Source organism: Cetobacterium sp., assembly GCF_977044495.1.
In genome coordinates this window covers 1-57,671 of the sequence record NZ_CDRRQU010000007.1, presented here as the reverse complement: position 1 = coordinate 57,671, position 57,671 = coordinate 1, and the positions used below count along the sequence as shown (strand labels likewise).

General features: G+C 31.3%; 44 protein-coding genes (1 of these 44 running past the window's edge). 8 read left to right on the top strand and 36 right to left on the bottom strand.

Features of this window, described 5'->3' with window-relative positions; genetic code table 11:
- From glyS to ACWI69_RS03015, 13 genes are all read right to left on the bottom strand, one after another.
- Positions 1-1,892, bottom strand: partial view of a glycine--tRNA ligase subunit beta gene (gene glyS, locus ACWI69_RS03075; protein ID WP_448820386.1) — the 5' portion only. The gene continues 184 nt to the left of window position 1, outside the view; the window shows 1,892 of its 2,076 coding nt (coding positions 1-1,892); its start codon is at positions 1,890-1,892; its stop codon lies beyond the left edge, outside the window.
- Between the two features lie 25 nt (positions 1,893-1,917).
- Positions 1,918-2,790, bottom strand: a complete 873-nt coding sequence (glyQ, locus tag ACWI69_RS03070) for a glycine--tRNA ligase subunit alpha (RefSeq protein WP_023051410.1) — start codon at positions 2,788-2,790, stop codon at positions 1,918-1,920.
- 11 nt (positions 2,791-2,801) lie between these two features.
- Positions 2,802-3,260: a signal peptidase II gene (gene lspA / locus ACWI69_RS03065; RefSeq protein ID WP_448820385.1), complete on the bottom strand. Its 459-nt coding sequence runs from the start codon at positions 3,258-3,260 to the stop codon at positions 2,802-2,804.
- A 19-nt stretch (positions 3,261-3,279) separates the two neighbouring features.
- Complete coding sequence (ileS, locus tag ACWI69_RS03060; RefSeq protein ID WP_448820384.1) at positions 3,280-6,075, bottom strand: isoleucine--tRNA ligase; 2,796 nt, start codon at positions 6,073-6,075, stop codon at positions 3,280-3,282.
- Complete coding sequence (locus ACWI69_RS03055; RefSeq protein ID WP_448820383.1) at positions 6,075-8,414, bottom strand: HAMP domain-containing sensor histidine kinase; 2,340 nt, start codon at positions 8,412-8,414, stop codon at positions 6,075-6,077. Before ACWI69_RS03055 ends, ileS begins: the two co-directional genes overlap by 1 nt.
- 3 nt (positions 8,415-8,417) lie before the next feature.
- A complete protein-coding gene (locus ACWI69_RS03050; RefSeq protein WP_448820382.1) occupies positions 8,418-10,583 on the bottom strand; it encodes a Tex family protein in 2,166 nt (721 codons plus the stop codon).
- A 114-nt stretch (positions 10,584-10,697) separates the two neighbouring features.
- Positions 10,698-10,961 (bottom strand): 30S ribosomal protein S16, encoded by a 264-nt coding sequence (rpsP, locus tag ACWI69_RS03045; RefSeq protein ID WP_448820381.1) that lies wholly within the window; start codon positions 10,959-10,961, stop codon positions 10,698-10,700.
- Between the two features lie 69 nt (positions 10,962-11,030).
- Complete coding sequence (gene ffh, locus ACWI69_RS03040; protein ID WP_448820380.1) at positions 11,031-12,374, bottom strand: signal recognition particle protein; 1,344 nt, start codon at positions 12,372-12,374, stop codon at positions 11,031-11,033.
- Between the two features lie 11 nt (positions 12,375-12,385).
- Positions 12,386-12,697: a YlxM family DNA-binding protein gene (gene ylxM / locus ACWI69_RS03035; protein WP_448820379.1), complete on the bottom strand. Its 312-nt coding sequence runs from the start codon at positions 12,695-12,697 to the stop codon at positions 12,386-12,388.
- 158 nt (positions 12,698-12,855) lie between these two features.
- Positions 12,856-14,520 (bottom strand): cache domain-containing sensor histidine kinase, encoded by a 1,665-nt coding sequence (locus tag ACWI69_RS03030; RefSeq protein ID WP_448820378.1) that lies wholly within the window; start codon positions 14,518-14,520, stop codon positions 12,856-12,858.
- Positions 14,507-15,295 (bottom strand): response regulator transcription factor, encoded by a 789-nt coding sequence (locus tag ACWI69_RS03025; protein ID WP_448820377.1) that lies wholly within the window; start codon positions 15,293-15,295, stop codon positions 14,507-14,509. The genes ACWI69_RS03030 and ACWI69_RS03025 overlap by 14 nt, the downstream gene beginning before the upstream one ends.
- Positions 15,296-15,320: 25 nt before the next feature.
- Positions 15,321-16,841: a bifunctional peptide-methionine (S)-S-oxide reductase MsrA/peptide-methionine (R)-S-oxide reductase MsrB gene (gene msrAB / locus ACWI69_RS03020; RefSeq protein ID WP_448820376.1), complete on the bottom strand. Its 1,521-nt coding sequence runs from the start codon at positions 16,839-16,841 to the stop codon at positions 15,321-15,323.
- A 15-nt stretch (positions 16,842-16,856) separates the two neighbouring features.
- Positions 16,857-17,510, bottom strand: coding sequence for a cytochrome c biogenesis CcdA family protein (locus ACWI69_RS03015; protein ID WP_448820375.1), 654 nt, complete (start codon positions 17,508-17,510; stop codon positions 16,857-16,859).
- A 201-nt stretch (positions 17,511-17,711) separates the two neighbouring features.
- On the opposite strand from ACWI69_RS03015, the gene folE reads away from it, so the two are divergent.
- Genes folE through folP form a run of 3 tightly spaced genes read left to right on the top strand, consistent with a single transcriptional unit; the run spans position 17,712 to position 19,940 of the window.
- The gene (gene folE, locus ACWI69_RS03010; RefSeq protein ID WP_448820374.1) at positions 17,712-18,266 is read left to right on the top strand and encodes a GTP cyclohydrolase I FolE; all 555 of its coding nucleotides are present in this window, start codon (positions 17,712-17,714) and stop codon (positions 18,264-18,266) included.
- A gap of 15 nt (positions 18,267-18,281) precedes the next feature.
- Positions 18,282-19,100, top strand: coding sequence for a 2-amino-4-hydroxy-6-hydroxymethyldihydropteridine diphosphokinase (gene folK, locus ACWI69_RS03005; protein WP_448820373.1), 819 nt, complete (start codon positions 18,282-18,284; stop codon positions 19,098-19,100).
- Positions 19,101-19,112: 12 nt separating this feature from the next.
- Complete coding sequence (folP, locus tag ACWI69_RS03000; RefSeq protein ID WP_448820372.1) at positions 19,113-19,940, top strand: dihydropteroate synthase; 828 nt, start codon at positions 19,113-19,115, stop codon at positions 19,938-19,940.
- Between the two features lie 36 nt (positions 19,941-19,976).
- Here the strand turns inward: folP and ACWI69_RS02995 are convergent, their stop codons facing one another.
- From ACWI69_RS02995 to ACWI69_RS02970, 6 genes are all read right to left on the bottom strand, one after another.
- Positions 19,977-21,446: a nucleoside kinase gene (locus tag ACWI69_RS02995; RefSeq protein WP_448820371.1), complete on the bottom strand. Its 1,470-nt coding sequence runs from the start codon at positions 21,444-21,446 to the stop codon at positions 19,977-19,979.
- A gap of 65 nt (positions 21,447-21,511) precedes the next feature.
- Complete coding sequence (locus tag ACWI69_RS02990) at positions 21,512-22,549, bottom strand: ABC transporter ATP-binding protein (RefSeq protein ID WP_448820370.1); 1,038 nt, start codon at positions 22,547-22,549, stop codon at positions 21,512-21,514.
- Positions 22,539-23,540 (bottom strand): ABC transporter ATP-binding protein, encoded by a 1,002-nt coding sequence (locus ACWI69_RS02985; protein WP_448820369.1) that lies wholly within the window; start codon positions 23,538-23,540, stop codon positions 22,539-22,541. Before ACWI69_RS02985 ends, ACWI69_RS02990 begins: the two co-directional genes overlap by 11 nt.
- Before the next feature lie 23 nt (positions 23,541-23,563).
- Positions 23,564-24,436: a nickel transporter permease gene (gene nikC / locus ACWI69_RS02980; protein ID WP_448820398.1), complete on the bottom strand. Its 873-nt coding sequence runs from the start codon at positions 24,434-24,436 to the stop codon at positions 23,564-23,566.
- 23 nt (positions 24,437-24,459) lie between these two features.
- Positions 24,460-25,386, bottom strand: coding sequence for a nickel ABC transporter permease (gene nikB / locus ACWI69_RS02975; RefSeq protein ID WP_448820368.1), 927 nt, complete (start codon positions 25,384-25,386; stop codon positions 24,460-24,462).
- Between the two features lie 74 nt (positions 25,387-25,460).
- A complete protein-coding gene (locus ACWI69_RS02970) occupies positions 25,461-26,963 on the bottom strand; it encodes a glutathione ABC transporter substrate-binding protein (RefSeq protein WP_448820367.1) in 1,503 nt (500 codons plus the stop codon).
- Positions 26,964-27,197: 234 nt separating this feature from the next.
- On the opposite strand from ACWI69_RS02970, the gene ACWI69_RS02965 reads away from it, so the two are divergent.
- On the top strand, positions 27,198-27,659 hold the full coding sequence (locus ACWI69_RS02965) for a DUF2147 domain-containing protein (protein ID WP_448820366.1): 462 nt from the start codon (positions 27,198-27,200) through the stop codon (positions 27,657-27,659).
- Between the two features lie 68 nt (positions 27,660-27,727).
- Here ACWI69_RS02965 and adhE read toward each other — a convergent pair whose 3' ends face one another.
- Positions 27,728-30,352, bottom strand: a complete 2,625-nt coding sequence (gene adhE, locus ACWI69_RS02960; RefSeq protein WP_448820365.1) for a bifunctional acetaldehyde-CoA/alcohol dehydrogenase — start codon at positions 30,350-30,352, stop codon at positions 27,728-27,730.
- Between the two features lie 228 nt (positions 30,353-30,580).
- Between adhE and ACWI69_RS02955 the strand changes: the two genes are divergently transcribed.
- Positions 30,581-31,885: an ATP-dependent helicase gene (locus tag ACWI69_RS02955; RefSeq protein ID WP_448820364.1), complete on the top strand. Its 1,305-nt coding sequence runs from the start codon at positions 30,581-30,583 to the stop codon at positions 31,883-31,885.
- 10 nt (positions 31,886-31,895) lie between these two features.
- Here the strand turns inward: ACWI69_RS02955 and ACWI69_RS02950 are convergent, their stop codons facing one another.
- A complete protein-coding gene (locus ACWI69_RS02950) occupies positions 31,896-32,885 on the bottom strand; it encodes a hypothetical protein (RefSeq protein WP_448820363.1) in 990 nt (329 codons plus the stop codon).
- 66 nt (positions 32,886-32,951) lie between these two features.
- Complete coding sequence (locus ACWI69_RS02945; protein WP_448820362.1) at positions 32,952-35,108, bottom strand: heavy metal translocating P-type ATPase; 2,157 nt, start codon at positions 35,106-35,108, stop codon at positions 32,952-32,954.
- Between the two features lie 124 nt (positions 35,109-35,232).
- Between ACWI69_RS02945 and ACWI69_RS02940 the strand changes: the two genes are divergently transcribed.
- Entirely contained in the window at positions 35,233-36,435 is a 1,203-nt protein-coding gene (locus ACWI69_RS02940; protein WP_448820361.1) for a class I SAM-dependent methyltransferase, read from the top strand.
- A 142-nt stretch (positions 36,436-36,577) separates the two neighbouring features.
- Positions 36,578-40,186: a S6 family peptidase gene (locus ACWI69_RS02935; RefSeq protein ID WP_448820360.1), complete on the top strand. Its 3,609-nt coding sequence runs from the start codon at positions 36,578-36,580 to the stop codon at positions 40,184-40,186.
- A gap of 84 nt (positions 40,187-40,270) precedes the next feature.
- On the opposite strand, the gene argS is transcribed toward ACWI69_RS02935, so the two are convergent.
- The 14 genes from argS to ACWI69_RS02865 all read right to left on the bottom strand — a co-directional run bounded on the left by argS (position 40,271) and on the right by ACWI69_RS02865 (position 56,136).
- Entirely contained in the window at positions 40,271-41,983 is a 1,713-nt protein-coding gene (gene argS, locus ACWI69_RS02930) for an arginine--tRNA ligase (RefSeq protein ID WP_448820359.1), read from the bottom strand.
- Between the two features lie 323 nt (positions 41,984-42,306).
- Complete coding sequence (gene aspS / locus ACWI69_RS02925) at positions 42,307-44,091, bottom strand: aspartate--tRNA ligase (protein ID WP_448820358.1); 1,785 nt, start codon at positions 44,089-44,091, stop codon at positions 42,307-42,309.
- 16 nt (positions 44,092-44,107) lie between these two features.
- Positions 44,108-45,349 (bottom strand): histidine--tRNA ligase, encoded by a 1,242-nt coding sequence (gene hisS / locus ACWI69_RS02920; RefSeq protein ID WP_448820357.1) that lies wholly within the window; start codon positions 45,347-45,349, stop codon positions 44,108-44,110.
- Positions 45,350-45,362: 13 nt separating this feature from the next.
- Positions 45,363-46,592 (bottom strand): replication-associated recombination protein A, encoded by a 1,230-nt coding sequence (locus tag ACWI69_RS02915; protein WP_448820356.1) that lies wholly within the window; start codon positions 46,590-46,592, stop codon positions 45,363-45,365.
- A gap of 69 nt (positions 46,593-46,661) precedes the next feature.
- Positions 46,662-46,886 carry a preprotein translocase subunit SecG gene (gene secG / locus ACWI69_RS02910; protein WP_448820355.1) on the bottom strand — a complete coding sequence of 75 codons (225 nt, stop codon included), beginning with the start codon at positions 46,884-46,886 and terminating at the stop codon, positions 46,662-46,664.
- Positions 46,887-46,964: 78 nt separating this feature from the next.
- The gene (locus tag ACWI69_RS02905) at positions 46,965-48,269 is read right to left on the bottom strand and encodes a PhoH family protein (protein ID WP_448820354.1); all 1,305 of its coding nucleotides are present in this window, start codon (positions 48,267-48,269) and stop codon (positions 46,965-46,967) included.
- 4 nt (positions 48,270-48,273) lie between these two features.
- Positions 48,274-48,873 (bottom strand): Holliday junction branch migration protein RuvA, encoded by a 600-nt coding sequence (gene ruvA, locus ACWI69_RS02900; RefSeq protein WP_448820353.1) that lies wholly within the window; start codon positions 48,871-48,873, stop codon positions 48,274-48,276.
- Positions 48,874-48,877: 4 nt separating this feature from the next.
- The gene (gene uvrA / locus ACWI69_RS02895; RefSeq protein ID WP_448820352.1) at positions 48,878-51,718 is read right to left on the bottom strand and encodes an excinuclease ABC subunit UvrA; all 2,841 of its coding nucleotides are present in this window, start codon (positions 51,716-51,718) and stop codon (positions 48,878-48,880) included.
- A 52-nt stretch (positions 51,719-51,770) separates the two neighbouring features.
- On the bottom strand, positions 51,771-52,463 hold the full coding sequence (gene radC, locus ACWI69_RS02890) for a RadC family protein (RefSeq protein WP_448820351.1): 693 nt from the start codon (positions 52,461-52,463) through the stop codon (positions 51,771-51,773).
- A 21-nt stretch (positions 52,464-52,484) separates the two neighbouring features.
- Positions 52,485-53,525, bottom strand: a complete 1,041-nt coding sequence (gene cobT, locus ACWI69_RS02885) for a nicotinate-nucleotide--dimethylbenzimidazole phosphoribosyltransferase (RefSeq protein ID WP_448820397.1) — start codon at positions 53,523-53,525, stop codon at positions 52,485-52,487.
- Between the two features lie 11 nt (positions 53,526-53,536).
- Positions 53,537-54,124 (bottom strand): histidine phosphatase family protein, encoded by a 588-nt coding sequence (locus tag ACWI69_RS02880; RefSeq protein ID WP_448820350.1) that lies wholly within the window; start codon positions 54,122-54,124, stop codon positions 53,537-53,539.
- A 9-nt stretch (positions 54,125-54,133) separates the two neighbouring features.
- Positions 54,134-54,898, bottom strand: coding sequence for an adenosylcobinamide-GDP ribazoletransferase (cobS, locus tag ACWI69_RS02875; RefSeq protein WP_448820349.1), 765 nt, complete (start codon positions 54,896-54,898; stop codon positions 54,134-54,136).
- 15 nt (positions 54,899-54,913) lie between these two features.
- Complete coding sequence (gene cobU, locus ACWI69_RS02870; protein WP_448820348.1) at positions 54,914-55,474, bottom strand: bifunctional adenosylcobinamide kinase/adenosylcobinamide-phosphate guanylyltransferase; 561 nt, start codon at positions 55,472-55,474, stop codon at positions 54,914-54,916.
- A 113-nt stretch (positions 55,475-55,587) separates the two neighbouring features.
- The gene (locus ACWI69_RS02865; RefSeq protein ID WP_448820347.1) at positions 55,588-56,136 is read right to left on the bottom strand and encodes a ferritin-like domain-containing protein; all 549 of its coding nucleotides are present in this window, start codon (positions 56,134-56,136) and stop codon (positions 55,588-55,590) included.
- 285 nt (positions 56,137-56,421) lie between these two features.
- On the opposite strand from ACWI69_RS02865, the gene ACWI69_RS02860 reads away from it, so the two are divergent.
- A partial coding sequence (locus ACWI69_RS02860) for a YifB family Mg chelatase-like AAA ATPase (RefSeq protein WP_448820346.1) occupies positions 56,422-57,671 on the top strand: 1,250 nt, incomplete at its 3' end.

Here is a 57,671-nt window from a genome sequence, read left to right as displayed (position 1 = left end):
TTTGCTACTAGCATCTCTTTTGCATCTCTTGCAACTACTTGCGATTTATTAAACAACTCTTTTTCTACATCTTCCTTTAAAAGATTAGAATCAACTATAACTCCTTCAAACCCTTTAGATATATTTCCAACTCTTTTCATCAACGAAACCAAGTTATTGAAACTATCCATCTTTGTAAATTCATCAACAGCTTTTATTCTCAGTAAAGTATCCACTAAGTTATCAAAACTCTTATCTACAACTGCAGATACAATATCTTTTGAATACCCCATCTCTGTGAATACATTTAAAGCTCTTTGTTTAAAAAATTCCATCACTTCGTTTAAAACTTCAGCTTTATCTCTTTTTAATACTCCTGCTGCTGCCAGTGTATCTAGTGCTCTTTCCACTAAAGCTTTTAAAGATATATTCAAATTTGAATCTAAAACTATATTCACAATTCCCAAAGCTGCTCTTCTTAAAGCAAATGGATCCTTAGAACCACTTGGAACTATCCCTACGCCAAAACATCCACATAGAGTATCCACTCTGTCCGATATTCCCGCTATAATTCCCTCTACACCCTTTGCCAAAAGGTCTCCTTGATATCTTGGATAATAGTGTTCTTCAATCCCTTTAGCCACTAATTCAGATTCTCCTGATTTTAATGCATAATCTGCTCCCATAAATCCTTGAAGTTTTGTAAACTCTTTCTCTCCAATCATATTAGAAACCAAATCCGCTTTTGCTAATAAAATTGTTCTCTCTATTGTATCCTTTCTTGTTTCCATTCCAGTAGCTTCTATTAAATATTTCGCTATCTTCTGAGATCTTTCAACCTTATCATATATAGTTCCTAAATCCTTTTGAAATACAACTTGTTTCAATTTTTCAACATTTTCAATTAAAGGTTTCTTTAAATCTTCATGATAGAAAAATCTTGCGTCAGCAAGTCTAGCCGATAATACTTTTTCATTTCCTTTTCTAACTTGTTCAGAATCTTCGATACCATTTCTAATAACAACAAATTTAGGCAATAATTTTCCTTCTAAATCTAAAATTGGAAAATATCTCTGATGTACTTGCATAGAAATTATTAAGACATCTTGAGGTACCTCTAAAAAATCGGAGTTAAATGTCCCTACTATTGGATATGGATATTCAACCAAATTTGCAACTTCTTTTAACAATTCCTCATCTATTAAAACTTTTTCGTTAGAATTCTCACATTTTTCTTTTATAAGTTTTTTTATTAAGTTTTTTCTCTCTTCAATATCTATAATTACATTATTTTCTTTTATTTTTTCAAAATATTCATCAATAGTTGACACTTCAAAACTACTTCCAAAGAATCTATGTCCTCTAGACATTCTTCCACTCTTTATTCCCTCAATTTCAAAACTTACTATCTCTTCATCTACTAGAGCCAAAAACCACTGAATTGGTCTGGCAAATTTTAATTTCTTTACCCCCCATTTCATTGATTTAGGAAAATTAATCTCCAACACCAACTCTTTTAAAAGGTCTGAAAGAAGTGTTTTTGTACATTTTCCTTCTAAAAATTTTCTAACCGCAATATACTCACCTTTAGGAGTTTCTATAATTTCTAAGTCTGTTGCTTCCACTCCTTGAGATTTAGCAAAACCTAATCCAGCTCTTGAAATCTCTCCATTCTCTCCAAAGGCTACTTGTTTTGCAGGACCCATGTTTAATATGTCTAAACTCTCCTGTGCTTCTGCTAATCCTTCTACTAAGACAACAAGTCTTCTCGGTGTTCCAAAAGTTTTTATTTCATCATACTTTATTCTCTTTTCCTTTAATTTACCTTCTAAATTCTCTTTCATCTCTTTTAGAGTTTGAACAAGGAATCTTGCAGGTAACTCTTCCATTCCTATTTCAAAAAGTAATCTCACTTTCTATTCCTCCTCTTTTTTCCTTTTACTTTTTTTTCAGTAAAGGGTATCCTAGTTCTTTTCTATTTTGCACAAATACCTCTGCACATCTTTTCGCTAGGTTTCTAACTCTTAAAATATAGGCCATTCTCTCAGTTGTAGAGATTGCTCCTCTCGAGTCTAGAACATTGAATGTGTGAGAACATTTTAAAACATAGTCATACGCTGGCATTACTAAATTTTCGTTTAGTGCTCTATCCGCCTCTTTTTCGTAGTCATCAAACCATCTAAAGTGACTTTCTAAATCCGCTACTTCAAATGAATATTTTGAATTTTCATATTCATATTGATATCTCATATCTCCATATTTAATTCCCGGTGCCCACTCCAAATCGTATACATTTTCTTTATTTTGAATATACAATGCTAATCTTTCTAATCCGTATGTTATTTCAACAGGAACAACTTCTAATTCTAATCCTCCAACTTGTTGGAAATATGTAAACTGAGTCACTTCCATTCCATCTAGCCATACTTCCCATCCTAGTCCCCATGCTCCCAACGTTGGTGACTCCCAATCGTCCTCAACAAAACGGATATCATGCTTTAAAGGATCTATTCCTAAAACTTTTAATGACTCTAAATAAAGTTCCTGAATATTATCTGGCGACGGTTTCATTATAACTTGAAATTGATGATGTTGATAAACTCTATTTGGATTTTCTCCATATCTACCATCCTTTGGTCTTCTTGATGGTTCAACATATGCCACATTCCATGGCTCCGGTCCTAAAGACATCAAAAACGTATTCGGATTAAATGTTCCAGCTCCTGTTTCTATATCATATGGATTTCCAATGATACAACCTTTTGAACTCCAGTATTGCTGAAGAGCAAATATCATCTCTTGAAATGTCATTTCACTTCCTCCTAATCTTTCTTTTTCCTTTTACTATCTAATAAGCTATCCACTATTATTAGAATAACTCCTACATTTATCCAAACATCAGCTAAATTAAAGACAAATACCCATATGCCTCTAAAGTCAATCATATCGATAACAAATCCTCTGGAGATTCTATCAATTATATTTCCGATTGCTCCTCCTAAAATAAATGAGTACCCCAACTTTTCAACAACTGAAAATTTTTTTCTATTTTTAAAAAAATAAAAACCTAAACCAAATATCACTACAATTGTTAAAATAGATATTAAATCTAACTTTCCTTGGAACATCCCGAAAGCTATCCCTCTATTTTTTACGTAAGTTAAATGGAAAAACTCTCCCAAAATTGGGAAAGTTTCTCCTTCTGCTAACCAAGTATCTATTTCATACTTGGATATTTGATCCAAAAATACTAATAAAAGTATTATCCCTATATATAACACAGCTCACCTCTTTGAATAATTAATCAACTAGTGCTGACGTACATCTTGGACATACCGTTGGATGCTCCGGATTACTTCCTAACTCTGTCGAGTATTTCCAACATCTTTCACACTTTTCTCCATCCGCATGCTCAACTTTTACAAATAAATCTTCTTGCTCCTCGCCTTTTACAAATAAATCATCTTTTTCATAAGCAATTACCAGTTGAGAAACAATAAATACTTCCTCTAAAATATCTTTATTAGCCTGTAAAAACTCTCTTAACTCTACACTGTTAGTATTTAAAATAACTTTTGCATCTAAAGAGTTTCCAATTATCTTATTTTCACCTTGTCTTGCTAACTCCAATGTTTTATTAACATCTTTTCTCAATTTTATAATCTCTTCCCACTTTACATCTAGCTCATCACTTAAATATTGATCATTATTTACATACCAATCAGTTAGTAACACTGATTCTGAATCTTTTAAAGTTTCTGGTAAAGTTTCCCAAATCTCTTCAGCCGTGAAAGATAGGATAGGTGCAACCATTTTAGTTAAAGTGACTAAAATTTCTGACATCACTGTCTGTGCGGCTCTTCTTTCTTTAGAATCAGCTTTTTCCGCATATAATCTATCTTTTATTATATCTAGATAGAATGCTGACATATCAATTCCTGAGAAATAATGAATCTCTTGGAACAAGTTATAAAATTCATATTTTTCATATGATTCTGTTACCACTCTTTTTAATCTTTCCAGTTTATTCAGTGCCCACTTATCAATTTCCATCAAATCCTCGTAAGCTACTGCATCTGTTAATGGATTGAAGTCCGCTGAATTTCCTAATATATATCTAGCTGTATTTCTTACTCTTCTGTAAGCTTCTGCCATCTGCTTTAAAATATTATCAGATATTTTTACATCCTCTCTGTAATCTACTGATGCACACCATAATCTTAATATATCGGCTCCGTAAACTTTGATTATATCTTGAGGTGCAACAACGTTTCCTACAGATTTTGACATTTTTTTACCATCACCATCATTTACAAATCCGTGAGTTAATAACATTTTAAATGGTGCATCCCCTGTTGAACCAACAGACGTTAGCAATGATGTTTGGAACCATCCTCTATGTTGATCTGACCCTTCTAAATATAAATCCGCTGGTCTATGAAGCTCTTCTCTAGTTTCTAAAACAGCCCTATGAGATACTCCTGAGTCAAACCAAACATCCATTATATTTGTTTCTTTTCTTAACTCTAGTCCTTTTAGATTGTATTTAACTAACAACTCTTCCCCAATCAATTCCTCAGCTGAATATTTTACCCAAGCCGCCGACCCTTCTTTTTTAACAATCTCTATAACCCTATCTAAAATCTCTCTTTCAAATATCTCTTTTCCCGTTGCTTCATTATAGAATACAGGAATTGGTACTCCCCATGTTCTTTGTCTTGAAATACACCAGTCAGGTCTTGTCTCCAACATAGAACCTATTCTATTTCTTCCCCACTCTGGAACAAATTTGACATCATCTAAAACTTTTAGAGCTTTTTCTCTTAAATCCGACCCTTCACATCTTATAAACCACTGCTCAGTTGCTCTAAAAATTACTGGAGTCTTTGATCTCCAATCGTGTGGATAGGAATGCTCAAACTCCTTATAACTCAGCAGATGTCCAGTATCTGTTAAATGCTCCGCTATAACTTTATTTGCTTTTTTATAAAATAATCCGGCAAATTGTCCAGCTTCCTCTGTCAATACTCCTTTATTGTTAATTGGAGAAATGATTGGTAATCCATATCTAACTCCTACTACATAGTCATCTTGACCGTGTCCAGGTGCAGTATGTACAACTCCTGTTCCTGCTTCAGCAGTTACGTGTGTTCCTAAAACTACTTTTCCTGTTCTATCTAAGAATGGATGTTTGTATGTTAAATTCTCTAAATCAGCTCCAACAAACTCTTTTACTAGCTCCATCTCTTTTATTCCCATGTCGCTAAATGCCTTATCTGCTAAAACTTTTGCTAAAATAAGATTACCTTTTTCTGTTTTATATATTCCGTACTCAAATTCACCATTTAAAGCAATTCCTGTATTTGCAGGCAAAGTCCATGGAGTTGTTGTCCAAATAACTAGATATAGAGGCTCAGTCATTCCCAACTTATCCATAATCTCTTTATTTGCTTCCATTTTTACATAAATAGATGGCGAAGTATGATTTTTATATTCAATTTCAGCTTCTGCTAAAGCCGTTTCTGTTACTGGTGACCAGTAAATTGGTTTTAAACCTTTAAAAATATATCCATTCTCATAAAGCTCCCCAAATACTTCTAGTTGCTTTGCTTCGTACTCAGGATTTAAAGTTAAATATGGATTGTCCCATTCCCCTAAAATTCCTAATCTTTGAAATCCCTCTTTTTGTACTTCTACCCATTTTTTAGCATACTCCGTACATTTCTCTCTAATCTCAAGAGGAGACATCTCCTTCATCTTTGCACCTAACTCCTCACTTACCTTTAACTCTATTGGTAAACCGTGAGTATCCCATCCCGGAACATACGGCACTGTATATCCTGATAATCTTTTATACTTTAAAATTATATCCTTTAATATTTTATTTAAAGCATGACCTATATGAATTCCACCATTCGCGTATGGAGGTCCATCATGAAGTATAAATGTCTTACTTCCCTTTTTTAATCCCTTTTCATAGATTTTTTCATCTTCCCACTTTTTTAAAATATTTGGTTCCTTCGTTGGTAAGTTTGCCCTCATTTGGAAACTTGTTTTCGGAAGGTTCAACGTTTTCCCGTAATCTTTTTCTTCCATTAGACTTCCTCCTTATATGCATTTAAAGTTATTTTTACTTCAGTACTCTTCCCCTCTTCTGAGAAATGCTTTATTACTCCTCCATGATCTTTTATTATCTTATGTACAAAAAACAATCCTAAACCTAACGTTTGAGGGGAATAACTTATAAATGGTTCATAGATATCTGCCAATTGTTTAGGAGACATTCCAATACCATTATCAATAATTTTCAACTCAATCTTTTCATTGATTTTTCTTTTAGAAAGAATTATATCTATTCTTCTATTACTTCGCTTATCCAAAAGTGCATTACAAGCATTATCTATCAGCTCCTTTACCACTTTTTCTAGCTTTCTTCTGCTTCCTAGAACACTTCCAGTCGTAGCATTAAAAAATGAAATCGAAATATTTTCACTTTTAAATTTTTGACTATAATTTGCTATTGTTTCATTTATTATTTTATCTAAACTAACTCGCTCATATTTATCCTCTAGCTCCTTAGAATAGATTTTTAGCGATTCATTATCCTCTTTGATTCTAGCTAAATATGGCTTTATAGTCGTCAATTCCTCTATTATTTTTTCACCTGAATTTTCTGAATCAACACACTGTAATAGTTTTTCAACAACCTCTCCTCTCAATTTTAAAAATCTCGTAGCTAGCTTCTCTATTGTGAGAACTCTTTCACTTTCCAAGGTATCCAAAATCGTTTCTTTATTGTTTATTCCTATTGAAAAATTCATTGAAAGTAAATTTAGTAGCTCTAACTCCTCTTGATTTATTCTAATATCTTTCGCATAGTTATCCACCACAACCACACCAGAAAACTTCCCTGCTCCATGAATTGGAAAAATAAAGAAATTTTTTAATCCGATAGCTTTTAAGACGTCATTTCCTAAATCATATTTATATCCGACATCATTTTTATAGATTATTTTTTGCTCTTTAAAAGATTTTGCCAACAGATTGTCATTATTCACAGGAACTTTTGCAAATAAAACCAACTCTTTTAGGTTTTTCAATTGAAACTTGAATCCTTTTTTACTCTCCTCTTTCAAACTACGATTTATAGTGACTTCTTCTCCTATCAAGTAGTCATTCTCCCTGCTGTATCTGAAATACATTGCCCTACTATATCCAAGTCCAACCTCTGAAGTAAATCCTGAAACTAACTTTTTTATAGTTTTAAATGTATCTTGCTCTATATTCATTCCCATTAAGAGTTTATCTATCGCTTCGATTCTTTCTATATTTCTGACTAACTCTTTATTTTGTATGGTCAAATCCTCTTGAGCAATATTCAGTTTTTCAATCATCTCTTTAAAAGAGATGGATAGTGTCCTAATCTCTCCCTGTCCAATCACTTTGATATCTTCAACTTTTTCACCTTTTGAAATTTGATCAGCTAAATCCGCAATCTGAGTGAGAGGCATAAGTAACTTTCTAAACACTTTACTTGAAATAGTTGAACTTATAATCATTATCAGAAGAACTAAAATTCCAATATATATAGATGTCATCAATTTCTCTTCAGTTAAACTTTCTTTTGATAAAGAGAGTACAAAACTTCCTAAATAACTATCATTATAACCTATTAAATTATAAATTCCAACATAATATGATAAACCATTAATTTTTTTATTCAAATAATAATTCTTATAGTCTTTTTCTGAAATTTCTTTATAGGTTCTACTTGAAAAGAAAAATTTAGCCTGAAGCTCATCCTCATCACGACTATTAGTCACAAAGTACACCCTATCTTTTGAACTTAATTCTAATCCGTCTGTCAAAGAGGTTAAGAAATCCCTATTTATGGGAATCGAAACTACCAAGTAATAGGTTGTTATTTCATTTCCATAAGGAATAACAACCCGTCCATATATTTTATTATCCACTTGTGCTAAATAAAATCCCATCTCTTCAAACTCTTTTTTACTAGAAGTTTCTAGTAAAATATGGATATTATCTTTGTTCAATGTCCCTAAATTTCCTTTGTGTCCATATTCTCCTAATAATTCTCCTTCGGATGATATAATTGTTACTACAGAGTTGTAGTAATTTCTAAAATCTTCCTTTAACAAGTTGTCTTTTATCTTTTCTGCTACCTCTTGATTCCCTTCATTGATTCTATACTTTCCAATCTCTTTATAGACATCATTTCTAATCTCTCCAAAATAAGATTTATAGTTTCCCATAAGAAGATTCATCTTATTCTTTGTTGTATCCTCAATTCTTTGTTCCATATCTTGAAAAGAGGTTAAGATTACAACTATAGCAATTAAAATTGATGTTAAAAATATTGCTATATCATTATAAAAAATTATCTTTATTAATAAGGAATCTTTTCTTATTCTCATTCCCTAAAGCCCCTTTTTAGTTAAGCCTACTCTTTCTCTCTCTCTATCTATATCTTTTATTTTAACTTTTATAATTTGTCCCACTGAAAGAACTTTACTAGGGTCATCTATAAATTTATCTGATATCTCAGAGATATGAAGTAATGCGTCATTTTTTAATCCTATATCTATAAAAGCACCAAACTTAATAACATTTCTCACTGTACCCTCTAGCTCCATTCCCGGTTGAAGATTATCTATGTTCAATATATCCGACTTTAATAGTGGCTTTGGAATATTCTCTCTTGGATCTCTTCTTTCTTTAACTAGAGCCTCATATATATCTTTTACAGTTTCATAACCATAATTATTCTTAAGAGCGAAATTCCCGTAATCAAATCCACTTAGAATATCTTTAGCCTTACTCAAATCTTCTTTATATTTCTTCAAAGAAAAATTAACAGCTGACAATATTTCCTCTGCTATTCCATATGATTCAGGGTGAATTATCGTATTGTCTAACGTATTTTCACCATCAAGAATAATTAAAAATCCAGCCATTTGCTCATAAGCTTTAGCTCCAAGACCTTTAACTTTTAATAGTTCTTTTCTGTTCTTAAAATTCCCATTCTCTTTCCTATAATCTACAATACTTTTAGCAACACTTTTTTTAATTCCAGAAACATACGAAAGTAATGCCCATGAAGCTGTATTCACATTTACTCCAACACTATTCACCACTGACTCAATAACTTCCGTAAGGGACTGGTCTAATCTTTTTTGATTTACATCATGCTGGTACATCCCCACTCCAATAGATTTTGGATCAATTTTTACCAGTTCCGCCAATGGATCTTGAATCCTTCTTCCGATAGAAATTGCACCTCTGACTGTTACATCCAAATCAGGAAACTCTTCGGCAGCAATTTTAGAAGCTGAATAGATTGAAGCTCCAGCCTCATTCCCTATCAAATACTTCACATCACTATCTACACTTTTCAAAACTTTAGCCACAAAGCTTTCAGTTTCTCTTGAAGCAGTCCCATTTCCAATGACAATTATATCTATATTGTATTTTTTTATAAGGTCCTTCATCTTTCTCTCAGCATCTTTTAATTGATTTTCGTGATGCATTTCTTTCACTAGATAAAAGACTGTATTTTCTCTAAAAAATCCATCCTTATCTATGACAGCCACTTTACACCCTGTTCTGTAGCCCGGGTCTAAAGCTAATATATTTTTTTCATGAAGTGGAGGTTGCATCAAAAGATTTTTTAAATTTTCTTTGAACACTACAATGGCTTCATCTTCCGCCTTTTCTGTTAAAATATTTCTAACTTCTCTCTCAATGGAAGGTAAAATTAACCTATCTAAAGCATCTACTACAATCTCTTTATGTAAAGAGTTTAAGTTTTTATTTTTAAAATCTTTTAATAAGTATCTTTCTACACTATCTCTATCTTTTTCTTCAAAATTTAAAGAAACATTCAATATGCCCTCATTTTCTCCTCTATTTAGAGCTAAGATTCTATGTGATAAAGCTTTTTTTACGGGTTCAGTATACTCATAATAATCCTTATATACTTGTTTCATATCAAGCTCATCAGCTTTTTTACTCTTTTTAACCACTATAATAGCTTTTTTTAACATATCCTCTCTCAATCTTTCTCTGTATTCCAAAGTTTCTGAAAGATTTTGAGCTACAATTAATTTTGCACCTTCAATAGCTTTTTCTTTGCTTTCAACTTCATCAGTTATAAAAGTCAAACTTTCCTTTTCAAGTTCATCTAATGTTTCTAATTGATAGATTTTTTCAGCTAAAGGTTCTAGTCCCTGTTCTTTAGCTACATCCGCTTTTGTTTTTCTTTTTTTCTTATAAGGGAAATACAAATCTTCTACCATTTGAAGTTTTTCGGCTAAAAGTATCTGATTTTTTAATTCATCTGTCAACTTTCCTTGCTCTTCAATTAATCTAATAACTTCTTCTTTTCTTATTTCCAAATTTCTCAAATAAGTTATTAATTCCGATATTTTCAAAATATTTGTTTCATCTAAATTTTCAGTAATTTCTTTTCTATATCTTGCTATAAATGGCACCGTTGACCCTTCATCTAAAAGTTTTACTGTATTGGCAACTTGCTCAACTTTTAATCCCATTTCTTTTGCAATTCTATTAAAGAGTGTATCCATTAATCCCTCTCCCTTTCACAGTTGAATTTACCTTGTATTATACCACATTTTAACAATCAATGTCTAACAGAAACATAAAAAAAGGTGCCTTTACAGACACCTAAACTTTTATAATTAGTTTTTCTTTGCAGCTTCGAATTTTGCCCAAACTCCAGCTTTATCTAATAAAGACTTCACTGTTCTTGTAGGTTGTGCTCCATTCATAAGGAATTTTACAATCTCCTCTTCTTTAAGAGTTACTTTCCCATCCTCTAATGGATAGTAGTTCCCTAAGTAAGCTACTGCTTTTCCATCTCTTCTTGATAAAGCTTCCATTGCAGCTATTCTGTATACAGGTCTCTTCTTGCTTCCCATTCTAGTTAATCTTAATTTTAACATCTAAAATCACTTCTCCTTTTATATTTCTATTTTTTTATTTTTGGTATTACTTCCATAAACTTTCTCTATTTAAAATGGAAACTTCATTCCACCTTTTCTTCCACCCATACCAGGAAGTTGTGGGAACTTTCCAGTTGAGAACATCTTCATCATCTCTCTCATCTGCTCAAATTGTTTCAATAATTTATTCACATCAGAAACGTCTGTTCCACTACCTTTTGCAATTCTTAATTTACGACTAGCTTTTAATATTTCAGGTTTTTTTCTTTCCTCTCTAGTCATTGATTGAATAATAGCCTCAACTTTTTTCATCTCTTTTTCAGCTGGTGCTAAATCTCCAATTTGCCCCATTCCAGGAATCATTTTCAGTATATTTCCTAAGGAACCCAATTTTTTTATATTTTGCAATTGTTTTAAAAAATCGTCTAAATCAAACTTTTGAGTTCTAATCTTTTCCTCAAGAGACTTAGCATCCTCTTCTCCTATCGCTTCCTGTGCTTTTTCAACTAGAGAAACAACGTCTCCCATCCCTAGGATTCTTGAAGCTAATCTTTCAGGATGAAATAATTCTAAGTCGTCAATTTTCTCTCCAGTTCCTACAAATTTAATTGGTTTTCCCACTACAGATTTAACAGATAACGCTGCACCACCTCTAGTGTCTCCATCAATTTTTGTAAGTACAACTCCATCAATACTCAACGCATTATTAAATGATTGTGCAAGATTCACCGCATCTTGTCCTATCATTGCATCAACTACCAATAAAATTTCCTGAGGTCTCACTACTTTTTTTACCTCTTTTAACTCTTCCATCAATTTTTCATCTATATGTAATCTTCCAGCAGTATCTATTATTAAATATGTTGCTCCAACTTCTTTTGCTTTTTGTAAACCTCTTTCACAAATCCCTACAGCATCATTGCTTCCAAGTTCAAAATAGACATCAACACCAACCTGCTGTGCTAAAACTTCCAATTGCTTCATAGCGGCAGGTCTATATATATCTGCCCCTATCAGATAGGGTTTTTCACCTTGTTTTTTTAAATATTTTGCTAATTTTCCCGCAAAAGTCGTTTTTCCAGCACCTTGAAGTCCTGCAAGCATTACCACCGTCGGATTTTTAGCACTCTTTGTAAGTCTAGAGTTTGTACCACCTAATAACTCTATCAACTCATCATTTACTATTTTTATAAACTGTTGTCCTGGATTGATTCCAGTTAAAACTTCAGCCCCAATAGCTTTATCTTGAATTTTAGTAACAAAATCTTTTACAACTTTGTAGTTCACATCGGCCTCTAGTAAAGACATTCTAACCTCACGTAAAGCCTCTTTTATATTACTTTCGCTTAGTTTTCCATGACCTCTTACTTTTTTCATTATGTCTTGGAATCTATTTCCTAAATTTTCTAACATGGCCACCTCCACTAAAAGTTTTTTTCGATTATTTCATTCAATTTTTCAATTGTAAAGTTTTTTTTCAGTTCATTCAACTGTGATAGTAGCTCTAAGTCTCTTTTATGAAATCCTATCTTCTCTTCATAATCTCTTAAAATTTTTATTCCTCTTCTTATATTGTCATAGACAGCTTGTCTACTCACATTGTACTTCTTTCCAATCTCTGTAAGAGATAGGTCTTCCTCGAAGTGCTCTAACAAATATTCTTTTTGTCTATCACTTAAGAGATTTCTATAATAGTCAAGCAGAATAGAGACTTCTAACATCTCATTCAATTCCATAATATCACCAACATATTATATCTATATTTATATTTATTGTCAAGCATTTTTTCTTTACAACTCTATTAGATATTTTGCTAACTTTTTCACTCTGGATAAAAAAGACGATTCATTTCACTATCTAAAATAAAGAAAGGAAATGCCTCGTCCCAGCATCATCAATATTTTAACGTATTGGGTAAAGTTATAATAACTTTTGCTCCCACCTCAACACTCTTGTCAAATCTTACACCATACTCTTCACCATAATAAAACTGAACCCTTTTATTTATATTTTTTATTCCTATTCCACCTACTCTCATATTTTTTTTCACATCTTTATTTCTAAAACCAATTCCATTATCTTCAACAACTATCTCAATATATCTCTCTAAAATTCTGGTATAGATAAAAACTTTACCTCTTCTCTGTATATTTCTAATTCCATGATATATTGCATTCTCTACAAGAGGTTGTAATATTATTTTAGGTACTTCTAATCTTTCTAATTCAAAATCGATATCAAAACTATATTCCAATTTATCTTCATATCTCTGTTTTTGTATGTAGAGGTACTCTTTAATATGATCTATCTCCTCTTTTAAAGTTATCATCTCTCTTCCTTCGCTCAAAGATATTCTAAAAAAATTAGCCAAAGACTTTGTTATTAAAATAACTTTTTCAGTGTCTTGAAATTCTGCCATCCAAACAATAGTGTCCAATGTATTATATAGAAAGTGTGGATTAATCTGGCTATATAGAGCATTAATTTCATACTCTCGCAAATAGTTTATTTTATCAACCATCTCATTAAAATATTTTTCTAAACTTAAAATCTCTTCACTTATATCCCCTTTCAATGAAATTTTTGACAAATTATTAGAAAACTTTCGTACATGGCTCTCTAATTCCTGAATTGGCTTTGTAATTCTTTTCAATATAAATGTACTTATAAGCATTGTTATTATTAAAGATATTAAACTACTTAAAATTATTAGTTCGAAAAAATGAAATTTTAAACTTCTGATTTCCTTTAAAAAGGATACACCATACAATATCCAATTTGTGTTCTTTATTGGATACTTTACTACCACTATATTTTTTCTTTGATTATATCCCACATCTATATTTTTAAAGTGGTTTAAATATTCCTCTTCAATTTCTACATAGGGTATATCTTTATGATACACAACTTTTCCATTCTTATCAAAAATAACTATATTCTCATTTTTTCCTAAATTTTTCTCTTGAAGATATTCGTGAAGAACCTGATATTTTATATCAATCAATAAAACTCCTAAATTTTCTCCATTTTCATCACTAATCTCTCTACTCACAGAAACTACCCAATCATTCATATTATCTTGTAAAAATTTCTGCTTTCGTAGTGGATTTAATATCGGCATATGATTTTTTAAGGCTTGAACATACCATTCCTCTTTCATCATATCGTTTGAAACTTTCATGTCTATGTCTTTTTCATTGGAAATAATAGCGCCATCTTTACGAATCAACACTATGGATTTTATATATGAATCTGTTGACAATATATCTTTTATAAGACTTCTTATCTCAGTTTTTTCAACATTCTCTCCACCTTTTAGATATTCATATATGTTCCTATTTTTTGCAATAATCTCACTCAATGTCTTAACTTTATTAATATATAACTCTATATAATTTCCTCTTCTTTGTATCTCTTCAGTCGTAGCTAAAATATCCTTTTTTATAATCAAATTACTGGAGCTAAAATAGAAAATTCCTCCTAAAAGTAATACAAGAATCAAATTTGTTATTAAAAAATAAAATCCAATTTTCACATTCAGTGGTTTAATTATCTTCATTTTGTACTACCTTCTCTTTATATTGTTTTGGAGATAATCCATAGTATTTTTTAAATTTCATTCCAAAATAGTTGACATCTTCAAAACCTATCTGCTCCGCAATTTCATAGTTTTTTAATTTTGATGTCAAAAGTAATATTTTAGCTTTTTCCATTCTTTTTTGCAAAAGATAATCTTGAAATGGTATGCCAAATATTTTTTTAAACATAATACTTAAATATCCCTGACTTAAAGCTAGCTCATCCGATAAAACTCCTAAAGAAAACTCACTATCAGTATAGTTATTTTCCATAATAGTCTGAATCAACATTCTGTAATTGGATTTTGTTTCACCTATTTCAACTGTCTCTCTTTCTAAAATTTTTTGCAAAACTTTTTCTGTTTCCATATTTTTTCTATCTTGCCGTACCAAATAAACAAGTTTCGCTATAATTTCTGAAATATCACTTTTGGAAATTGGTTTTAAAATATAATCCTCCACACCAATTTTTATAGCCATTTGAGCATAATCAAAATAGTTATATCCTGTTATGATGGCTATTTTGGTGCTTGGAGCAATTTGCTTTATTTTTTTAGCAGTAGCCAGTCCATCTATTTTAGGCATATTTATATCTAAAAGTACAATTTCTGGTCTAAACTCTTCAAAAATTTGAAGAGCTTCCTCCCCTGTTTCTGCCTCAAATATATTCTTTATCTCTAGGTCTGATAAATCTATCAATTTCCGAACGCCTCTTCGCATTAATGGCTCATCATCTGCTATCAATAAATTAAACACAACTTTTAATTTTCACCTCTTTCTTCTACTTAATCAATGGTATTAAATACCCATATCCTCTTTCTTTTAATTCTTCTAGAGGAATAAACTCTAAAGCTGCACTATTTATACAATATCTTTTACCACCTCTATCTCTTGGACCGTCATCAAATACATGTCCTAGATGAGCTTTAGCACTTCGACTTCTAACTTCTATTCTATCCATATTATAGCTACTATCCTTATGATAACTCACTACTTCCGGAACTATTGGCTTCGTAAAACTTGGCCATCCACACGCCGAATCATATTTATCTTTTGATGAAAATAGTGGTTCCCCACTTGTTATATCTACATACAATCCATCTTCAAAAAAATCCCAATATTCATTTTTAAATGCTCTTTCCGTTGCTGAATTTTGAGTAACTTTATACTGCTGATCATTTAATTTTGATTTCAATAACTCATCTGATAATTTAGGATATCTTTTTTCATCCACTATTATCTCATCTGCTTTAGAAAGATCTATATGGCAATATCCATTAGGATTCTTCTTCAAATAGTCCTGATGATATTCTTCAGCTAAATAAAACCCTTTTAAAGGTAAAACTTCCACCACAATTTTTTTATTATATTTCTTTTGTTGCATCTCAATCTCTTTTTCTATAACATTTTTATCCTTCTCATTTACATAGTATATCCCTGTTCTATATTGTGTTCCTCTGTCATTCCCTTGCTTATTTAAACTAGTGGGATCTATTATTTTAAAATAATATTTTAGTAACGTATTCAAATCAATTTCATTGGAATCATATTTTACACGAACAGTTTCAGCGTGTCCAGTCCCCCTATAAATAACATCCTCATATCTCGGATTTGCGGTATTTCCGTTGGCATATCCTGAAACTGCTTCAACAACTCCGTATATTTTCTCCATATAAGCTTCTACTCCCCAGAAACATCCACCTGCTAGATATATCTCTTGAATATTTCTATCTTTGTTCATCTCTTTCTTTTCACTATTTTTTTTACCTACTCCATTTTTTACTTCTATCGTACTCACCCTCTTCTCCTCCAATTTTTCTACTGTAGACGAAAATATTTTTTTTATCTCATTTTTTGATAAATGTCCTGGGATAGTATTTTTTACTTTAGCATTTTTATCTAAAATTACAGATGTTGGATAAACTCTCACCCTATTTAAACTTATACTCTCTCCCTTTTCATCTAAAAGCACCTTAATATTTTTATATTCCAATGATTTATACCACTTTTTAAAATCTTCTGTATTTTTCTCTCCTTTTTTTCCAGGTGAAACTATTGTAACAATTTCAAAATCCTTTGTCTCCTCACTCAGCTGGTCTAACTCTTCCAACCCAGATAGACAAACAGGACACCATGATGCCCAAAATTTAACATATGTAGGTTTCCCACTAGCTCCAAATACATATTCTACACCGTCTATATCCTTTAACTTAATGTTTGAAAACTCTTTTACTTTCCCATAGCTTATAGTATATCCTAAAACGAATAGTGAAATCCAAAAAATTTTTTTTAATATTTTCATACTGACCTCCCGTAATTATAAAAATATATTTAACTTATCAGTTAAAAGCAAAATTCCCATAACAACTATTAAAGCTCCACCTATTTTTTTAAAAAAATTTAATCGCTTTCTTATTCCAACCATTTTCTTTTCGAAATATTTATACGAAAGCGAAAATACTACAAAGGGACTCGCTAATCCTAAAACATATATAAACATCAATATTGCTCCGTAAATTGGATTTCCACCCCCACTAGAAATAAAAAGAATAGATGTCAAAATAGGTCCCACACATGGTGTCCACCCCAAACTAAATGTAAATCCTAAAAAAAATGTTCCAATTATTCCTTTTCTTTCGGCAAGCTCTAGATTCAACAATTTTGTTCTCTCTAAAACTGGAATTTTAATAATATCCATTTGAATAATTCCAAAACCAATCACCAAAACTCCGCTAATGATTCTAAATAGGTTACTCATTAAAATCTCACCGACAATTCCAGCTCCAAAACCAAGTAAAATAAAACTCGTTGAAAGTCCCAATACAAAAACTAAAGTTTTTAAAATAGACTTTTCCCCTCCTCTACTAAGCATTCCTAAATAAACAGGAAGTAATGGAAATATACATGGTGAAAAAAATGATAATATTCCCGCTAAGTAAACAGCTCCTACAAACAACTCATTGGCAAGCATTTTATCACTCTCCTACTGATTCAATTTCTAAACTTAATTTTATATTCTCATAAATATTTACAATTATAGCTCATTCTTTTTTAATAGTTAATAGAATATCTATATAAAAAACTTAATTTTATTTATATATTTTAAGGGAATATTTTTTTTAAATCCTAGCTATGATATAATTGCTGTATATCAAACTTTTGAGGTGATTTAGTGAATTTAAAAAAACATATTAAAAATATAATTCTTGAAATAAATAGTGATAATAACTTGATTTCAGATGAAGTTATTGAAAATACTCCTGAAAGAGTCGAAACTTTTTATAAAGAGATTTTCTCTGGACTTTTCCAAAATCCATATGACTTTTTAAAAAGAACGTTTCCAATAGAAAACAATGATTTAATTATTGAAAAAAATATATCTTTTTATTCAATGTGTGAACATCATTTTTTACCCTTTTTCGGTAAAATTTCTATCGGTTATATCCCAAATAATAAAATTGTTGGTTTCGGAGATATTATAAAAGTTATTGAGGCATATTCTAAAAGACCACAACTTCAAGAAAGGCTTTGTGATGAAATTGCTGAAACCATCTATACAGGTCTAGATTGCCAAGGTGTATATGTTTTAATGGAGGCTGAACATATGTGTATGACTATGAGAGGAGTCAAGTCTCTTGGAACAAAAGTTATCACTACATCTTCAAAAGGTATTTTTAATATCCAAAATAGTCTAAAAACGGAATTTTTAACTTTAATTAAAAATTAAAAAGAGGTGAATTTAATGGATAAAATATATATTAAAAATCTAGAATTTATAGGCAATCATGGAGTTTTTGCCGAAGAAAAATTTTTACAACAAAAGTTCTCTATTTCTATTGAAATGGAAACTTCCACTAGAAAAGCTGGTGTTGGCGACGATTTGAATCATTCAACACACTATGGTTTTGTTTCTGATGATATTGAAAAGGTATTTTTTTCAAAATCCTTTGATTTAATTGAAGCTCTTGCTGAAGCTATCGCTAGTAAAATACTTACAAAGTATCCCCTTATAAAAAATGTCAAAGTTGAAATAAAAAAACCTTGGGCACCTATCAAAAAACATTTTGACTATGTTGCGGTTGAAATCACACGTTCTCGTAATATATCTTACCTTTCATTAGGTACAAATATTGGTAATTTAAAAGCTAATTTAGATGCAGCTATATCCCATATATCAAATCTTGAAAATACTAGAGTAACTAAAATAAGTAATTTTTTAGAAACAAAACCTTTCGGTAACATTGCACAAAATAATTTTTTAAATGCCTGTCTTGAAATTGAAACACTTTTTACACCACAGGAACTTTTAGAAAAACTTTTAGAAATTGAAATTATGATGGGGAGAGTTCGTGAAATAAAGTGGGGACCTAGGATTATTGACATTGATATTTTGCTTTTTAATAATCTCATCATTGCGGACGATAACCTAGCTATTCCTCATCCATGGATGTGTGAACGTTCATTTGTTCTTGATCCGCTAAATGAAATCGCTCCAAACATTGTTCATCCTTTAGAGAATAAGCATATTTCAACATTAAAAAGAGCACTCGATAAATCTTAATAGGAGGTTTTTATGATTTTTTCATCTCTTGGTAAAACTTTTATTTTAAATAAAGAAACCCTAATTATGGGAATTTTAAATGTTACTCCGGATTCATTTTCTGATGGTGGAAATTTTAACACTGTCGATTTAGCTTTTGAACACGCTAAAACCTTAATTGATCAAGGAGCTCATATCATTGATATTGGAGGACAGTCCACTCGACCCGGACATGAGGAAGTCGATTTGCAAACTGAGATAGATAGAGTTATCCCTGTCATTAAAAAAATATCAAAAGAATTAGACTGCATTATATCTATTGATACATATAGATACGAAGTTGCCGAAGCTGCACTAAAAGCTGGTGCTCATATTATAAATGATGTTTGGGGGCTTCAAAAAGACAATGGTGAGATGGCACAAGTTGCGGCTAAATATAATTGTGTTGTTATAGCTATGCACAATCAAAACTCTAACTTCTATGAAGAGGATATTATTCTTTCTATAAAAAAATTTTTTAAAAAAACTTTTAAGATCGCAGAATCAAATGGAATGAATACTAATAAAATTATAATTGATCCCGGAATTGGATTTGGAAAAGGTTACAGTGAAAATATTGAAGTTTTAAATAGATTAAAAGAAATCTCTTCTATCGCCCCAACTCTACTGGGAGTTTCAAAAAAAGGTTTTATAGGAAAAGATTTAACTCTCTCTCCCAATGATAGAATTGAAGGAACTATAGCTGTCAATATATTAGGAATTTTGAATGGAGCTAAAATAATTCGAGTTCATGATGTTTTAGAACATAAAAAAGCTCTATCTATTGCTGATAAAATTATTTACTTAAATAGGAGTAATTAAATTTAGGAGAGCATTACTGCTCTCCTAACAATCTATTTAATAATTATAAAAATAACTTCCACCTATAAACTCTTTTAAAATAGACTCGTCAGGTACATATCTCTCTGAGATTGTCGTAAAATAACTCAATAGCCTTAAAAGTTTTCTCGCCTCATCATAGTGTGGGCTACCCATTTTTATCTTAATTAACTCTCTCTCCACAGCTGGTTTCAAAACACCTATTTCATAGGTTAAGCTTGTATCAAATATAACATCTGCATTCTCTTGATAAGGAAATATATTTTTACTCTCTCCCTTTCTAACTCTACTCCACATCTCTAAAGTTTCTTCTGCATCAAAATTTCTTGAAATACTGTCCCTAACTATTCTTCTCATTTTTCTGACCACACTTGTTTTTATTCTATTGTGTGCATCAATATTTAGCTGAGTTAAACAACTTATATAAATTTTAAAAATATGACTTTGAGAAATCCCTTCAATTAAACTATCATTTAATCCATGTATCCCCTCTAAAATTATAATCGTATTTTTAGATATTTTTACTTTCTCTCCCCTCTCTTTTCTTTGACCAGTAGAAAAGTCATATCTAGGAATCTCAACCTCTCTTCCTAACATCAAATCTCTTAAATTTCTATTTAAAAGTTCTATATCAAGTGCCTTAATCGTTTCGAAGTCCTTCTTTCCATTTTCATCAATTGGAATTCTCTTCCTATCTATATAGTAATCATCTAAAGATATCATCAAAGGTCTTATCTCTGATGCCATTAAATGTAGCTTTAGTCTATTACTAAAAGTTGTTTTTCCTGACGAACTCGGACCAGCTATTGTAACTATTTTTATATCTCTATCTTCCAATATTCTTTCTGTTATATTAGTTATTTTCTTATCGTGAAGAGTTTCATTCACTCTTATCAGCTCTACTATATCTCCTTGTAAATTAATTCTATTTAAACTTCCAACATACGACACTTCCATTATATCATTCCATTTAGAACTTTCCTTATATATTTTAGCCAATTTTCTATCATCTATCATTGGGGGAATTTGAATAACTCCATTTATCTCTTTGGGTGTTTTGAATATAAATCCTTCATCATACGAGTATAACTCAAACATATCCACATATTCCGTATTTTCATATAATTCTTCTATAAAATAAGTTCTGTAGTCGTCTATTTCATAGACAAAAAAAGAAATTATTCCTGTTGTCTCCAAGAGTTCCTTTAAATCTTCTCTGATACCCTCTAAGTGTTTTTCTGTGACCTCCTCCGAACTAAACTGAATTTTTTTTATTTCTTTTTTTTCTGCCACTATTTCATTCATTCTATTTTCTATCTTTCTTATCTCTTCCTCTGTAATATATTTTTTGCCGTTTATCGTCACATATACTCCATTGTTTAAAGAGTTTCTAAATACCACTTGAAATAGTGGATAGATATCATTAATCGCTTTTAATAATACTAATTTTGATGTTAAATGGTATTTTCTACTTTTAAATTTTTCCATAAATTTTCCTCCTCCATAAAAAGAACTCTAAATTAGTATTTTAACTAACTTAGAGTTATCCTTTTTTACTTTTCTATTTCCCACACATCTTCTTTTTTCTCTGATATTTTATCTTCTAATCTTTCTTCCTTCTCCTCTTCCCCTTTTATATCTTTTCCTATTTCAAAACACGCATAGAAGTGTCCCGGAGATATCTCTTTTAAAGGTGGTGTTGCATTTCCACACTCTGGAACTGCTAAAACACATCTTTTTCTAAATCTACATCCCACACCTGGATTAATTGGTGATGTTATCTCCCCTTTTAACCTTTCTGGACGCATTTTATGCTTTATACTTGGAATTGGTATCGCTGATAATAAAGCTTTTGTATATGGATGTATTGGATTTTTAAAAAGCTCCTTTGCTGGCGCCTTTTCTACAATCTCTCCTAGATACATTACAGCTATATCATCTGAAAAATGTCTCACCACCGATAAATCATGAGTTATAAACATATATGTCAGTCCAAACTCTTCCTGTAAATCTTTCATAAGATTCAATACTTGAGCTTGAATAGAAACATCTAAAGCTGAAACTGGTTCGTCACAAACTATAAATTTTGGATTTAAAGCTAAAGCTCTAGCTATTCCAATTCTTTGTCTTCTACCACCATCTAACTCATGGGGATATGTATTTATTAGTCTCTCACTCAATCCTACTGTCTCCATGAGTTTAGCAACTTTCTCCTGCAACTCTTTTTTATTTTTACACTTATTATGAATAATTAGCGGTTCCGCTATTATTTCACTTATTGTCATTCTAGGATCTAAAGAAGCATATGGGTCTTGGAAAATTATTTGCATCTCTTCTCTTAGCTTTATCATTTCTGCTCTTCCATACTCTCTTATATTTTTACCTTCAAAAATAATCTCTCCACTCGTTGCCTCAAGTAGCCTTAAAACTACTCTTCCAGTAGTGGACTTTCCACACCCCGACTCTCCAACTACACCCAAAGTTTTTCCTCTTTCTATTGAAAAGCTAACTCCATCAACAGCGTGTAATAGTCCTTTTGGAGTAATAAAATATTTTTTTAAATCTTTTACCTCTAGTATTTTATCTGCCATTTTCTCCCCCTTGTAGCTCTGGTACATTTATTATCCCCTCATAAGCTAGACATTTCACTTTATGTCCATCTTTTGAAACTGTCTTTGGACTTACCACTGAACACTCTTTTTGTGCATATGGACATCTCGGGTGAAATCTGCATCCTGATGGTAGATTTGTAGGGTCTGGCATCAATCCTTTTATAGGTTTTAGTCTAGTTACATCATCATCTAAATTCGGTATTGAATCAAATAATCCATGAGTATACGGATGCATAGGATGTTCAAATATATCAACCAATGTTCCAGATTCCACAATCTCTCCTGCATACATTATCGCTACTTTATCACATACCTGTGCAACTACACCTAAATCATGAGTTATTAATATCATTGATGTCTTTAATTTTTCTTTTAACTCATTCATTAAATCTAGAACTTGAGCTTGAATTGTTACATCCAACGCCGTTGTTGGTTCATCTGCTATCAATAGTTTTGGATTACACGCAAGTGCTATAGCTATTATAACCCTTTGCTTCATTCCACCAGAAAACTGATGAGGATAATCATTTAGTCTATTTCCAGGAATTCCAACTAATTCTAGCATTTCACTAGCTTTATTCATAGCATCTTTTGCTGATAACTCCTCATGAATCTGTATTACCTCAGCAATTTGATAGCCTACAGTCAATACTGGATTTAGAGATGTCATTGGATCTTGGAAAATCATACTTATTGATCTTCCTCTTATAGCTCTCATATCCTCTTCTGAAATATTTAATAGGTTTCTTTCTTGAAAATAAATTTCTCCAGATATTATCTTTCCAGGAGGATTTGGAACTAACCTCATTATTCCTAACGCTGCAGTTGTTTTCCCCGCACCAGTTTCGCCAACCAATCCAAGAGTTTCTCCCTCTCCTAACTCTATTTCTAAATCTGTCACCGCCATAACTTTTTCATCATCTGTTTCATAGTTTATAGATAAATTTTTTATATTTAATAGTTTTTCCATTTACGTCCATCTCCCCACTGTAATTATTGTTTTAATCTTGGATCCAATGCATCTCTTAGTCCATCTCCTAAAAGATTTAAGGATAATATTGTTATCATTATCGCCACACCTGGGAATGTTGTTACCCACCATGCATATCTCAAATATTGTCTTCCGCCAGATAACATAGATCCCCATTCAGGCGCAGGAGGTTGGATTCCTAACCCTATAAAACTTAATCCCGCTGTTGATAGTATTGCATTTGCTACTCCAAGCGTTCCTTGAACTATTACAGGAGCTAGTGAGTTTGGAATGATATGCCTAAATATTATTCTGGCATCTCCCGCACCAATTGCTCTTGCTGCTTCAACAAACTCCTGATCTCTTATAGATAAAACTGATGCCCTTACTATTCTAGCATATCTTGGGATGGAAGATATACTTACCGCAATCATCAGGTTCAAAAGATTTGGTCCCAATGCTGACACTATAGCTATTGCAAGTAATATACTTGGTACAGCTAGAAATATATCCATCACTCTCATTATCACATTATCTAATTTGTCCCCATAGTATCCTGCAATAGCACCTAAAAATCCTCCAACTACTATCGCTATACCAACCGCTATTAAACCTACCTTCAAAGATACTCTAGCACCATGAATCAACCTAGCAAATATATCTCTTCCAAATTCATCTGTTCCTAACCAGTGCTGTGCTGAAGGTGGTTTTAATCTCATTTTTAAATTTTGTTTAATAACAACTTGATCATAATTTGCAATTTGATCTGCAAATATTGCAAGTAAAACTATTATAACTAATATTATTAAACCAAATAGAGCCATCTTATTTCTCTTTAAGTTTTTCCACAACTCTGCCCATTGACTTCTTTTTTTCCCCACATTTTCATTTTTTATAGTAGCCACTTTTATTCACCCCTTTATTTGTATTGCGATTTTATTCTTGGATCTACATAAGCATATAGTATATCTACTGCTAGATTTACAACACTAAATGTCACTGCCAAGAAAATTACTGCTGCTAAAACTGTCGGCGTGTCTTTTTGTCTAATGGCATCTACCATCATTCTTCCTACACCTGGCCACGAATAAACTGATTCCGTTAAAACAGCTCCACCTAAAAGTCCTCCAAATTGTAATCCCACTACTGTTATAACTGGAATTAAAGCATTTTTTAAAGCGTGTTTATTTACAACAACTTTTTCTGCTACCCCTTTAGCTCTTGCTGTTCTTATATAATCCTGTCTTATAACCTCTAACATAGAAGAACGAGTCATACGAGTAATTATGGCTGCTGATCCCACTCCCAAAGTAATGGATGGCAGTATCAAACTTTTCAATCCATCAAATCCTCCAGAAGGTAACCACCTTAAATGAACTGAAAATGCTAAAATTAACATTAATCCAAGCCAGAAAACAGGCATTGATACTCCTAGTAAAGCTCCTATCATACTAACACTATCGATCAATGTATATTGTCTAGTTGCCGAAATAATTCCTAGTGGAATTCCAATGCAAACAGCTATAATTATTCCTAGAACTGCTAATATTAATGTGTTTGGAAATCTTGAAAAAATCTCTCCAAATACCTCTCTTCCTGTTGTATATGACTGTCCAAAATTTCCCATTGCTGCATTTTTTATAAATCTTAAATATTGAACGATAAAAGGCTCATTTAATCCCATTTCCAACCTTAATTGTGCCACCGCTTCTTTTGGAGCACTCTCTCCTAAAATAAGCTGAGCTGGATCGCCTGGTGTAAGTGACATTATTGTAAATACTAAGAATGTCACACCTAACAATACAGGTATTAACAATAATATTCTTTTTATTATATATTTGTACATTGTGTAAGCCCCCTTTATTTACTTTATACTAGAAAGGAAACCTTGAAGGTTTCCTCTCTGGTATTCAAATATTTTTACTTTGTTTTATAAGTTCCATAAACTTTATGATGTCCTGCAGGATGCATCTTAAATCCTTCTACAGTTTTTTGCTCTCCAACGCTTTGTGTTGGGTAAACCAATGTCAATATTGGCACTTCTTCTTGAACTATATCTTGAACTTCGTAGTAGTAAGTTTTTCTCTCTTCAGGGTCTACACTACTTCTTCCCTTTACTAACAACTCATCCACTTTTGGATTTGAGTAGAACGATCTATTTCCAGCTCCACCTTTGTTTGCTGTATTAAGTAATGGGTCCAATCCATAGTCAGCATCTCCTGTTACAGAAACCCATCCTAAGATATATAGTTCGTGGTCTCCTCTAGCTGTACCATCTAAAAATGCTCCCCACTCAAGAGTTTCGATTGTTACATCAATTCCAACTTGCTTTAACTGATCTTGAGCTATTACAGCTATATCTCTTCTAATCGGATTGTCATTTATCCATAGTTTCAACTTTAAACCTTTGTCATATCCAGCTTCTTTTAATAATGCTTTCGCTTTTTCTGGATTATATTCATATCCTTTTGTATTTGGATTGTATCCAAACACTTTTGGTCCTATTGATGAATTAGCAACTTCTGCTGATCCTTGATATACCGCATCAGCTATATCTTGTGTGTTTATTGCATATGCAATAGCTTGTCTAACTTTCTTATCTTTTAAAGATTCCTTTTCAACATTAAATCCTAAATATGTTGTCGATAGTGATGGCTCCTCTAATATCTCTAATCTCTCATTATTTCTTACCATATCTTTATCCACTGGATCTATATCAAAAGCTATATCCACTTCACCAGTTTCTAATCCTATTGTTCTATTTGTCCCCTCAACAATATTTCTAAAAATAACTTTTTCTGTTGGAGCTTTTCCTAAATAGTAGTCAGGATTAGCTTGCAACGTAATTCTGTCTCCAGCTTGCCAATTAACAAACTTATATGGTCCTGTCCCAACAGGATGTTGCCCATACGATCCTCCAGCTTTCTCTACAGCCTCTTTATTTAAAATTCCTGCCGCATTATGCGATAGATGACTTAATAGCGGTCCAAATGGTGTTGATGTTTTTACTCTAACTGTATGATCATCTACAACTTCTACAGAATCAACAGCTTTTACTATATGTGAAACTTGTGGAGATGCTTTCATTCTATCTAAAGAAAACTTAACATCATTAGCTGTAAGTTCTTTTCCATTATGAAATTTTACACCTTTTCTTAACTTAAACTCTGTTGTCTTGTCATCAACTTGTTTCCAACTTTCAGCCAACCCAGGAACTATGTTCATATTTGAATCTTGTTTTACTAGAGTATCATAGATTTGTCCCGTAACTTTTGCTGATGGTGCATCATTAGATGCGTGTATATCCAATGTTTTTGCATCTGCTCCATTAGCTATAACCAAAGTATCTTTGTTAGCTTTTGCTTCATAATTAAATCCCAAAAAAATTGCTAAAGTACTTAATAAAAGTAGTTTTTTCTTCATCTTTTCCCCCTGCATTTTTATTTTTTTCAATAATTTAATATTGTTAATAGAATATAACCTTTTATATCATACAAATCAAATTTATTTAATAAATGTATCTTATTTAAAAAATAGATTTTTTTTATTATTCCCAAAAAAAGAAAAGTTTTTTTTATTTCGTACTTTTTTTCAGTATTGATTTATTTTATTACACCTGTTATAATATCTTAAAGTAACTATTTTGGAGGAATCGAAATGAAAAGATTTTTTTTGTTAATTACACTTATCTTTAGCACTTTAACTTTTTCAAAAGAAGAGGATATTCAAGGTAAATGGATCACTGAAAAAGCTAAAAATGGGAATCAAATTATAGTTGAATTTCAAAAGATAGACAATAGATATTTTGGTACTATTACTCAACTAACTATCCCAACATATGAGAAAGGTCATAAATTAGAAGGGAAATCTAAAATAGATTTAGCTAATCCAGATGACAAATTAAAAACGAGACCCTTAGTCGGTATAAATTTTGTTAGTGATTTCACGTATAACCCTGAAAAAGATCGTTTTGAAAATGGATTTATTTACAATCCTGAAAATGGAAAAACTTACTATTGTTCAATAGCTTTCAAAGATCCTAACACCCTTATAGTAAAGGGAAGTCTTGACAAATCTGGTTTTATAGGTTCTAAACAAATATGGTCAAAAATTAAATAACTATATAAAAACCTCCTAAATTATGTATAGGAGGTTTTTTATATATGACTAAATTTAATTAAGGTGGCTTATTTTAATTTTTTATTAGACTTCTCATCTGTTTTCCTTTGCATGGCTAAATATCTTTCTGGTCCATAATAAGCTCTTAAGTACATCTCTTTTAAATCACTCATCAATGGATATCTCGGATTTGCTCCAGTACATTGGTCATCAAAAGCGTCCTCAACCATTTGATCTAACTTAGATAAAAATTCCTGTTCAGAAATTCCATACTCCGCTATTGTTGATTTTATTCCAATTTCAGCTTTTAACTCAGCTATTTTCTTTCTTAATATTTTAGCTTTCTCTTCTGGAGTTTCATTTCCTTTTGTAAATCCTAAGTAATCAGCTAGTTTTGCATAACACTCTTTTGCGTGTGGATATTTATATTGCGAGAATCCTGCCATCTTAAATGGTCTATCTGTTGCATTAAATCTAATTACTTCATCAAGTAATAACGCATTTGCTACTCCATGTGGCAAATGAAATGCTGCTCCTAATTTATGTGCCATTGAGTGACATATTCCTAGGAATGCGTTCGAAAATGCCATTCCAGCCATACAAGATGCATTTGCCATTTTTTCTTTAGCTTTAACTGCTAACGCTCCACCTTTTACTGACTCAGGTAGATACTTGAACGTTAATCTAGTTGCCTCTAACGCTAAGGGATTAGTAAATTCTGATGCCATTATAGATACATATGCTTCAATAGCATGAGTTACTACATCTATTCCTGATGCCGCTGTTAAGCCTGCTGGCATTGATAACATTAGTTGAGGATCTACTACTGCCACATTTGGCGTAATTTCATAATCAGCTAACGGATACTTTACTCCTGTTGTATCATCCGTTATAACTGCAAATGGAGTCACCTCTGATCCTGTTCCTGCCGAAGTCGCAACTGCCCAGAACTCAGCTTTTTCCCCCATTTTAGGGAATTTAACTATTCTTTTTCTAATATCCATAAATGTCATAGCTAAATCTTTAAAATTTACTTTTGGATGCTCATACATAACCCACATAATTTTAGCTGCGTCCATTGCTGAACCTCCACCTAAAGCTATTATTACATCTGGATTATAATTTCTCATCAATTCTGCACCTTTTTCAACTACGCTCAAAGTCGGATCCGCTTGTACATCTGAAAATACTCTAAAATCCACTCCAATACTTTCTAAAACTGATGTTATGTGGTCTGTATAACCTAAAGAAGCTAACTGTTGATCAGTTACAATTACAGCTTTTTTCTTCCCTTTTAATTCCTCTAAAGCCACCGGAAGAGACCCGAACTTAAAGTATACTCTTTCAGGAATTCTAAACCACAACATATTTTCTCTCCTTTTAGCAACTGTTTTTATGTTTATTAAATGCTTAACTCCAACGTTTTCAGAAACAGCATTTCCACCCCATGATCCACATCCAAGTGTCAATGACGGTGCTAGTTTAAAATTGAATACATCCCCAATTGCACCTTGAGCTGCTGGCATATTGATTAGTGTCCTTCCTGTTTTCATTGTTTTTCCAAATAAATCAATTTTATTTTTTGCAACCAATTCATCTGCATATAATACTGATGTGTGCCCCATTCCACCAAGTTCTATCAGTCTATCTGCTTTTTTTAAAGCATCTTCAAAGCTCTCAGTTTTATACATAGCTAATACTGGAGATAATTTTTCATGGGAAAATGCTTCTTCCAATTCAACCGATTCTACCTCTCCTATAATAACCTTCGTATTTTTAGGAACAGTTACTCCCGCCATTTGAGCTATTTTGTAAGCAGATTGTCCCACAATCTCTCCATTTAGATGTCCATCTATAAGTATTACTTTCCTTACTTTATCTACTTCATCACCTTTTAAGATATAAGCATTTCTTGCTGTGAACTCCTCTTTTACTTTATCATAGATAGAAGCTGGAACTATTACTGCTTGCTCAGAGGCACAGATAACTCCATTATCAAAAGTTTTTGATAATAAAATTGAATTTACTGCCATTTTTATATGTGCTGTTTCATCTATTATTACTGGTGTATTTCCTGCTCCAACTCCAATAGCAGGGGTTCCTGACGAATAGGCAGCCTTAACCATTCCTGGTCCACCAGTTGCCAATATTAAATCTGCCATTTTCATAAGATCACTAGATGCTTGAACTGATGGCTCATCTATCCATCCTATTATATCCTTTGGAGCTCCAGCTTTTACTGCAGCTTCTAAAACTATCTTAGCAGCTTCTATCGTTGCATTTTTTGCTCTTGGGTGTGGAGAAAAAATAATTCCGTTTCTTGTTTTTAAAGCTAACAATGCTTTAAATATTGCTGTCGACGTAGGATTAGTTGTTGGAACTATACCTGCAATCACTCCTATTGGTTCAGCTATTTTCTCAACTCCGTAAGCTGTATCTATTTCTATTGTTCCACAAGTTTTTGTATCCTTGTATGAATTATATATATATTCTGAAGCAAAATGATTCTTAATAACTTTATCTTCAACGATTCCCATTCCCGTTTCCGCCACTGCCATTTTAGCCAGTTTTATCCTAGCATTATTAGCAGCTAACGAAGCTTCTCTAAAGATTTCATCCACCTGTTCTTGAGTAAATTTTGAATACTCTTTTTGTGCTGACCTTACTCTTTCTATTGTATTTACTAATGTCATGAACACCACTCCTATGTGAATTATTATTTTTATAATTCTAGTATACTTGTGTTTTAGTGTTTTTTAAAATTTTTTTTCGATAATTTTTATAATTTTTAACCGTCAATTTTTAATCATTTTTTTATTTTAGACTCATTATTCAAAATTTTATTACTTTTATTAGATTTTTTCGCTTTTTTGAGGTATATTCTACTAAGCTTTATTTTTATTGAAAGGAGGATTAGTTCTATGAAAGAAATGGATTTAGAAAATACATCTTTAAAAAATTTAAATCTATCTGATAATTTTAAAAATTTTCTAACTAACAATCTTAATTTTGATCAATTAATAGCCGTGATAAATTTAGAGAAAAATCTACTAGTCATTGCAGGAGCTGGTTCTGGTAAAACTAGAGTTATTATTTATAGAGCTATCCTTTTAATTGAATTAAAAATCTCTTCTAAAAATATACTAATTTTAACTTTCACTAGAAAAGCTATCACAGAGATAAAAACAAGAATTAATACTTTTTTACCTGAATCAAATATCTGCATTGAAACTTTTCATTCTTTAGCATACAAATTCTTAAAAAGATATGCTCAAAATAAAAATTTTAAAATTCTCACTACAAAAGATAGCACTTCAGTTTTTTATGAAAAATCAGAAAATATCTACTCTTTTAATGACTTACTTATACAATTTCATAAATTACTAACTTCTAATCTCGTCACTACTAAATTTCAATATATTATGGTTGATGAATATCAAGATACTGATGACTTGCAAGTTGATATTTTAAAACTTCTGTCTAAAAGTTCTAACCTCATGGTTGTAGGTGATGACTACCAGAGCATATATAGTTTCAAAGGAACCTCAATGAAAAATATTTTAAATTTCTCTAATGAATTCCCGGATGTAAAAACTATTATTTTAAAAGAAAATTACCGAAGCTCCCCTGCAATTCTAAATTTATCTAACGAATTTTCTAAAAGTTTAAAATATTGCTTTAGAAAATCACTTATCACTAATAATACTGCAATAGAGAAACCTAATTTGAATATTTTTAGAAATCATTCTGATGAAGTTTCATTTATCTTTAATAAAATTAAAAATATTTTAATTTTAAATCCGAATGCCACAATTGCACTTCTTTTTAGAAACTATATCTATATGGAGGAATTTATCAAATATTTTAAACTTTTTAACATTGAATTTAATGTTTCTTCGAATCCATTTTTAGAAAATATTTTAAAAAATAAATTTTCTAATATAGATACAAATCTAACTTTTTTAACTATTCATAGTTCTAAAGGGCTAGAATGGGATTATGTATTTATCCCTCTTCTTCTAGAAGGAATTATTCCTAGCTCTGTAGGAGAGGTCATCAATTTGGAAGAGGAAAAAAGACTTTTTTACGTAGCTCTCACTCGGGCTAAAAAAGAACTTTTTCTATCGTATCCCCTTTCTTTTTACAGTGACTTTGGTTTATTTAATACTCCATCTCAATTTATTGAAAAAATTAACTCCAGTTTTTTTAACATAAAAAGAGGATAACTTTTTTCAGCTATCCTCTCTTAAATTCAATTATAAATTTTTCTATCCCAATACTTTCTTCTATTCCACCATTTTTTATTAAAAATTCAATCATCAATAATTTCTCTATTTTTTTTAACAAAAATTCTTCATTAAACAAAGACATATATTTTAACTTTAAAAAAATAGGATATTCTCTGATATATCCTCTACTGTTCTTAAAATATTTTTTTAATTTTTCATAGGTATTTCCTTTAAAGTCATTATACGAAATATTTTCTCTTAAATCTCCGCTTTTCTTTAAACCTACTAATTTTAGTGCCATATTTAACTCTTCTGAAATTAAATATAAAAACAACATATACTCCTTACTTTTTTTTAGATAATCCAATAATATCTCTAAATTATCTTCTATCATAAAATCTTCAACCAATTTTTTTAAATTGTATTCATCACTTATTGATAAAATAGGTAAAACTTTTTCTAATATAAATGTTTTTCCATTTAAAAAATTTTTTATTTTTTCAACTTCATTCTTTACTTTAAAAAAATCGTCCCCTAAAATCTCTGATAACTTCTCTGATTCGTACTCAGATATCTCCAGCTCTTTTTCTATAAAAAAATCTATTCCTTTTCTCTCTAATGCTTTTCTTGCTACTATTATTTTCCCCAATTTCTCCGCATTTGTTAAAACCTTTTTTCCAACTTCATTTATTGCTTTTCCATAGTCATTTAACTCCTCTTCATAAATAACTACTATCTCTTTCTTTGCTAAATCATATTCTCCAACTATTTTTAACAGTTGATCCAATCTCTTACTCTTTTCAGCTCTTTTAAAAACTATTAATTCTTTTGGAACAAACATGGAATTTATTGAAATGCTTTCTAAAAAATTTTCTTCCTCACCCTGTGAAGCATCATATATCTTCGTCGGAATGTTAGGGTTTGACTTCTTTATTTTGTCTATCACTTCTTCATACTTTAGTGGAAGTGGAGTATCTCCATAAATAAAATAAAACATATCTATCTCCCTTTTCTTTTTCATATATTATAACACAAAAATAAAAGAGAGTGTTAGAACTCTCTTTTATTCCTCAATTTTTTTGTTTAAAATTTTAGATGCATTCAAAACAGCTAACACAGATACTCCTACATCTGCAAAAATAGCTAGCCATAGGTTTGCAATTCCTAGAACCCCTAAAATCATAACCACAATCTTTACTCCTAGAGCAAATCCAACATTCTCTAAAACAACTTGATTATTTTTCTTACCTAAATACAAGGCTTCTATTATTTTATAAGGGTCATCATTCATTAGAACAATATCTGAACTCTCTATGGCAATGTCACTCCCTAGTTTTCCCATAGAAATACCTATATCTGCCATTGCCAGTACAGGTGCATCATTTATTCCATCACCCACAAATATAGTTCCTTTTTTACTTTTGTTTTTTATCTCTTCTAATTTACTAACTTTGTCCTGCGGAAGAAGATTCGTATATATTTTATCCCTATCAATCCCAAGTTTGTCTCCTATGTGCTTACCTGTTTTTTCATTGTCTCCAGTCAACATATATACATCAATTCCCTGTGATTTTAACTCATCTATTGTTTTTCTAGAATTTTCTTTCATTTCATCCTCTACGAAAATTCTTCCAATAAATTCCGAATCTACGGCAACATAAACTACAGTTCCGAATTCCTCCGACACTTCTACATCAACATGATGACTTTCTAAAAATTTTTTACTTCCCACCAGAATCTCTTTTCCAGAATAAAGTACATTTACACCATAACCAGCCTTTTCATTGTGTCCCTGTATATCCCATTCAGAAATATTTACATCTCCATAATTCAATATAGCTTTTCCTATCGGATGATTCGAATAAAATTCTCCCGCTTTAGCGTACTCTATCAGATTTCTCTCTGTTACATTTATAGCTTCAACTTTTATTACCTTGAAACTTCCCTTTGTCAGAGTGCCTGTTTTATCAAAAACAACGGTATCTATATTTTTTAGCCTTTCTAAATAGTTTCCACCTTTTATTAATATTCCATCTTTTGATCCCTTTCCAATAGAACTAAAAAAAGTCAGAGGTACTGATAAAACTAATGCACATGGACATGATATCACCAAAAATATAAGTGCTCTTCCAAACCATAATTTAAAATCTCCATCATGGAGTAGTGGCACACCTAACCCTATAAAAATTGCCATAAATACAACTATAGGTGTATAGTATCTCGCAAATTTTGTAATAAATTTTTCAGCGTGAGCTTTTTTACTTCCAGCACTTTGAACCATATCTATTATTCTACTAACAGTCGATTGAGAATACAATTTTGTTACTCTCACTTCGATAGTTCCATTTATATTTATTGATCCACTTAATACCTCATTTCCAATTTCTCCTACTACTGGAACAGATTCTCCCGTTAAAGCAGATTTATCTAACGTGGTTGTTCCAAGTACTATAACTCCATCTAACGGAACTCTCTCTCCCGGTTTTACAACCAAAATCTCCCCCACCTTTACTTTTGAGGGATTCTTTATCTCTATAACACCATTTTTATCTTTTACATTTGCAAATTCTGGCTTTATACTCATCAATTTTTCTATCGATTTTTTTGAATTATTAACTGCCATATCTTGAAAAAATTCACCTATTTTATAAAAAATCATAACACCTGCAGCTTCTCCAAAATCACCCAAAGCTAAAGCTCCAATTGTAGCTATACTCATTAAAAAATTCTCATCTAAAAACTTTCCTCTTTTTATATTTTTTAAAGCGCTTAACAATATATCGTATCCAGATAATCCATATGCAATAATCAAAATTATATTCTTTTGTAGAGTCGTTGGTAGTGTCAAGCCTACAACAAAAAGAGTTATTCCTATTGTCAAAATAATCAAATCTATTTTTGAAATAAATTCACTTCCATGGGAGTGATTGTGTCCATGATTATCCTCCACTCTATTCAGTTCATCTTCATCAATAATCATAACTTTTTTAAAATATGTTCCCGGCTCGACTTTATCCGCAATTTGATTCAATTTTTCAATAAGCTTATCTTCACTTATATCCTTCCTTAAGATAAATTTCAATTTTTTTGTATAAAAATCAACATTGACATCTTCCAATTCATCCAACTTATCCAATTCATATTGAAGTTTTGAAGCACAACCTCCACAGTGGAGATTTTCAATCTCATATTCTTTTTTCATTTTTTCATCTCCTTTCATATACCTATACCCCCTATATCTATAAAACTAAAATACCATAATTTACTATTTTTGTCAAAAAATTTTTTTGAATATTTTTCTCTCAAAGAGTATAATATAGATTATTGAAAATGAGGAGTTTAACATGAAATACCTAAAAAACGATATTTTAAATATTTTTAAAGATAGTATTGACAAACATGAATTTATAAAGGGAGTTTTTTCAAATCCCACTAAAGAAAGCTCTTATAAAAAAATAAATTTAAAACCAGTTCAAATAAAAGGTGATTTTTTTATACAATTTGAAAGTTTTATAAATAATAAAGCCTTTCATAAAAATGAAACATTAGTCGATAGTTTCAAAATTTTAGATGAAATTATTGATATATTTAAACAAATCTTAATAGTTACATCCAATCAAGAAATACAAATCTTACAAAATAAAAAAGGATTTTCTATAAAAAGAAAACATACTGAAAACAAAATTTTAAAGCTTTCACACAATAAACAAAAAAACTATATTTTACAAGATAACACTCCCGTTCCATCCCTAATTGAGCTAGGGGTTATGTCTGAAACTGGGAAAGTTAGCAAAGAAAAATTCAACAAGTTTAGACAAATAAATAGATATTTAGAATTTATTGAAGATACCTTAAAAGAGTTACACGAAAAAAAACTTATTGGAAACTCAATGAAAATAATTGATTTTGGATGTGGTAAATCATATCTAACTTTTGCTCTATATCACTATTTGAAATATATTAAGCACTTAAAGGTCGAGATTATTGGTTTGGATTTAAAGGATGATGTGATTAAACATTGCAACACTATTGCCAAAAACTTGGATTTCGATAATTTACAGTTCATAAAAGGAGATATCAAAGATTTTAATATTTTTCATGATGTAGACATGATATTTTCACTGCACGCTTGCAATAATGCAACCGATTACTCTATTCTTAAAGGATTAGAACTGGGCGCTAAAGCCATTTTAGCTGTACCTTGCTGTCAATCTGAAATAAATCAGAAAATAAATAAATCCTCAATGACAGAGTTAAAAGGAGTTTTATCACCTTTTGGAAATCATGGAATCTTACAAGAAAGATTTAGCTCTTTGGCTACTGACGCATTAAGAGCTTTATCATTAGAGCTTTGTGGTTATAATACAAAAGTCATGGAATTTATAGATATGGAACACACACCTAAAAATATTTTAATTAAATCTATTTTAGGTTGTCCTTCTGAAGAAAAATTAAAAGAAAAAAGAAAAGAGTATGATAGATATTTACAATTTTTAGGGGTTACTCCACTTTTAGATGATTTACTTAAAGATTATTTTAAAAAATAGTTTTCTTGAAACAAAATTATCCACTGAATTTCTCATTTTTCCTATTTAGGATTTTTTTTAAAAATAATATTGTATAATTAATCGGCTATATTCTAAAAAGCTAATTTTCTATTCTAACAATAGTTTCTTAAAAGGAGAATTAATGAGGAAAAATCTTGTAATCGTATTAAATATTTTATCATTTATCATTGCAAAAGCTGGAACAGTAACAGGTTTAATCGACTATCAATACTATCGTGATTTTGCAATGAATAAAGGCGCTTTTAAAGTTGGCGCTATGAATGTTAGAGTTGATCGAAAAGATGGAAGTTATCGTATTATCAATGTGCCTATTCCTGACTTTTCATCAACAGATTCTGCTGGAGTCGGAACATTAATTAATCCTAATTATGTAGCAGGAGTAAAACATAATGGAGGATATAAAAATGTAAGCTATGGATATGGATTAGGTCATTCCTATAAATTAATTGACCGAAACAATCATAAGACAGAAGATTTTCATACTCCTAGACTCAATAAAGTTGTTACAGATGTAGCTCCATCTAACTGGAACTCTTTAGATGGAAATACAATAAATTGGGCACAAAATAAAGACAAATATTCTATCTTCGCAAGAGTAGGTAGTGGTAGCCAATACACTGTAACTTTAAATCCTGATGGTACTTTTTCTAAAAAGCATCTAAGCGGTGCATATCAATATTTAACTGGAGGTTTTTATTCACCAGAAGCTATATTTGGTGGAAACTTAGCATTTAGAGCCCACGGAGACAGATTTTTCTTAGACCATAATATTAATACTGCCTTGCCTATATCTGTTGAGGGAGGAGACAGTGGTTCACCACTTTGGGGTTTCAACAGCAGTACAAAGCAATGGGAGTTATTAGGTTTTGCAAAAGCTATTACAGCTTGGGATGATATTTTTACTTCTTTTCAAAAAGATTTTACATTAGACATTATCAAAGAAGATACATCTCCTGATGTTATAAATAAAAATTCAAACGAACAGATTTTATGGCACGGAGTAAAAGGAGATAGCAATTCTGGAAAAGGAGAAATTGTACAAGGAACTGAAAAATGGGAATATTTTGGATTAAAAGATACTATTGCTTTAAATAAAGCTACTGACGAAGAGTTAAATTCAACCAAGCACTTAACTTTTAAAGGAGAAGATGGAGTTATAAAACTTCAGGATAATATTAATATGGGAGCTGGAAAATTAACATTTGAAAGCAACTATACAGTTACTTCTGAAAATAAAGATAAAACATGGGTTGGGGCTGGTATCGAAATTGCAAAAGAAAAAGAGGTATTGTGGCAAGTTAACGGTGTAAAAGATGATAGTCTTCATAAAATTGGAGAAGGAACTCTTATTGTTAATGGAAAGGGAATTAATGAAGGTGCTTTAAATGTCGGTGATGGGACAGTTGTTTTAAACCAAGAAAGTGACGAATCTGGAAAATTACAAGCTTTTAATAAAATTGATATTGTCAGTGGACGAGCTACTGTAATTTTAAACAATGATGAACAAATTGATACTTCTAAAATCAACTTTATGTTTAGAGGTGGTAGGTTAGATTTAAACGGAAATAAAATAGCTTTTGGAGATATTAATGCTGTAGATAATGGCGCTAAAATAATAAACTCTTCAGATAAGAAAGCTATTGCAGATATCAACACTGAAAAATTTAAAGGCAATGTTTCTATCTTCCATGGTTTCTTTGGAGAATCTGATGAAAATAAAAAAAATGGACAATTAGATGTTAATATTAGTGGTGCTTCTAATAAAACTTTTGCAATTACAGGTGGAAGTAATTTAGATGGTGACATCAATCTCTCTGGTTCTGAAAATAAATTAGTTCTTTCAGGTGGAAGAGACCTTCATGCCGGAGAAAATATTAAAAATACTACTGTTAATGGAGACTATTATTTTTCTAAATTTAAATTTAAAAACTTAAATTTAGATACTAATACTAACTTTACTGGTAGTGTATATTCATTTATAGAAGGAAATATTAATACACATTCCAACTCCAATATTATTTTAGGATATCTGGATGGAAAAACTGATTTAGTGTATGATTCTACACAGAATACATTGACTCAAACTCCAGTGAGTACTCTATTAAACGATAAAACAAGTGGAACAAAATTTCATGATATTAGTACTTTCTATAATGGAAATATCAATTTAAATAAAAACTCTAATTTGGCAGTTGGCTATACTCAAATTGAAGGAAGTTTATCGTTAAATAGCAGTAACGCCTCTTTTGAAAACTCTATTTTTACAGGAGATATTCAAGGAGATGCTCAAAGTAATCTTGTTCTAAATAATACATATTGGGATGTATCATCAACTTCTAAGTTAGGTAATTTAGCATTAAACAATACTCAATTAAATTTCAATTCTCATAGAGAATTTAACAAGACAACAACAGATTTTCTAACTTTAAGTGTTGATAATATTTCTGGAAATGCTAATGTATTCTTCAAAACTAATTTAACAACAGGAGAAGGAGATAAACTAGAGGTTCTAAAAAACATTTCAGAAGGAACCAATTTATTTATTGATATCCATAATGTTGGAAAAGATATGGAATTAGGTAAAAATATTGTCTTTATGTCTCTTCCTGATGGAAGTAGTTCTAATTTAACATTGAAATCGATAGATGGAGAAAACTTTATCGATTTAGGTCCTATTAGAGCAAACTTAAAACTAACTGACAATAAATTAGTTGTTTCAACTCCTAACCTGCCAGTGGTTGAACCTAAGCCACCAGTTAGTGAACCTAATCCTCCGATAGTTGAACCTGAACCGCCAGCTAATCAAAGTCAATATGCTAGTAATCTTTCAAATGCTGCAATTTCTGAATATACTAGCAGAATTAATTTACTAAAAAATCAAAACGAATTAATTCATGATAGATTAAATTCCTTAGATGGAATATCACATAAGGAAGGTGTATACTATCTAGGAAACTATACTGAATTAAAATTCGGTAATAAAAATTTTAGAGACTATGAACAAAAAATTAAAAGTAATGGATTTGGTTATGATTATAAAATAATCTCTAATGGAAATTCTAAACTATTTATAGGTGGTAATTTTATTTATGGTAAATCCGATTCAACTTTTGATGGATATTACAATAATAAATCTGAAGTTTATTCTCTTCAAATTTATTCAAAATTCTTAACAAAAGATGGATATTTTATAAAGGGTGATTATAGTAAAAATCTAATTAAAAGTAATTTCACAAGTTATATTTCTGAAGAGAAAAAACATTTTGATACAGATACTTATGGATTAGGTTTAGGAAAATCTTATTCTGTATCTAATTATAAAATAACTCCTATTTTTGATACTAAATTATTTACTTTACCATCTAATAAATATAATTTAACTGATAGACATAATGATCAATATAGTGTCTATTCTAAAAAGGAAACATTACTTCAGCTAAAACCTAGTTTAACAATAGAAAAATCTTTCAACTTTAACAAGTTGGAAATATTACCTTCTTTAACAGTTGGATATGAAATAAATAAGTATTTAAATAATGATAACCCTGAAATCAATGTTGAAAGAATTAAATTTATAGCACCTATGCCAAAAAAAGGTTTTGAAATTAAAATTGGAAGTACTGTAAAAATTAATGAGAATTTCAATGTAGGATTAGAAGGAAAATACTTAACTGGAGATGAAGTTAAGAAAAAACTAAGTTTAGAATTAAAGTTTGGATACAGTTTGTAAAAATTATTAAAAAATCTTTAAAAAAAACTGTAGACAGTTACTTGCCTACAGTTTAAAACCAGTGTTTTCACACTGGTTTTTATTTTACATTCTTTCCAATGTATTTATTCCTAAAAGATTTAACCCTTCTTTCAACACTGCAGCTGTTCTTTCGGCTAATAGTAGTCTTGAATATAAAGTTTCATCCTCTTGATTTAATATTGGACATGCGTTATAAAAACTATTAAATTTCTTTGATAGTTCAAATAAATAATCAGCTATCAAATTTGGTCTACAGTTTTCGGCAGCTTTCAGTATAATTCCCGGAAATTGTGTCAAATGGTGAGCTAAGGTTCTTTCTGTTTTATCTGCAAACTTCATTGTAATATCCTCTTTAACCTCTTTATTCTGCTCTTTTGCTCTTCTCAATATAGATTTAATTCTTGCATAAGAGTATTGTAAATATGGGGCTGTATTTCCTTCAAAGCTTAGAATTTTATCCCATTCAAAAATAACTGCTGTTTGTCTATTTTGCGATAAATCAGCATACTTTATGGCTCCAGTTCCCACAACTTCTGCTATATTATCTTTTTCTGCTTCTGATAATTCTGGATTCTTCTCATTTACAATCTCATAAGCTCTTCTCTTACCTTCATCTAAAAGTTCCTCTAATCTAATTACATTTCCTTTTCTAGTAGAAAATACTCCATCAGCAAATCTCATTATTCCAAACCAAACATGTTGCTTTTCAACATTCCATCCTAACATATCTGTAATTCTAAAGAATTGTCTAAAATGATCCTGCTGTCTCTCATCTGTTACATATATTAGTTTATTTACGTCATAATTAGCTAATCTAAATTTAACAGTTGCTATATCCGAAGTTGCATATAAAAATGCACCATCTTTCTTCTGAACAATGCAAGGATGTAACTTCTCTTCCTCTGGGAAAAATACAACTTTTGCTCCCTGATCTTCAACTGCTATTTTCTTATTTTCTAACTCTTCAACCACTCCTGGCATTAAATCATGATAAAAAGATTCACCATAATATGTATCAAAGTTTATTCCCATTCTATTATATAACTTTGCATACTCATCTAAAGAAACTTTTATAAACTCTTGCCATAATCTATAGTTTTCTTCATCTCCATCTTGAAGTTTTTTTAGCTCTTCTCTAGCTTGATCTTCAAATTCTGGATTTTCCTCACTTTGTCTTGTGAACTCAACATAAACTCTTTCTAATTCTTCAATTGCGTTTTCTTTATATGCTTCTTGGTTAAGCCAATTTCTATATCCTATTATAAGTTTTCCAAATTGAGTTCCCCAATCTCCAATGTGGTTGTCTGCCACAACATTATAACCTAAATACTTATACATTCTTTTTATTGAATCTCCGATTATAGTTGATCTTAGGTGACCAATATGCATTCTCTTTGCTATATTCGGTGAAGAGTAATCTATTATTACATCCCCTTCTGTATTAAGTCCTTTAAATTCATACTCCTCTTTTGAAATCTTTTTAACTAAATCTCCTAAATATGAATCTTTTAAAAATATATTTAAAAATCCTGGTCCCGCAATCTCTATTTTATCAATTACACTATTTTCAACTATGTTATTTACAACATTCTCGGCAATAGCTCTTGGATTACCACCAATTATTTTAGAATTCATCATAGCAAAATTCGATTGAAAATCTCCAAATTTTTCATTTGTTGCTACAGTTATCTCTATTGGTTTTAAATCTTTATCTGGATAAAGATTGTTTACTGTTTCTAATAAAATTATTTCTATTTGTTTTTCAATAGTTAACATTTATTCTCCTTTCACCGTGAAATAAAAAAAAGGACTCGAAAGTCCCAAAAAGAATAACTCCAGTCTACCGCCTTCCTTACGGTTTTGGTCGCCATTCCTTATAAGTGGTAACCAGATACTATCTATACACAGGGTCCGTGAAACAAAGGTTTCCGTGACTTTTCTGAACTATAAATAACAGCGCCAATCCCAATAGCGACCTTAGGCCCAAAACCTCCAGATAATAGCGAGTAGACCAGAAATATTTATTCTTAAGACAATTATATCACTTCTATATTATTTTTTCAATTAAAAAATCCTCATGAATAGTATATTTTTTATAACTAAACTATCTCTGAATTATATGTTGAATCTAAGTAAAGTTCTTCCAATTGTTTATCATCAACTTTACTTGGTGCTTCTGTCATTAAACATTGACCTTTATTTGTTTTAGGGAATGGAATTACATCTCTTATCGATTGCTCCTTTAGCATTACCATTAACCATCTATCAATCCCAAATGCCAATCCTCCATGTGGGGGCGCCCCATATTTAAAAGCATCCACAAAGAAACCAAATTTTTCTTTTGCTTCTTCTTTAGATAAACCTAATTTTTCAAATACTTTACTCTGAATTTCAGGGTTAAATATCCTTATTGATCCTCCGCCAATTTCAGAACCATTTAATACTAAATCATATGAATTAGTTCTAACTGTATCCATCTCACCATCTAAGAAAAGCTGCATATCTTCATCTTTTATTGACGTAAATGGGTGGTGTTGAGCTTTGTATCTCTGTTCCTCTTCATCATATTCGAACATAGGAAAGTCTACTATCCATAAGAATTTAAACTCATCATTATTAATTAATTCTAGCTCTTTTCCTAACTTCAACCTTACAGCACCTAAAGCTCCATACACAACTTTTGCTCTATCTGCTACAATCATTATTACATCTCCAACTTTTGCTTCAGTTCTAGCTATGATTGCATCCATCTCTTCTTCAGTAAAAAACTTAGCTATTGGCGAATTAACTCCTTCTTCTGTTAACTTTATCCAAGCCATTCCTTTTGCACCAAAATATGTTTTTGCATAATCTTCATATTCAGTTAAGATTTTTCTTGAAAATTGCTCTGCAACTCCTGGAGCTACAATTGCTTTAACAATTCCACCATTTTCTACCGCACTTTTAAACCCTTTGAATCCACAAGTTGCCATTATATCCATTAAATCTTTTAATTCAACACCAAATCTTGTATCAGGTTTATCTGAACCGAATCTTTCCATAGCTTCTGCGTAAGGCATTCTTGGAAACTCATAATCAGCTGATTCTCCAGTTACATTTTTAAATACTCTTTTTGCCAAGCCTTCTATTTCATTCATAATATCTTTTTGCTCTACAAAAGACATTTCAATATCTAATTGAGTAAATTCTGGTTGTCTATCAGCTCTTAAATCCTCATCTCTAAAACATTTAGCAATTTGGAAGTATCTCTCGACTCCAGAAATCATAAGTAGTTGCTTAAATAGTTGAGGAGATTGTGGTAAAGCATAAAAATCTCCGGGATTAGTTCTACTTGGAACCAAGAAATCTCTTGCCCCTTCTGGAGTTGACTTTGTTAAAATTGGAGTATCTACATCTAAAAATCCTCTCTCATCCATATAATTTCTTATTGACATAATCATTTTATGTCTCATTTTTAAGTTTCTAGTCATTTGAGGTCTTCTTAAATCCAAATATCTATATTTTAATCTGACATTTTCACTCAAATTTTCATCTCCAGTAACTTGGAATGGTAAAACGTCACAATTGTTTAAAACCTCTAACTCCGTCACAAATACTTCTATATCTCCCGTAGGAATATTGGCATTTTTACTTTGTCTTTCTTTCACAACTCCTATAACTTTTATAACCGATTCATTTTTTAATTTTTGTGCTCTTTCTACAACCGAATCCTCTGCTATATCCGTATGAAAAACTATTTGTGTTTTTCCCTCTCTATCTCTTAAATCGATAAATGTCAGTCCACCTAAGTCCCTCTTTGTATCAACCCATCCAGATAAAGTAACTGTTTCACCGATATTTGAAGCCCTTAATTCCCCTAAGTTATGAGTTCTATAATACGTCATCTCTTTTCTCCTTCTATTATTTTAATATTTTTTTTATATTTTCTCTACTTACTTCCTCTTGAGTTCTATTGATGAAATCTTTTAGCATAACAACTCCTTTATTCATCTCATCCTCTCCTATTATAATAACATTTTTTGCACCAACTTTATCAGCTTTTTTCATATGTGCCTTCATTGCTTTTGAAGTGTAATCTATTGAAACTGATTTCCCAGAAACTCTCAAATCATTGGCTAACTCAAATGCAAAATCTCTAGTAGTCTCTCCAAGCCAAGCTATATATACATCTAACTCCCTCTTAGGAAAATTTTCTCCTAGAAGCATCATAATTCTTTCAACTCCAGCTGCAAATCCAAATGCTGGAATCTCTTTATCGCCAAGTTGCTTTAAAAGATTATCATATCTTCCACCGCCCAAAACTGTTCCCTGTGCCCCTAATTTATTTGTCACAATCTCATAAACTGTACTTGAGTAATAATCCAATCCTCTGACTAATCTTGGATCTTCTTTATAATTTACACCAAACAATGTCAAATATTTTTTTACTGTTTCGTAGTGCTCTTTCTCCTTTTCCAACAAAGAATCCGTTATGATTGGTGCTCCCATTGTCAATTCTTTACACCTATCCACTTTACAATCCAAAACTCTAAGTGGATTTTTTTCCATTCTCATTTTACAATCTTCGCAAAGCTCTTCTTTCATTGGCTCTAAGAAATCCAAAAGAGTCTCTCTATATCTTTGTCTACTTTCTCTTTCTCCAACTGAGTTTATTGTTACCTCCAAATCAGTAACTCCAATTTTGCTTAAAAATGAATATCCCATAGCGATTACTTCTGCATCTAAAATTGGTGAACTTTCACCTAAAACTTCCACTCCTATCTGGTTAAATTCTCTTTGTCTTCCAGCTTGTGGTCTTTCATATCTGAACATTGATCCCGCATAAAAAAATCTTGAAACATCCTCTTTCGCATAGATTTTATTTTCTAAGTAACATCTCACAACAGCTGCTGTCCCTTCTGGTCTTAAAGTTATACTTCTCTCCCCTCTATCTTGAAAAGTATACATCTCTTTCTCAACAATATCTGTTCCCTCTCCTACTCCCCTTTTAAAAAGGTCTGTCTCCTCAAATATAGGCGTTTTTATCATTGAATATCCATAATTTTCAAAAAACTCTTGAGCTGTTCTTGTTATATAGTCATACTTTATTCCTTCATCTCCAAATATATCCTTAGTTCCTCTAACTGCCTTAATCAGCTTCATTTTATCACCTCAATTATTTTAATTTCCACAACTTTTCTAATTTTTCTTCAATTAATTTTTCATTTCTATTATTTCCCGGAATATAGTATTTTTTTCTATTTGCTCTATAATTTTGCTCCACAAAATTATTTTCATAACTATGTGGATATTTATATCCCACTGCTCCCGTTCCTATATGAATTGGAACTGGTTCTAAGTCTCCATTTTCTATATCTTTTAAAGCCTTATCAATAGCCATATAGCTTGAATTACTTTTGGTTGATATTGCTAAATAAATAACTGCTTGAGATAAAATTATTCTTATTTCTGGCATCCCTATTTTTTCACTTGCATTCATTGCACTATTTGCTATAAGCATGGCTTCTGGGTTCGCCATTCCAATATCCTCACTCGCATGAATAACCAGTCTTCTTGCTATGTATCTTGGATCCTCTCCACCGTAGAGAAGTCTAGCTAACCAATATATCGCTGAATCTGGATCACTGCCTCTTATACTTTTTATCATGGCTGAAATTATATTATACTTATCCTCTTCTTTATGATAAGAAGCTTTTCTCTCTCTAAATATATCTATTACCTCTTCTTTAGAGTATCCCATACAACTATTTTTATACAGCTCTAAGTAGTTTAATGCTATCCTGCTATCTCCTTGAGAGATATCCAAAATAGCATCCCTTATCTCCTCGGGAATCTGCAAATTTAATAACTCTTCACCTTTTAATAAAATCTCTCTTATATTATCTCTTGTTAAAGGTTTAAATTCAAAGATCAAACACCTTGATAACAGTGCATTGTTTAAACTATGATACGGATTTTCAGTTGTAGCTCCAACTAAAATCAATATTCCTGACTCTGTATATGACAGTAGTGCGTCCTGTTGAGTTTTATTAAATCTATGAATCTCATCTAAAAATAAAATTGTTCTTTTCCCATATAACTCTAAATCTTTTTTAGCTTTTTCTACAATCTCTCGTAAATCATTCAAGCTCGCTATTGTCGCATTTAAAGTCTCAAAATTATAGTTTAACTCTTTAGATATTATTTCTCCCAATGAACTTTTACCAGAACCGGATGGTCCATATAAAATCATATTGGATAAACTTTTTCCTTCTATTATTTTTCTGAGAACTCCATTTTTTCCTAAAAGTTTTTCCTGTCCTTTAAAATCTGCAAATTTTTGAGGTCTTAAACGAGTAGATAAAGGTTTTGCATCTTCAAAATTTCCACCAAATATACTTAGCATCTAATCACAACCTATTTTTTAAAATAAAAAAGCGTATTGTGTACCCCAACACGCCTTTAACTCTTTTAACTATTTTACTAGATACAGAAGAAGTGCTGAAAGTATAAATAAAAACGCTACTACTTCAGTTGCTCTGGCTAGTGGTCCTCCATCTTTTGAAACTCCGAATACTGTATTTGAACCTCCCATTCCCATACTCCCTGACATACCGTGACTTCTATCTGGCTGAACAAGAACTAATACTATTAAAGCTACAGCAAAAATAAATAAAAACAACGTTAAAAGTGTCTCCATAACTTTACTCCTCTCAAATTTCGTCTTTTATCTTATACATTATTATAATATATATATTGATAAAATAAAAGAAAAAATTTACAGAAGTTTTGCTGCTAACTCAGCTAATGTCGAACGTTCACCTTTTTTCAAAGTAACGTGTCCTACTATACTTTCATTTTTCAATTTATCTGACAAATATGTAAGTCCATTTGTATCTGAATCTAAATATGGACTGTCGATTTGATCTGGATCACCCGTTAAAACTATCTTTGTATTTTCTCCAGCTCTTGTTATTATTGTCTTTACCTCAAGAGGAGTCAAGTTCTGTGCTTCATCTATTATTATGTATCCATTTGGAATACTTCTTCCTCTTATGTATGTGAGAGCTTCTATTTTTAAAAGTCCCATGGTCTGAAGCCCCAAAATTACTTTCTCCCCAGTTTTTTCACCTTTTTCTCCAGCTAAATAATCTATATTATCATATATAGGTTGCATCCATGGTCTTAATTTCTCCTCTTCACTTCCAGGTAGGTAACCTAAATCTTTTCCCATAGGTATTATTGGTCTAGCTATCAGAAGTTTTTTATATTTACCTCTTTCAACGACCTGCTCTAAGCCTGCTGCTATTGCTAATAATGTCTTTCCTGTTCCAGCTCTTCCTACCAAAGTTACAACTTTTATATTTTCATCCATTAGGAGTTCCATCGCATACTCTTGCTCATCATTTCTCGCTCTCGCTCCCCAAGCTGATATCTGTCCCTCCAAATTTCTTCTAATTTTTCCACCTATATATCTTCCAAAAGTTTTATCCTCTCCACACTTAAACTTAATGAACATATTTTCTGTAAAATGGTGCTCATCCCCCAATTCCCAAACGTTTATCTTTCCAGCTTTATCAAATTTGTTATATACTTCTCTAGAAACTTCTATCTCTTCATATCCATCATATAATGTTGTATAGTCCGTTCGATCTGTCTCGTAGTCTTGAACTTCTAATCCCAGAGAATCCGCCTTTATTCTCATATTTATATCTTTAGTTATCAATATAACCCTCATATTTGGATTTTTATTTTTAATTCCTAAAGTTGTTGCAATTATCATATTGTCCATAGAATCTTTTTTCAATGCTTGTGGCAATAAACTTAAATCACTTTCTATCTCTACCTTGAAAAAAATCTTTTTCTCCAACTCTACACCCTTTGCAATACATCCTTTTTTTCTTATGTTATCTAGCTCTCTTGCTGCTAATCGTGCTTGTATTGCCGTTGTACTATTTCTTTTTAAGTTATCTATCTCCTCTATTACAAATATAGGAACAATAACTTCATTGTCTTCAAAACTATAGATACTACGATGATCATGTATCAAAACATTTGTATCTAAAACGTAGATTTTTCTCATAAAATCATCCCCTTAATTGAATTTTCTTTAAAACTCCCTTAATTGCTTCTTCTAAAGTAGAATAGCTATTTAATTCATCTTTACTTATTAGAGAATCTATTTCCTTTTTACTGTATCCTAAAGAGTCTAACGCCATATATAACTCCTCTTCTATAGCATTATTCAATACATCCCCTGATGGATCCTCCATAGACATTAAGTTTAAAAGCTTAATTTTATTATTCAAATCTATTATTATTTGTTTTGATTTTTTCTCTCCCAATTTTGGAACCCTTTTTAATGTTTGAAAATCCTCTGTTAAAACAATCTCTCTGATATTATCTATTGAAAAAGTTGACATTATAGATAGTGCTAATGAGAGTCCTATGCCAGTAATTCCTATCAACATTTCAAAGAGAACTCTCTCTCTCTCCTGTAAAAATCCAACCAACTTAAATGTATCCTCTTTTATTACATTGTATATATACAACTCTCTTTTTTCTCCCACTTGCACCTGATCGTAGGTTTTTAAAGTTATGTAGACTCTATACCCTATTCCATTCACATCAACTGCTAGATATTCTGGTTTTTTTATTTTTATTACTCCATTTAGGTATTCAAACATTACTCTATCTCTCCCCTTTTAACGCTTTTTTTAGATATTTACTTGTATACCCTTTTTTAGAAGAAGCCACTTTTTCTGGAGTTCCTGTTAAAATTACTTTTCCTCCACCGTCTCCACCTTCAGGTCCTATATCTATTATATAATCTGCATTTTTTATCACATCTAAATTATGCTCTATAATTACAACCGTATTCCCTTTTTCTACCAATCTATTAATAACTTCTAAAAGTTTTCTTATATCTTCAAAATGAAGTCCTGTTGTCGGTTCATCCAATATATATATAGTTTTTCCTTTCGAAACTTTAGCTAGCTCACTCGCTAACTTTATTCTCTGAGCCTCTCCACCAGATAGTGTCGTTGCCGGTTGCCCCAACTTAATATAATCTAAACCTACATCTACTAGTACTTTTAGCTTTCGCTCTAAAGTTGGTATTGTCTTGAAAAAATCATATGCCTCTCCCACGCTCATATCTAAAACATCTGATATATTTTTTCCTTTATAATAGACTTCCAATGTCTCTCTATTATATCTTTTTCCTTTACATACTTCACATTCAACATAAACATCTGGTAAAAAATTCATCTCTATCTTTATAATTCCAGCACCTTGACAAGCTTCACATCTTCCTCCTTTCACATTGAAAGAAAAACGGCCCTTTGAGTAACCTTTTGCCTTTGCATCTTTAGTCTGAGCAAAAATATCTCTTATATCATCAAAAACTTTTGTATATGTTGCCGGATTCGATCTTGGAGTTCTCCCAATAGGACTTTGATCTATCTCTATAACCTTATCTAAATTCTCTAATCCTTCGATAGATGAGTGTTCCAATGGATACAGCTTCCCTTTATTTAACTTATTGAATAGAACTGGATAAAGGGTTTGATTTATCAGTGTTGATTTTCCACTTCCACTCACTCCTGTTACAACTGTTAAAACACCTAAAGGTATATCAACATCTACATTTTTTAAATTGTTTCCTTTTGCCCCCTTCAAAACTATATATCCATTTGGCTCTCTTCTTTTTTTCGGTACAGTTATACCTACTTCTCCCTTTAAGTATCTTCCTGTCATAGAAAGTTCATTTTCCATAACCTCTTGTGGAGTTCCTGCAGCCACTATTTCACCACCAAATACTCCCGCTCCTGGTCCCATATCCAATATATAGTCAGCTTGATACATCGTATCTTCGTCGTGCTCAACAACTATAAGTGTGTTTCCTAACTCTTTTAATCTATTCAAAGTGGCAAGCAGTTTATCATTGTCTCTTTGGTGCAATCCAATACTTGGCTCATCTAAAACATACAATACCCCTGTTAGTCCCGAACCTATCTGAGTTGCCAATCTAATTCTTTGAGATTCTCCTCCAGATAATGTTTTTGTTTCTCTAGCTAAGCTCAAATAGTCCAAACCAACATTTATCATGAAAGATATTCTTTCTTTTATCTCTTTTAAAATCTCTGCAGCTATTTGTTTTTCTTTTTCTGTCAACACTATAGTTTCAAAAAAATCTAAAGCATCTCTTATACTTAGTTCTGTTATCTCAATTATATTTTTATTATAAACAGTCACTGCTAAAACTTCTGGTTTTAATCTTTTCCCATGGCATACCTTACATACTCTTTCTATCATAAATCTATTTTCAATCTCTTCTCTCGAACTATCTGAAAAAGACTCATTGTATCTTCTTTCTAAATTTTTTACAATTCCTTCAAAATCCTTCTCCCCATGAAAACTAAACTCTTTGGATGTATAGTCCACTCTAAATTTCTCTCCATCAGTTCCATAAAAAATTATATCCATCTCTTTTTTAGTCAAATCTTTTACTGGTTTATTCAAATCAATTTTATATTTTTTTGCCATTGATTCAAATATTGTCCATGTATAACCTTTTTTAGCTGAAGCTGCTCCGGGTATATATATACCACCTTTTAATATAGATAAATTTTCATCCTCGATCAATCTACTTTCATCAATTTCCAATTTTTTACCTATTCCCTTACACTCAGGACAGGCTCCAAAAGGAGCGTTAAAAGAAAATAATCTCGGATTTAAATCTGGAATACTCACATCTTCATGTTCTGGACATGAGAAGTTTTCACTGTATAACTGTTCTCCATCTCCCCAATTTATAATTATCTTTCCTTCTGATAACTCAATACCTTGTTCGATACTCTGGGTTAATCTGGACTTGAACTCCTCGTCTTCCTTATCCACTACAATTCTATCTACAACAACCTCAATATTATGTTTTTTATTTTTATCTAAAACTATCTCTTCTTCTATATATAAAACTTCACCATTGACTCTTGCTCTTACAAAACCTTTTTTTACAAGATTTAAAAATAAATTTTTATGAGTTCCTTTTTTATCTTTGATAACCGGACTTAAAATTACTAATCTATCGCCATTATTGAATTTTTCGTATACGTTTTCGACAATCTCATCAACACTTTGTCTTTCGACTAGTTTCCCACATATTGGACAATGAGCTTTACCTATATGTGCAAACAATAGTCTCATATAATCATAAATCTCTGTCACTGTTCCAACTGTTGACCTCGGATTCTTATTCGTAGTTTTTTGTTCGATTGAAATAGCTGGAGCTAATCCTTCGATACTATCAACTTCTGGTTTCTTCATCTGTCCTATAAACTGTCTTGCGTAAGCTGATAAACTTTCTACATATCTTCTTTGTCCTTCTGAATATATAGTATCAAATGCCAGAGATGATTTTCCACTCCCACTTACCCCTGTTACAACAACAAATTTATATTTTGGAATCTCTACATCAAAGTTTTTAAGATTATGTTCTCTAGCTCCTTTTATAATTATTTTGTCTAACATTTTTCCTCCTTACTAAAAGACCCTCTTAATTGATGTAAGAGGGCTAAACTTTTTAATAATATTCAATTAGTCCATTTTCATAAAAACTAAAATAGGACTCATCACTAACAATAATATGATCCAATAATTTAATATCCACTTTTTCAAGCAACTCTTGCATTTCTAACGTTACTTCGATATCTTTCTTAGATGGAGTCAAGTTCCCGCTTGGATGGTTATGGGCAAATATTATTCCTTTAGCTCTATTATCTATTGCTCTTTCCATTATCTTCCTAGGATAAACCACACTTCTGTCAATTGTTCCCTTAAACAGTATTTCGTCACTAACAATTTTATTATCACTGCTCAAATAGATTACTTTAAATTCCTCACTTTTTAAACTGCCTACATCATCCTTTAAATAGTCTATCAAATCATTTTTCCCTTTTAAAGTTGTTAAATCAGCTTTTTTTACATTTTTAAAGTAATGATTTGACATTGTATCACCAATCACTTTTAAATATAGAGCGGTCTCTGAACCAATACCTTCAACTTCCTTTAAATCATTCAATTCAGCATTTATTATCTTATCTATACTCTTAAATTTTAATAATAAATTTTTTGCAATCCCTTTGCAATCTTTTAATTTTATTGAATAAGTTAATAACAACTCCAAAACCTCATAATCTTCTAAACCTTTATACCCAATTTTTAAATACTTCTCTCGTAATCTCTTTCGGTGCCCTTGCATTTGGTTTTTTTCCAAAATAAATCACCCCTTATTACTTTACTGAAATATTTCATAGACCTCATCTTTTGTTTTCATTATTTTAGGAATCTCCACTGCTGCTTTCAAAATAGGATACGCTAAAACTGCTCCTGTTCCTTCTCCTAAACGCATTTCCATATGTAAAAATGTTTTTAAATTCAGCTCCCTCATAACCACTTTCATTCCCGGCTCTTCGCTCATATGAGTCCCTATCAAATAATCTTTTACTTTCGGTTCTATTTTAGTTGCTACTAAAGCAGCTACCGCTGAGATAAATCCATCTATTAACATTGGTTTTCTCTCCAGTGCAGCTCCTAAATAAAGTCCGACCATACACGCTATATCAAGACCTCCAACACATCTTAAAACTTCTATTGGCTCTTTATTAAATAAATCATACTTAATACACGCCTCTTCTATAATCTTTCTCTTTCTTTTTAATCCCTCATCTGAAAGTCCTGCACCGCAACCTACAACTTTTTCTATATTTTCTTTTGTTAAAGCGTATAAAATCGCTGAACTTGTTGTCGTATTAGCTATTCCCATCTCACCATTAGAGAAAAAATCATACTCTTTTTTAGATTTTATCATATCCACTCCAACTGCAATTGCATCCATCACTTCATTTAAACTCATTGCAGGTTCTTTAGTGAAATTTTTAGTACCGTATGCTATTTTTTTTACATATAAGTTTTCATAACTTCTAGGTATCTCTCCTTTGATTCCTATATCTATCAAATTTAGAGGTATCCCCAAACTTTTACACAAAATTCCAATAGCTGCAAAAGAATTTAGCATTGCTTCTGAAACTATTCTCGTATATTCAATCGGGCAAGATGAAACTCCCTCCTCAATAACCCCATTGTCAGATGATGCTATAAAATGACATCCAGCTTTTAATTCATTTAAAGGCTGACCAGTTATTCCTGCCACTTTTATTGCTAACTCCTCCAAAATACCCAAACTTTTCTCAGGTTTCATTTTTGAATCCAATACTTTTTTACACTCTTTTATAGCGTCTAGATCAGCACCAACTATACCCTTTTGAAACTCCTTTATTCTGTTCAACTTTAGCCCCCTATGTTTAATCCCTTCAATATGGGATATCCTTCAGAAAATTCAATTATAACTACACCACCATTTTTTACACTAAATTTCCAATAGGATTCTAGTCCGTTAGAAAAATAGTGGCTTAAAATAGTATTTATTACTCCCCAATGAGTAACTAAAACTGTGTCTTTTTCCAAATCAATTTTTTTTTCTATAAAATTAATAGCTCTTTTTTGAAGCTCTAAAACACTTTCACCTGTTATATAATTATAATTCTCCCAATTTTTTTGACTTTTTTTTAACTCTTCCGGATATTTTTCCAAAAGTTCTTCATAACTACGCCCTTCAAATATCCCGAAATTCAATTCACGCAACTCTTCATCTATTGAAATTTCCAACTCTTTATAATTCACGATTTCCGCTGTTTCTATAGCTCTTTTTAAGTCACTTGTATATATCTTTTCATAACTTATATTTTTTAAAATCTCTCTAGTTTTTTTAGCCTGTTCTTTACCTTTTTCTGTCAATTCCGGATTTAAAATACCATAGTAAACCCCTTCAACATTTAGTTTTGATTCACCGTGTCTGACTAATATAATCTTCCCCATTAACTTCACCTATAAAGTTACATACATTAAAACTAGCGAAAGCACTGAAGATAACTCTAATAATGCTCCTAAAGTATCCCCTGTTATACCACCTATCTTTCTTGTCATCAATTTTCCAAAGAAAAAACCACAGACAATTAATATATTTAAAACAATAAATAAACTTACAAAAGGTAACATAAAAAATTCGGCTACTCCATATAATATCGCTGTAACCAGTATATACGATATCAATAAACCGCCTTTATCTGTATTATCTACAAAAGTTTTTCCCATTCCAGTTACTCTAGCATAAGGTTCAAGTGCACAATTAGCCACACTATTTATTCTAGCTAATACTGGCACAATTAGCATTATTACACCTTGATTTATTCCAAACAGTTCTGATGTTTCTACTAAAAAAGCAATTTTAAATATGAAATAAAGTATTAAAACTAAAACACCATTCGTACCAACTCTGGAGTCCTTCATAATTTCTAACATTTTTTGCTTACTTCTATAACTAAATATCCCATCAAAAGTATCTGCTAAACCATCTAAATGTAACCCACCTGTCATTATCACATCCAATGTCACTAAAATTATTCCAATCAAGATAGGTGATGGAATAAAAGTTTCCAAAACCACTGCCACAACTAAGTTTATAACTCCTATTACTAACCCTACTATTGGAAACCACTTCATTCCTTTTCCTAAAGCTTTTGAATCAAAAGTCTTTCCTCCAGGAAATGGTAATCTTGTCATAAATTTAAAAAGTAAAGCTAACCCTTTCATTTTTTCCTCCAAACTCTATTTTAATTTTAACTCTAATCCAGAAACTATCAAATAAGCCTCATGACATTCTTTTCCAACTAATTGATTCATTCTGCCACTGATATCTCTAAAATATCTTCCTAAAGCATATGGAGGAACTAATCCCATACCGACTTCGTTAGAAACTATAACCATATCTAGTGTGCTATTTTTTACAAAATCTATCAATTTTTTAATCTCATCTTTTATCTCATCTTCAATCTTTGCAACAGTGTCTTGAGGTGCACTCTCCCAATCGACTTCTCTATCTATAATCATGTTATTTGTAACTAAATTTGTTAAACAATCCAACAATACAACTCCATTTGAATCTTTATATTTTTCTAAAATTTTATATATATTTTTATAGGCTTCTATCGTTATCCAGTTCTCCCCTCTTTGAATTTTATGTAATCGCACTCTCTCCTTCATTTCATCATCAAAAGATATCGCTGTAGCCACATAAATCCTATCTTTTTCTAGCTCAAAAACTTTTTTTTCAGCAAAAGAACTTTTTCCACTTCTCACTCCGCCTGTCACAAAAATTATCTTCCCCAATCATCTCACCTTTTATTCTTTTATAATACTTTAATAGTACCACAATCTAATAAAAACTTCAATATAACGAAAAAGAGTGCCTAAAACATATTAGGCACTCTAACTTTTTATTATTACTTTTGGAAATGTCTCTCTAATAATCCTAAGAAAGCTCTTCCATGTCTAGCCTCATCTTTAGCCATCTCATGAACTGTATCGTGGATTGCATCAAATCCTAATTGCTTAGCTCTTTTAGCGATATCAAACTTTCCTGAAGTTGCTCCGTATTCAGCCTCTACTCTTCTTTTTAAGTTCTCCTCTGTAGAATCAGTTACAACCTCTCCTAATAACTCTGCGAATCTTGCAGCGTGTCCAGCTTCTTCAAAAGCTATTCTTGTGTAAGCTTCTGCCACTTCTGGATATCCTTCTCTATCTGCTACTCTAGCCATTGCTAAGTACATTCCAACTTCCATGCACTCCCCATTGAAGTTTGCTCTTAATCCTTCGATAATTTCCTCATCTCCGCAAGCTAATCCCTCTCCTATTTTATGCTCAGTTGCCCATACTCTTCCTGCTGTTTCATCATAAGCAACGCATTTATCTAAACCAACCTTACATAAAGGGCAAGCTCCTAAAGCCTCTTCAAATACTTCTCCACATACTGTACATTTTACTTTTGCCATTATAAATCCTCCTCAATTATTTTCTTTCTATAAATTTATATTCTTTATTTTAAAGAAAAATTGTTTTCATTACTTTTTTATAATGATTACAATTTTGTTCCAACAAAAATATAGTACACCTTTTTTGTAAATATGTCAAACTTTTTTTATTTATTTTTTTACTTTTTATTTATAAAAAAAGAAAATTATAAAATATCCGTAGTCATATAGAAATATTCACCTCAATAATTTGTCAGAATTTAGTTTATTTATGTTTTATAATATTCATAGATGAGGAGGTTTTTTATGTTAGTTCGAGTGTTAAGTTCAAGTTATTTAGGAATTGAACCTTTTTTAGTTGAAGTTGAGGTAGATGTCACTAATGGTCTTCCTATTTTTAATATAGTTGGTTTAGGTGATACAACTATATCAGAGAGTAGAGATCGTATAAAATCTGGAATAAAAAACATGGGTTATCTATTGGAACCCAAAAGAATTGTAGTGAATTTAACCCCTGCTAATATAAAAAAAAGAGGCTCACATTTTGACCTCCCTATAGCTATTGGAATAATGATTGGGATGAAATTTTTATCGGATTATAGAGGGATTTTAAAAGAATATCTATTGATGGGAGAGCTCTCATTGACTGGAGAAATTCGAAGAGCGGAAGGCATCATCAGTGGAGTTTTATTGGCTAAAAGCAAAGGATTCAAAGGTGTCATTATTCCAGAAGAAAATTTAGAAGAGGCATCTATCATAAAAGATATCGATATCATTTCTGTAAAAAATTTAAGAGATGTTGCTAAATTTATTGAAGAGGGTATTACTCGCAGTAAAAGAACCATAAATACATTAAAATCTTTTAACTATTCTCTAGATATGTGGGATGTCAAAGGGCAAATTAGGGCTAAAAGAGCTCTTGAGATTGCTGCGGCTGGTGGACATAATATAATTATGATCGGTGCTCCTGGAAGTGGTAAATCTATGCTTGCAAAAAGGCTAACAACTATACTTCCTCCTATGTCCGAAGATGAAATTATTGAAACCACTAAAATCTACAGTATCGCTGGCGAGCTCAGTGAAAGAGTTCCGATTATTATTAATCGACCTTTTAGAGACCCTCATCACACCTCTACAACAACATCTATAATCGGCGGAGGGCGAATACCCAAGCCTGGAGAAATCAGTTTAGCAAATAATGGAGTTTTATTTTTGGATGAATTTACAGAATTTGATAGAGTGGTTATTGAAGGGCTAAGAGAACCTTTAGAAGAAAAAAGAATCTCTATAACTAGAAGTCTGGGAAAAATGGAGTTTCCAGCTAATCTAATCTTTGTAGCAGCGTGCAATCCATGTTTTTGCGGCAATGCTTTTGATGAAGAACTTTGTACGTGTACTCCATACGATATGAGAAGATATTCAAAAAAACTTTCTGGTCCAATAATTGACAGAATTGATTTATATGTAGAAATCTATAGACTTAATGATAGAGAGATTTTAGATGAGGAACGAGGTGACACCTCTAAAGATATTAGAACTAGAGTGGTTAAAGCTAG

Excerpts from the sequence above, each read along its gene's own strand:
- glyQ (WP_023051410.1), bottom strand. The coding sequence starts at position 2,790 with ATGACATTTCAAGAGATGATATTTGCTCTTCAGCAATACTGGAGTTCA.
- ileS (WP_448820384.1), bottom strand. The coding sequence starts at position 6,075 with ATGGAAGAAAAAGATTACGGGAAAACGTTGAACCTTCCGAAAACAAGT.
- ACWI69_RS03055 (WP_448820383.1), bottom strand. The coding sequence starts at position 8,414 with ATGAGAATAAGAAAAGATTCCTTATTAATAAAGATAATTTTTTATAAT.
- ACWI69_RS03050 (WP_448820382.1), bottom strand. The coding sequence starts at position 10,583 with ATGGATACACTCTTTAATAGAATTGCAAAAGAAATGGGATTAAAAGTT.
- rpsP (WP_448820381.1), bottom strand. The coding sequence starts at position 10,961 with ATGTTAAAATTAAGATTAACTAGAATGGGAAGCAAGAAGAGACCTGTA.
- ffh (WP_448820380.1), bottom strand. The coding sequence starts at position 12,374 with ATGTTAGAAAATTTAGGAAATAGATTCCAAGACATAATGAAAAAAGTA.
- ylxM (WP_448820379.1), bottom strand. The coding sequence starts at position 12,697 with ATGGAATTGAATGAGATGTTAGAAGTCTCTATTCTGCTTGACTATTAT.
- ACWI69_RS03030 (WP_448820378.1), bottom strand. The coding sequence starts at position 14,520 with ATGAAGATAATTAAACCACTGAATGTGAAAATTGGATTTTATTTTTTA.
- msrAB (WP_448820376.1), bottom strand. The coding sequence starts at position 16,841 with ATGAAAATATTAAAAAAAATTTTTTGGATTTCACTATTCGTTTTAGGA.
- ACWI69_RS03015 (WP_448820375.1), bottom strand. The coding sequence starts at position 17,510 with ATGCTTGCCAATGAGTTGTTTGTAGGAGCTGTTTACTTAGCGGGAATA.
- folK (WP_448820373.1), top strand. The coding sequence starts at position 18,282 with ATGGATAAAATATATATTAAAAATCTAGAATTTATAGGCAATCATGGA.
- folP (WP_448820372.1), top strand. The coding sequence starts at position 19,113 with ATGATTTTTTCATCTCTTGGTAAAACTTTTATTTTAAATAAAGAAACC.
- ACWI69_RS02995 (WP_448820371.1), bottom strand. The coding sequence starts at position 21,446 with ATGGAAAAATTTAAAAGTAGAAAATACCATTTAACATCAAAATTAGTA.
- ACWI69_RS02990 (WP_448820370.1), bottom strand. The coding sequence starts at position 22,549 with ATGGCAGATAAAATACTAGAGGTAAAAGATTTAAAAAAATATTTTATT.
- ACWI69_RS02985 (WP_448820369.1), bottom strand. The coding sequence starts at position 23,540 with ATGGAAAAACTATTAAATATAAAAAATTTATCTATAAACTATGAAACA.
- nikB (WP_448820368.1), bottom strand. The coding sequence starts at position 25,386 with ATGTACAAATATATAATAAAAAGAATATTATTGTTAATACCTGTATTG.
- ACWI69_RS02970 (WP_448820367.1), bottom strand. The coding sequence starts at position 26,963 with ATGAAGAAAAAACTACTTTTATTAAGTACTTTAGCAATTTTTTTGGGA.
- ACWI69_RS02965 (WP_448820366.1), top strand. The coding sequence starts at position 27,198 with ATGAAAAGATTTTTTTTGTTAATTACACTTATCTTTAGCACTTTAACT.
- adhE (WP_448820365.1), bottom strand. The coding sequence starts at position 30,352 with ATGACATTAGTAAATACAATAGAAAGAGTAAGGTCAGCACAAAAAGAG.
- ACWI69_RS02955 (WP_448820364.1), top strand. The coding sequence starts at position 30,581 with ATGAAAGAAATGGATTTAGAAAATACATCTTTAAAAAATTTAAATCTA.
- ACWI69_RS02950 (WP_448820363.1), bottom strand. The coding sequence starts at position 32,885 with ATGTTTTATTTTATTTATGGAGATACTCCACTTCCACTAAAGTATGAA.
- ACWI69_RS02945 (WP_448820362.1), bottom strand. The coding sequence starts at position 35,108 with ATGAAAGGAGATGAAAAAATGAAAAAAGAATATGAGATTGAAAATCTC.
- ACWI69_RS02940 (WP_448820361.1), top strand. The coding sequence starts at position 35,233 with ATGAAATACCTAAAAAACGATATTTTAAATATTTTTAAAGATAGTATT.
- ACWI69_RS02935 (WP_448820360.1), top strand. The coding sequence starts at position 36,578 with ATGAGGAAAAATCTTGTAATCGTATTAAATATTTTATCATTTATCATT.
- argS (WP_448820359.1), bottom strand. The coding sequence starts at position 41,983 with ATGTTAACTATTGAAAAACAAATAGAAATAATTTTATTAGAAACAGTA.
- aspS (WP_448820358.1), bottom strand. The coding sequence starts at position 44,091 with ATGACGTATTATAGAACTCATAACTTAGGGGAATTAAGGGCTTCAAAT.
- hisS (WP_448820357.1), bottom strand. The coding sequence starts at position 45,349 with ATGAAGCTGATTAAGGCAGTTAGAGGAACTAAGGATATATTTGGAGAT.
- ACWI69_RS02915 (WP_448820356.1), bottom strand. The coding sequence starts at position 46,592 with ATGCTAAGTATATTTGGTGGAAATTTTGAAGATGCAAAACCTTTATCT.
- secG (WP_448820355.1), bottom strand. The coding sequence starts at position 46,886 with ATGGAGACACTTTTAACGTTGTTTTTATTTATTTTTGCTGTAGCTTTA.
- ACWI69_RS02905 (WP_448820354.1), bottom strand. The coding sequence starts at position 48,269 with ATGAGAAAAATCTACGTTTTAGATACAAATGTTTTGATACATGATCAT.
- ruvA (WP_448820353.1), bottom strand. The coding sequence starts at position 48,873 with ATGTTTGAATACCTAAATGGAGTAATAAAAATAAAAAAACCAGAATAT.
- uvrA (WP_448820352.1), bottom strand. The coding sequence starts at position 51,718 with ATGTTAGACAAAATAATTATAAAAGGAGCTAGAGAACATAATCTTAAA.
- ACWI69_RS02880 (WP_448820350.1), bottom strand. The coding sequence starts at position 54,124 with ATGGGGAAGATTATATTAGTCAGACACGGTGAATCAAAACTAAATGTT.
- cobS (WP_448820349.1), bottom strand. The coding sequence starts at position 54,898 with ATGAAAGGGTTAGCTTTACTTTTTAAATTTATGACAAGATTACCATTT.
- ACWI69_RS02865 (WP_448820347.1), bottom strand. The coding sequence starts at position 56,136 with ATGGCAAAAGTAAAATGTACAGTATGTGGAGAAGTATTTGAAGAGGCT.